This window comes from Alteromonas sp. 4NH20-0104 (genome assembly GCF_057547795.1).
In genome coordinates this window covers 1-57671 of sequence record NZ_BAAJLP010000019.1, presented here as the reverse complement: position 1 = coordinate 57671, position 57671 = coordinate 1, and the positions used below count along the sequence as shown (strand labels likewise).

Here is a 57671-nt window from a genome sequence, read left to right as displayed (position 1 = left end):
GTAGTACGTCACCCGGTTGTTGCCCGTATTGTGCAGGCTTATGAAGATTACGACGCTGAGCAGGAACGCATTCGGATTGCTAAAAAGGCTGCCCAGGAACAGGAAAAGCAAGACAAGTCTGATGAGAGTGACGATTAAGTGAGCGCCATTGTAGATTACCAGCAGGCCTATGAGGGCGACGCTGAACTGATTGCTTCGATACCAGACGAAGCCCAGCTTACTGCGTGGGCTTCATTGGTGCTAAATCACCTTAAGACGGGTGAAAAAGAGATCACCGTGCGGTTTGTCGGCAACGAGGAATCACAAACGTTGAATCACGAATATCGCGGCAAGGACAAGCCTACGAATGTGTTATCCTTCCCGTTTGAGTGCCCGCCAGAAGTGCCTCTCAACCTGCTGGGGGACCTGGTGATTTGCGTGCCGGTAATCGCCGCAGAAGCGGCTGAGCAGCACAAACAAATTGGCGATCATTACGCTCATATGATGATTCACGGTACGTTGCATTTACTGGGGTATGATCATATTGAAGAGGCAGAGGCCGACGCCATGGAGCAACTTGAAATTGCTCTGTTAGCCAAATTATCCATTGACGACCCGTATCAAGACGATTAACTTTGCAAAAGACGAAGGCGCTTTTTCATTGTTCATGCGGGCCGTAAAGCCAGAAATAAACAAGAAACAGACCCTATAACGCTAATTAGACACGGACATTATGAGCGACGATAACCCCCACTCTACCAACGGCTCCTCGGGAAAAAGCTGGTTTGATAAACTGAAGCTGTCATTCTCCGGAGAGCCGCAAAGTAAAGAAGACCTGGTTGAGGTCATCACTGAAGCCGAACAACGAGAGCTGATTGACCCTCAAACCAGAGAAATGATCGAAGGCGTTATCGGCGTCAACGAAATGCGGGTAAGAGACATTATGATCCCGCGCGCTCAAATGGTCACCATCGATATTGACCAGCCGGTTGAAGAATTTTTACCTGTCATGCTCGACAGTGCACACTCCAGATTCCCCGTAATCAATGAAGATAAAGATCACATCGAAGGCATCTTACTGGCCAAAGATCTGCTCCGCTATGCATTTATTAATAACGACGATCAGACCTTTCATTTACGTGATGTATTGCGCCCGGCCGTCATCGTCCCAGAAAGTAAACGGGTAGATGTACTGTTAAAAGAGTTCCGTCAGCAACGTTATCACATGGCCATCGTAGTCGATGAATACGGCGGTGTTTCAGGCCTGGTAACCATTGAAGATATACTGGAGCTGATTGTTGGTGAAATTGAAGACGAATATGATTTGGAAGAAGATGGTACCGATGATATTCGCCCGCTGAATAAATATACCTACTCAGTAAAAGCACTGGTGCCGGTAGACGAATTTAACCGTTTCTTTGAGACTAAATTCAGCGAAGAAGAAGCCGACACCATTGGCGGCATTGTGTTGAAAGCCTTTGGCCACATGCCTGCCACCAGCGATGAAATTGTTATCGACAATATCCAGTTTAAAATCACCAACTCGGATAAACGCCGGTTGATGCAACTGAAAGTGACCCTGCCAGACCTGGAGTAATTGGCTTGAGAAAGTGGCTTCCTTTAGTGCTGGTCCTGTTGGCCGGCACGTCGTTAACTATGGCCTATGCCCCTTTCGATTTATGGCTTATTACGCCTGTCGCTCTGGTGGTGGCGCTACGTCAGTTACTCCTTACTGATACCCTTAAAAAAGCGTTCTGGCTGGGCTGGACCTTCGGTTTGGGTTGGTTTGGCGCCGGAGTAAGCTGGGTGCATGTGAGTATTGCCGACTTTGGCGGTATGCCACTCATTGCTTCAGTGCTGATGATGTTTTTATTAAGCGCTTATCTGGCGCTGTTTCCCGCCATCAGTTTTTACCTTGCCAAACGGTTTGTAAAGCCGGCCCTGCTGCCGCTATTGCTGCCGGCTATCTGGTTTTCGGCAGAATGGCTCAGAAGCTGGTTTCTGAGCGGCTTCCCGTGGTTGTCATTAGGGTATAGCCAGCTCGACAGTCCACTGGCCGGCTGGTTACCTGTAATAGGTGAAACCGGTTTGACCTGGCTGTTAATTGCCATTGTCAGCTCTCTGGCCTGCGCCACCGTCACCAAACGTTTTTTACAGGCCATTGTTGTTACCGGCACGCTAACAATTGCGGCGCTGCTGCTAAATACGGTTAACTGGGTCGAGCCGTCCGAACCGGTGTCGATTGGCATGGCCCAGGGCAACATTGCACAGTCGTTGCGCTGGGTGCCAGAGCAGGATGCGCCCACTATGAATACCTACCGGGCGCTTACCGACCTGATATGGGATAACGACATCATCATCTGGCCTGAAGCAGCCATTCCCAAACTGGAAATGCTCGCTCAGGACTTCATTATAGAGATGAACGATGAAGCTTCCCGGCACAACACGGCCATTATCACCGGCATCGTCAACTACAATTTTGAAAGTCAGGAAGCCTGGAATAATCTGATCGTTCTGGGGAATGCCCGCCCTGACGATAACCAGGGGCAGTACCGTTATTTTCACGGCAATCGATACGCCAAACACCACCTGTTGCCAATCGGTGAATTCGTGCCATTTGAGGACTTATTGAGGCCACTGGCGCCCCTGTTTGACCTCCCGATGTCATCGTTTAATCGCGGCGAATTTCAGCAGCCTAACCTGCTTGCCAATGGCCGGCATCTGGCCCCGGCCATCTGTTTTGAAATTGCCTTTCCGCGGCAGGTACGAGCTAACCTGTACGCCAACACGGATTTTATTATTACCGTGAGCAACGATGCCTGGTTTGGCCGTTCCCACGGCCCGGCCCAGCATTTACAAATTGCCCGAATGCGGGCTAAAGAGCTGGGTATTGGCGTGATCCGCTCTACCAATAACGGTATATCGGCCTTTATCGACCATCAGGGAAAAGTGGTTGCGCAGTTGCCGCAGTTTGAAACTGCCGCTCTATCAGCCAGGCTACCAACCGTCTCAGGCAGCACCCCCTACCGTCGTTGGGGCGATTTTCCAATGTGGATGTTAACAGCTTTGCTTGGCGTGGTTTTCCTCATTATTAAACTGCGCGAGCGCGGCAGTCAGACCCATTAAGGTTTCCTCGCGCAGTAGCGCTGCTTAATCGCGAATAAACTATACCTTGCGCTGGCTAACTGCTAGGTTTGTACCTTAAGCTTTAACATTCCAGAGTATTCAATGAAAACGATAATAACACTCCTTGCATTAACGCTGGGCGCTTCTGCCGCGTGTGCTAAAACCACCGTACTGACTGCCGACCGGATGATCGATGTAGAAAATGGCAAGCTAATCAATAATGCCGTGGTAGTGATGGAAGATAACACCATTGTGGCTGCCGGTTCGAAACGCTCGGTGACCATTCCGACTAATGCCGATGTGATGGAGCTGGGCGATTACACGCTTATGCCGGGACTCATGGACATGCACGTTCACCTCACCTCGGATGCCACCAAACACGGCTACAAGCGCCTGGCCGATTCCTTACCGCGTGTCACCCTGACTGGCGTAAAACACGCTAAAGCCACGCTGATGGCCGGCTTTACCACAGTGCGTAACGTTGGCGCGCCTGGTTTTGCCGATGTGGCGTTAAGAGATGCCATTAATGATGGCGACATACAAGGGCCACGGATGTTTGTGTCGGGCCCTTCACTGGGCGTAACCGGCGGACACTGCGACAACAACCTGCTGCCTTATGAGTTTCATACCGTCAGTGAGGGTGTTGCCGATGGCCCCTGGGCTGTGCGTGAAATTGTACGCCGCAATATTAAATACGGCGCCACGGTAATCAAATTCTGTGGAACGGGCGGTGTACTTTCCAAAGGCACTAAAGTGGGCGTACAGCAATACACCTTTGAAGAAATGCAGGCGCTGGTAGACGAAGCCCACATGCGCGGCTTAACGGTTGCCACTCATGCGCACGGTACCAGCGGCATTAAAACAGCCATTAAAGCCGGCGTAGACTCGGTAGAGCACGTTAGCTTACTGGATGAAGAAGGTATCGAACTGGCTCTTGAGCACGGAACGTATTTCTCCATGGATATCTATGTCACTGAATATATTCTCAGTGAAGGTGCAAAGGCGGGTATCCTTGAAGAAAGCCTCGCCAAAGAGCGAATTGTTGGCAAACGTCAACGCGAAAACTTTCAGAAAGCCGTTAAGGCCGGGGTGAAAATGGTATTTGGTTCCGATGCAGGGGTATATCCTCATGGCGATAACGGCAGACAGTTTGCCCGCATGGTGCGCTTTGGTATGTCACCAATGCAGGCTATTCAGGCTGCCACTATTCATCCTGCCACCCTGCTTAAGCAACAGGATAACCTGGGCAGTATCAGCGCTGGTAAAAAAGCCGACATTGTGGGCGTTAAAGGTAACCCACTGGATGATATTTCGCTGCTCGAAAACGTCGGCCTGGTGGTTAAAGATGGTCAAATAGTAAAATCAGTAGCCATGTAAAGCATTGATTAAATTAACACTTTAAAAAATCCCGCCAAATAGTGCGGGATTTTTTTATTGCCGCTATTGAAAAAAAGCCGCCAGCACATATCTCTTTTAGTGTCGGGGCTTAACGATAAGGCCGACGGAACCATCGCCGCTAAGCGGGATGGTGTTAAACCTAACTTTACATATTGCTTAATTGCGAGGATATGACTATGCGTACTATCGATCTATCTCCACTTTACCGTTCTTTTATTGGTTTTGACCGTCTGGCATCCATGATTGATGCAGCTTCTCAAAACGGCAATCAAACCACTTATCCGCCTTACAACATTGAGTTACTGGGCGAAGACAAATACCGAATCAGCATGGCCGTAGCCGGCTTCAGCAAAGACGATGTGACCATCGAAGTGCTCGAAAACGCGCTGACTGTGGCCGGTAAAAAAGACGCCGAGGAAAGCCAGAATGAGGAACAAAAACGCCAGTTCCTGCACAAAGGTATTTCCGAGCGTACGTTTGAACGTAAGTTCCACTTGGGCGATCACGTGAAAGTAACGGGCGCTAACCTGGAACACGGGTTACTCAATATCGACCTGGAACGCGAAATTCCGGAAGAGAAAAAACCCCGCCATATTGAAATTGGCAGTGCATTACTGGAAAACAAACAGTAACCACTAAGACATTATCTCCCTGCTAAGCGGCGCATTTTGCGCCGCTTTTTTATAGCTTGGTCTTTAGTAGATCAACTCTGAGCTGACAGGAGCGGACGTACTGCTGACCATAACGGATTTCTGCTTTATACGTAAACCAGACTTTAAGGCAATGATAATTCCATCTCAAATAGATGTAGCCTCATAACAGAAATACTCTGCAGTGTAGTTTTCACTGATCACAACACAATATACGCTAACTTTCTAAGCTGCCTGTGCGGCAGTGAACTGCGGCGCCACACCTTTGGCCACTGGCTTAACTTTCTAAGCTGCCTGTGCGGCAGTGAACGTTACACACACACCGAGCGCCGTTATCTCCCTTTTCTAAGCTGCCTGTGCGGCAGTGAACAACACGGCGGGCGTGTATCCAGCGGCGGTATATTTCTAAGCTGCCTGTGCGGCAGTGAACTCATTCCCCGACGTATTAAGCACAATGCGAGATTTCTAAGCTGCCTGTGCGGCAGTGAACCCTGTATAGGGCACATCCCATTGTATTGGCGCTTTCTAAGCTGCCTGTGCGGCAGTGTACCCGCGCGGAGGTTTCCCGGCAGGGATCAGCATTTTCTAAGCTGCCTGTGCGGCAGTGAACGGTGGTGAAAAGCATACCCAAACTTACAGTCATTTCTAAGCTGCCTGTGCGGCAGTGAACCGTTAGCACCGTAACTGGCCAATGATGCCATGTTTCTAAGCTGCCTGTGCGGCAGTGAACTGTAATAGACTTCCTCGCCTGCTGTTACTGATTTTCTAAGCTGCCTGTGCGGCAGTGAACCTGGCCGGGAACCGAAACCTTGCCACCCTTCTTTTCTAAGCTGCCTGTGCGGCAGTGAACCCCATATCGTAACTGGCTTTGCCATCCACATATTTCTAAGCTGCCTGTGCGGCAGTGAACCTCAGGGAAAGCGCCATCAAGCGCACCATCAATTTCTAAGCTGCCTGTGCGGCAGTGAACGTGTCCGCCAGTTGCTTAATGTGCGTTCTAATTTTCTAAGCTGCCTGTGCGGCAGTGAACACGCCTGCAAGCAGATCATCCGCATCAATTACTTTCTAAGCTGCCTGTGCGGCAGTGAACACCGAAGGGTGACAACGAACTCCACGGGGATATTTCTAAGCTGCCTGTGCGGCAGTGAACCTTCAAGTTTAATAGTTCCTGAAGTGCCAACATTTCTAAGCTGCCTGTGCGGCAGTGAACACAACGCCATGCTGATACAGTCGGCCCGTGAATTTCTAAGCTGCCTGTGCGGCAGTGAACTCAAGGGCGGCGATTTGCTCACTGACAATACTTTTCTAAGCTGCCTGTGCGGCAGTGAACCTGGCATTGACGGTTTCCCAGCCGTTTTGGTCTTTCTAAGCTGCCTGTGCGGCAGTGAACTATACAGTGCCCTCGACGCCAGATATGGCGCTTTTCTAAGCTGCCTGTGCGGCAGTGAACGGTTCCGCAAGTAGCCGGGTCATTTAATTTAGTTTCTAAGCTGCCTGTGCGGCAGTGAACGGATCCGGGTGCCAGTTCGGTGGTACCAGAAGTTTCTAAGCTGCCTGTGCGGCAGTGAACGACCAGATTGAATGGTCACGGTCTACGTCGTTTTTCTAAGCTGCCTGTGCGGCAGTGAACTTTCAAGCGGTGCAGGCTATTTGATTTCTGGTTTTCTAAGCTGCCTGTGCGGCAGTGAACAACACTCTGAACCTAAGCATTACCACCGATGATTTCTAAGCTGCCTGTGCGGCAGTGAACATTTTTCACCACCTAGTGCAGAATTTTCACTATTTCTAAGCTGCCTGTGCGGCAGTGAACTCTTGGTTAACGCCTCGCTGACCGTCGATAGTTTTCTAAGCTGCCTGTGCGGCAGTGAACACGCCTGGACTGACAGATTGTTAGGTGTTGGCTTTCTAAGCTGCCTGTGCGGCAGTGAACACGCCTGGACTGACAGATTGTTAGGTGTTGGCTTTCTAAGCTGCCTGTGCGGCAGTGAACAGAAGATGCCTAGCACATTGCCTATCGGTAGCTTTCTAAGCTGCCTGTGCGGCAGTGAACCTGATAATACCGGTGACAGGCTGACACTTAACTTTCTAAGCTGCCTGTGCGGCAGTGAACGGTGTACTGCTCTGCTCACCAGTTTGGCTGGTTTTCTAAGCTGCCTGTGCGGCAGTGAACGGGCAGTCATCATCAATATGTGCTTTCAGTTGTTTCTAAGCTGCCTGTGCGGCAGTGAACCCAGATATACCTATAGTTAACTGCGGGGCATTTTTCTAAGCTGCCTGTGCGGCAGTGAACAATGCCATCGCAAAGTGCCGTACAGAGTCACATTTCTAAGCTGCCTGTGCGGCAGTGAACGACATTGCGCTGCCAGTATTTGCAATCTGATTTTTCTAAGCTGCCTGTGCGGCAGTGAACAGGGAAAGTTTAGGTCTCGCTCATGATTAACTTTTCTAAGCTGCCTGTGCGGCAGTGAACATCCCTGAATCTTCTGTAGCATGATTCTCTAGTTTCTAAGCTGCCTGTGCGGCAGTGAACCCTAACACTGTAATACGTTCGATAATTGTACTTTTCTAAGCTGCCTGTGCGGCAGTGAACCTCCAGCAGTCCGGCCTGGCTGTTCTCCTTAATTTCTAAGCTGCCTGTGCGGCAGTGAACGGGTTCAGGTTCCAGCAACTAAAAAAGGTAAATTTCTAAGCTGCCTGTGCGGCAGTGAACACACACGATGTTGTTAACAACAATGCGATAATTTTCTAAGCTGCCTGTGCGGCAGTGAACGAAGGCCAACAACTTTGCAACTTGCTCACTGATTTCTAAGCTGCCTGTGCGGCAGTGAACACTGCCAAAGCAACTGACGGCCACTACCTGATTTTCTAAGCTGCCTGTGCGGCAGTGAACCCCAGTATTTCGCCACCTTTCGCCGTCCAAACTTTCTAAGCTGCCTGTGCGGCAGTGAACTTGGCAATGTCGTAGGTTTCAATCTGGTTGGCTTTCTAAGCTGCCTGTGCGGCAGTGAACAGTAACATGCCATTTAATCGAGGGAAAGTTTATTTCTAAGCTGCCTGTGCGGCAGTGAACACCCGTACCTCGGGGCGCATGGTTGACGGCAATTTCTAAGCTGCCTGTGCGGCAGTGAACACAACCTCCGGTCAGCCGACGTTTGCTGAAATTTTCTAAGCTGCCTGTGCGGCAGTGAACGAACATGCTATCCACTTCAATAACATGGTTACTTTCTAAGCTGCCTGTGCGGCAGTGAACAATGAAAATCTCTCAAAAACTGTCGCATTTATAGAAATTTAATGAGGAAAAGAAGCTTTTACCCTCTAAATTCCAAAAAACATTAAGCTACTGTTTTTAATTTGATTTTTAAAGAGCCAATAAATAAAGGGTCAAACCGACCCCTTATTATTAGAATATAGGAACGAGAGTTGGCTTGCCTTTATCACATGCGCTCAACCCGTAACAGGTAAATACGTTGACAGTCTGAGAGCAGTCACTTACAACTTCACGACCAATAAACAATCTAAACTGATGTGGCTCGGAGTTGCTAATTGAAGACAAGCTTTTCACATTGATGAAGGGCAACTTAGTTTCTAGCGAATTTAATTCAATATTGCGAAGTAACAGCTCTCGCATTTCATCTTCGTCCACCCGATGCTTCTCCGATAGCACAGCTACTCGGCGATCTAGCTGCTTTAAACGCCGTTGCTGTGATTTAGCGTTTACGCGATAAAAACAGGCATATTGATTCACTTCTGTCGGTATGGCTTTAATCGACTTTATATGAACGTAATCTCTAAACCGCTGTAGCCACTTGGAAAGATTCGCTTGAATTAACTTATCTTCATTCTCAGCTAACAATCGTAATTGATTACCTAAAGGAAAGGTTTTATCGCCGTAGGTAGGGAAGCTAAGCCCCATCGAGGATTGATTTTCCGCACACTTACTTTCCACTAATAACAAATGAATCTGTTGATAAACCTTTTCCCAAATAAAACTCAACGGCACATCGACATTGGGCAGCAAGGTGATATCTTGATAATATTTCATATCTTTTCCTTATTCGCCGAAGACTCCGCCACGAATCAACATTGCCATAATGTAATGCTGTTGTTCGATTTCTGGAGTTTGGCCTTTTAACATCCAACTATCGAGTAGTTTGTAAAAATCTATTTTTTCTTTTGGCTGGCGATAAGCGGCTCCACGGTTAGTTACCGAGCCATATGGCTCAACGGCAATGGGACCAACTTCTTCTGCAGCGGAGTGCCAGGTATCAATGGTGCGTAACGCATTACCTATTTTCTGAGAATGCATTGCCGCTTGCCCATTCAACTGATAAAGAAATTTACTCTTGTCACCCTTACCACCGCCCATTACCAGCTCTTGGGATGGGTAGACTGCCTGACCTTCGCCAAGCTTGGCATAAGCCGAAATGTTCAGGAATACTGCTTCGCCTTTTAAGCCTTTTTGAATTAATGTTGCCAGTTCATTCACTTGTTCTTTCTCGTCAAAAGAGCGCAAATCAAATTCGTAGCTATTAAAAGTAAATTGTTCAGCGGCAGCTTGTACTTCAACACGCAAATTTTCTGCGCCCACACGGTTACGCCATAAGAAGCGGCCATTGGCAATATTTTGAGCATAGCGCCTTGCTAATTCAGTAAAATCTGTTTCTTCCTGATAAGCTTTGATTTTTTCAGCAAGTGCCTGCTGGTACTCAGGACTATTGCACGTCGATGGAATGTCTAAACCGCCCAGTACACGTAAAGAAAGAGCTAGTTTTAAAGTATCAGTGTTGTGTGACAACGCTGCAGTATCAACCGTTTGTAAGTTCGCTTTGCTGACTTCAGCATCCAGTTTTGCAGGATCGTTGGCAATCGCACTTTTCAAGCGGTTTGAAATCGTACCTCGAACTGCTTTTTCGCCCACAATAATTGGAGTCCATTGATCTGATTCCCAATTGCCGGCAAACATAAGGGCATCAGATGGGAGCATTTTTGCTTCAAATGCGAGTACAGACGGTGTCGTTAATTTTTTATCAGCCATTATTTAAGTCCTTTAAATATAAAAAGTCGGGATCGAAACCAAAATTATCGGCTTCATCTTGTTGGTCAGGTTTAGGTATTTCGTGTTGTGTTACTTCAGTTTCAGGCACGTGTCCTTGCGCTAGGTACCAAGGGAAATCATAGTGGTAATGCCACAGTCCACGTTGGATATTTTTCAATCGGTGTACACTCAGCCATTCGCCAACGGTGTATGCGATTTCGGCAAAGGTCACGGGCACTGTGTTATCACGAACATTGGAGACGACGCCCGGCTTGTAACACTCGGAGATAGCGCAATAGCCACTTGCCAGTGGCACTAAGTAGCCAGGATTAGTCTTACGTTCGTATTCCCAATGCGCCTTGGGTTTTCCTTCGTTGTCATTCGTGCTTTTGTTTTCAAGCGGCTTGGCTTTGTAAGACACAGTAGCAAAATCACACCACGCATCCATCAAGGTGGTTTTAGGATCAATTTGTTGCTTAGCTAAAAAGTGCTCTGCTAAATAATTGCGACGGTCTATTAATGCAAAACCCGGCATTAAGCGGCGCAATTCCTTTAGCTGGCTTTTCTCATCAGTCAGCGGCAAATAATCCTGTACGTCAATAATTTGTCCGCCAGCAAGGCGCATAGAAGGGACTAACTTGCTAAGTTCAGTAATTAATTGTTGTCTAGCTTGTTCATCACCGGAAGTAATGCCTTTTAGTTCAATTAATAACGATACTTGCAAAGACATACGCCCTTCTTCATTAATCGGCGCGGTTTTGCCTTGCTGCGTGAGGGGATTGCGAGTTAATGCGAATACAAAATCCCCCCGTCCACTCGGCTGCCGTGCATGAACCACATTTTTATGACTGATCACCGCTACACCATCGAGACTGACTCCCATTTTGGCAACCAATTTACGCGATAACGCATGAGCAAAGCCCAGAAAATTGGTGATAGCAGGAAAACCATAAGTTAAACCAGCAATGGCATTGGCATTTTGTACATCCATTTTTTTTAATAAGAGATAATGCTTCATACATATTTCTCCTCTTGCACACTACCCATTCGTTCAAAGGCTCGTAGTTCATTCAAGCAGAGCTTTTTGAAATACCGCTGCTCAACATCACCGAGCAGGTAATTTTCTTTACTTTCCAGTTTACGTAGTAACCAATTGGCAAAATCGCTGGCAACTACCTCGAGCCAATCCCCCTTGTCGCGTTCTTGTTGAAACGCTTCATTCGGATTGTCTATATCTAAAAACAGTTGATGCGCTCGTTTCATATTGCAATCAGAAACATCAGTCCAACCCGCACTTTGTGGGATAGTCTGAATTTCTGAAGCGAAATTGAGAAGGCAATCTATCAGAGGTTTGACGTAGAAATAATCACGTTTGTAACGGGTTTGGAAATTCTTATCTGTCTTTTTTAACCCTGTTAAAAAGGCTTTGAAGTCGCGTACTAAGTGATTGGCTCTCCAACTAAATTGGCGATTAAACAAGGTGTGGCTTGATACCGGAGGTTTGGATTGCGCCAGATAACTTGGCGGTGCACTACTAAGCAAAAAGCCTTGCCCATACCGTTCACTATTCAGCTGAGAAATATTTTGTGGCTTAGAGCCGCCAAACATTTGCACGGCAGTAGAAGGAAAGCGCACATCAATTCGTTCGTCGTACTCTCCTTTTTTACGGGCGTCGCGGACATCCTTGGATTCACCAAAACGAGATTGTCTAATTTTTACGTATAACTGGTCTGATAATGAAGAAGCATATAACGGGCAAAGCAAATGATATTCTATTGCCTCAACCTCAACAGGAAAGTAAATTTGCTTTGTGAGTGTATGCGCTGATTGTTTCTCATCCCTTAAAGCTTTCTGGAAGTCACGTTTCCATGTATCTAATAGAATAGGATCTTCAGTAAATGATGACAAAGCATGTGCTTGATCCTTCCGCAATTGATCAATAAGAGTTTCACCCGAAGCTTCAATTTTTAATAAGGTAGCAACATCTAGTACCGCCGCATTTCCAATAAAATCAGCTTTCAAAGCTGGTAAATGTTGAGACACTAAATAACTTCTATCTAGCAGCTCAAATTTAGTTTGATAAACTCCTGTAGCTTTGGCATCACTATTCAAATATTTAGGTGCATGAGTCGCTATCGTAATTTGCTTCGCTAACTTAGCTTTCTTCGTTAACCAAATTTCGGGCGAAAACTCAGTTTCAATAGGACCGGCTTTTTGATGGTAATCTGCTTTTGCTTGAGCGATAGCAACGGGATCATCACTTTTCTCCAGTACTTTGTTAAGCGCTTTTTGCAAAGGCTCCAGCTTTGCTTGCTTACGCTGACTAATATATTCCGCAATTGCGGCACTTAATGTTCCGTCCATTCACCTTCCTTAATGATTAATTTGTTGAAACACACCAAGTTGATCATGCCAAGACCACACAATATCTAGCTCTTGCCGTTCAGCGCGAAGCTGAATTTCACCTAGGCGGTTACTGATCTGGCGCGGTGATTGCCCTAGCAGCTCAGAGAAAAGACTGTAGATTTCAATTGTTGTGTCGGAAAACCACCATTGGCAACCAGTAGCCAGCTCAATATCTGCTGAGCGAAATCGATGAGATTTATTTATAAATTGATGTGGTTTAGTAGAGGTATCAAACTGCCCCCACTCTATTTCTTCTTCGTCACATCGCAGTACAAAGGGTTCTTGCGGGTCAGATTTTCGAAATTCCGTTTGTTGAATAAATTCTGCATTCCAGGCAGCGTGATGACCATTTTCTTTAGACCACCAGCGATTTGCTTCACGCCCGCCATGGTAAAACCCAGGCTTTGGTATGCTTTCTAAGGCAAACCGTAGTGCACGATGCTCTTGCACTAAGAAAGATTTAGCGGGATAAGCATGACCTTCTGCTGAGTTAGGGTCTATCATAAAATCCTGGCCGTTTTTGTTGAACAAAGGCTCTTTGACACGAGTGATCGCAGAGATGTTTGCTAATTCACTGCCCAACAATTCGCTGATATTGTGACTTTTCAATGGCAAACCGGCACTTTCAAAGCCCGGATGGCAATATGCTACGCTTTTACCTTTTAAAGCATTAATGTTCAGATTTAATACAACTAAATTAGCGTGCTCTTGAACCTGTTGCCTGTGACGCTGAATACGACCTGCCAACTGAATCAAAGCTCGCATAGAACTTGGCTCTGCAATTGCCCAGTCGTAGTCATGGTCACGACCAACCTCAACCACAGAGGTTCCGAGCACTACAAAGACAATGTTCTCTTCAACTGAACTCTCTAACACTTTTCTGATTTCTGGCTGCTGCCACAATTCAACTGGATCGTGCCTGTCTAATAATCGGTCTAATTTTTGTTCTTTATGAGAACGCAGTGCCAATGGAAACTGCGAGTGATAAACGCAATAGCAAATACGGTAATTATCCTGGGGATTAAGCTGAGTAAGAGCTTCTGTAACGGCGACCATTGGATTGATATTCGCCATACGCACCACACCTATAGAGACTTTTTTCCCGTTCGGCGAAGATACCGCATGAGCGCGATGCAGGAGATGGATGTGTTCATAAACGGTTTGTGCTACCGCTTGATTTACAGAATTTTCACACACCGCGTTATTTGCATTGGCCTCAAGATTAGGTGTACTCACCTTTACAATTGAACCTTTACGTACCGGAAGATCAATTTTTTCGAGCCTAGTAACACGCTTGCCCACAAATTTGCGATGCACTGCGACGAAATCGGTCACATTTGTCAGCGGCTCTGTATGGGTGGTAAATTCATCAATCCAGCCACACCAGATCGGGGGCTGTTTTTGTTCTGAGAATTGCGCCTGATTAAACTGCTCGCGACCAGCTTTGTAAGCATCAAATAAGTTTTTAATCAATGAGGGTGGTAAGGTTGCTGAAGAAAGCAACACGCGTGAGCCAAGCATGCCAGCCCAATTAACCAAACGGCATAGAGCAGGCATATCTTCCAAACCAAAATCGTCTGGTTCATCCAGCACTAAATCAGAGGTCAATAAACGGAGCATTGGTGCAATTTGCTTACCTCCACGCTGGCTTTCCGTCGCTGGCATCAGATGATCAATAGTGCTAACTAAAAGTGGCGCACTCACCATTTGTTCCAGCTTTGGACTTGCGCTTAACCAATGCTTTAAGCGTCCATCGTAAATTTGCCCATCGTAGCTAACAGAAAGATGTTCAAACCAATCTTCTGCAGACTCACTGCCTTGCTGCTCTTGCGAGCTTGTTGCCACGTGCAGATCTTTTACCGCTTGCGAACCAATCAGCACTGCAAGTTGATCGTCGCCTAACTTTAATAAATTCCGGTAAGCATCACCGGTTTGCAGCGTTAAAGTGCGTAAGCCTAAGGCAACGGAAAAACGACATCCTTCCCGCTCATCTGCCAGTCCATACATAAAACGCGCATTAGCAATGGTTTTACCGCAACCAGTGGATGCCATATTCACACCAAAGAAGCCCTGTCGTGCAGTTTCTTTAGCTATGGCTTTAGCCTTTGCAAAGGCTTTATCCTGCCATTTGTATTTTTCAATACCCGCGCTTTTTACAAACAAGCGGTGTTGAGAGATAGCTGGTAATGTCGTTTTTAGCGCCGGTAAATTATGTGCAAAACGCTGTGCGTTAACCGCCACTCCAATATTGTGTTCATCCAGCTTTTGTTTTGGTGTGGTACTGTTGATACCGGCCGAATGGCGATCGGTATTAGCGATCGCTGAATATGCCTGATCTTGCCAGGCCGTTTTACTTTCTTGCAAAGAAAGTGAAGAGTAATAGTGATCTGCCAACATCAGTGATAAACGCGCCATATGTGCTACAAATCGCTGTTCAAACCAAGTGATTGAATTATTAAATAGCAAGGGAGTGTTTTTCATCTTTCTTGCAAGTTTTGAAGCTTTAGTCTGCCAGGTACGACTTAATATCGGCGTACCGTTTGGGAATGACCAGTTGTTTTTTAATGCTTTTGCTGTGTATTGACTAAGATCCAGCGCATTCGGAGAGTTCCAATGACAATTGAAAATACGAAGCCAATCATGCATTTCTTCAATATTGACGCTGACATCATGATTATTTTTCGGTAAGCGATGATGAGACACCACCAACCACGCGATCAGTTTAGCGAAAGGAGCGAGTTTTCCTTGAGCAAAAGGGTTTTGCCAAGCATCCGGCGTATCTTTAAATATTGATGCCAATACCTGCTTATTGCACTCTTTTGCGAACGTTGGCTCAGTCAGTTTCGCTAAATCTTCAATCCACTCACGATCTGACTTATCCCGGGCAAATGCTTCAAAAAGACGCAAAGAAACCCATTCATGCCGATAAGGTTCGCCTTTAGTCTGCGATTTCCCCAGTAGCTTTTTCTGAAATAAGGCATTCGCTTTTCCAAAATCATGAAATAGTCCTGCAACGGAGCTCGCAAGAACAACGATCTCATTTAAATACCAACCTGATTCCCACTCTCTATGCTCTAAATTAAGCGAGGTCCGGTTAACTGCGACAACTCCATCAAAATTGAATTTGGTACGATTCCCCACCACCCAAAGCAACTGACTACGAGAGCGGCTACGTATCCAATGACAACTAACAGCGGTGCTCCGGCTTGCAGTTTTTCTAAGCATTTTCTTCACCGTCTGCAAGCCGTCCTCGGTGATCAGCGTTTGCCATGTATTGTTGCCGATACGATCAGCGAAGGCATCTAATACCCGGCGGGTTTTCGTTAGTGCATTTTTCTCGCATTCAGAGACAAACGTAACCATCATAAGACATTATCATCCGTATCTGTCGGCTCATTTATTGCGATCGCTTTGATTGTGTTAAACATAAACTCCATCGACTTATGTTCGATAAAGGCTTGCAATATTTGCTGACGAAATTCTTGTTCACTCGCATCTTCTTTTTCGCAAACAAAAGCCCATGGAAGTACCACCGCATCTTTAATCAAATCAGCCACATCAAATACCAATGCCCCGCGTCGGGTTTTACCGTGCATTACTGCGAAACCATGCGGTATACCTAATACCCATAAACAGCTGGCAGCTAATCCATAAGCGAGATAGTTCCCGTGGTTGAGAAAATCATTGGCTAATGAGGTGGAGTCATGCTGGCGAGTGAAGTTCTTTAACCCAGTATTATTGGCAGCATATTTATAAAGCGCTTTTGTAAGTTGAGCTTCAGTAAGGAGTAAGTCAGACGATTTATTTGCAGCATATGTTCGAGCATGAAATGTCTTCAAGGCTTGCTGAATAATCTCATCTTTATAAATGAAGCCTTGGCTTTTTAGCTCTCGGTCCCTTGACCACACCGTCTCTAGATATGTAATTCTGGCTTTTTGAAAATGCTTAGCCACATCGAGGCGCTTTTGGTCATCAAACCAAAAAGAGAGCCAACCTTGCAGATACTCAGTTGGACGATATTCGCTTTGAGGAGTAAACCACTCAACTTCGGTAGCCATATGCAACGGTGTGCCGCCACCGCCGCAAAAACCAACCAAAACGCCAGCCTGCGACAACATTCGCATTGCAGCCTGAGTGATAGATGTGCCATTGCCGAGCAATATTACGGTTGTATTAGCAATTGGAATACTGTAAAAGAGGTTTTCTTTTTTTGATTCAGCCAAGTAAAGCACTCGACCATCCTTTTGCATCACGCGGCAATACTCTAAATAATAAATATTAGCGCGTTTTGAATGTAAAATTGTTTTTAAATCTGAGGGTGAAATATCTCTCAATTTGATGCTCCCAGTCCTTTAGGATCAATACGTTGGGCTCGAGTACGCCCGAATATCGTATCAATTTGTAGCATTACACTTAATTAAGAGATATTCAATGATAAGTCAGCGGCAGTCGTTCATTTCGGAACATTAAGATGATAAGCCCGAAAGGTGCTTGATGGCCAGAAACTACAGCTAATTTTAAGGCTGTCAGACTTCCGCTGTTTGTCTGAAGCTGACTACCATGGCTGTTCTCTTTTAATTTTGCAATTCGCTCGTAGCTGCCATTAAAAATTCAATGAGACAACCGCTTTTATGTATCTAAGAGACCGTCAGTTTTGCTTTCAACCTGTTTTCAAGAAGTCAGAGAATAGTTCTGTCAATCTACCTGCAGCGACAACTCCACACTGCTCGACTGCGACTGCAGATGCTCCCGGCTATTAAGTAAAAACAGGCGTCCTGCCTCTATCTGAGCCTGATTGACCAAATAGGCTTTTACTCGTTTGCCGCGCTCCTGGGCCAGAGCTGCCAGCTCACTCTCGGGAATGGTAATACTGTCTCTTAAGCGATTGTACATCGCGATATGCAGGGCCCGTGTGACCTGCTGTTCGGTAACCGGTTCGTCGTGGTTATTTTGCAGTTGCGCCCGGATCCGCTGTTGTTCGTCCTGAACAGGAACCTCAAGTGTTTCGCTGAACAGCGTTTCCAGCGCACTCGCCAGCGGCCCTTCAAGGGGCACATTACTGGCAGAGAAGTTATCGGGTAAAGCATCCTGTCCACTGCGTTCAAGTAGTTGCTGGTGCAATTGCGCCACGGCAAGTTCCCGGGCGTCGCTCACTGCATCGACCGTGCCCTCAATACTTACCCGTAAGCCCGGTCGCTTATTCAGCGCTTCGGCCAGCGTAGTAAGGCGCTGTGTAGCTTGTTCATTAAGCGATTCCTGACCAGCCGCGAAATCGATCCGGTTAAGTTCATCCTCACTGCCCATCAGACTGGCCAGAAAGGTAAACGGCGCGGTCACGGCTTTGGTGATCAGGTTACCCAGGGCGTTTAATATAATCGAGCCGAAATTGAAATCCGGACTATCCAGATCGCCAGACACCTCAAGCCCCAAATCAATCACCCCGTCATTATCCTGAAGTAACGCCACGGCAAGGCCTAGCGGCAAACTGAGAGCCTGGTCCGAATCGCTTTTTCTGCCCAGCGTAAGCTGATCAATCACCACGTGATTATTGCCGTCGAGCTCACTGTTTTGCACCTTGTAGCGAACATCCAGCGACAACAGTCCTTTATCGATGTAATACCCCATGTAAGTGCCTGAATAAGGGTTCACCGAGGTGAGCTCAGCCCCCTCAACGGCAAAATCCAGATCGAGGAACAGTTCTTCCAGCAAGGGGTTAATTTCGCCTTTGAGTGAAACCGGCGCGTAGCTGTCTATCTTACCGTTTATGGCAACTTTCGCAGCACTCCCGGCATCGGAGGTGAGTTGTTCAATAGAACCGTTTAACGACTCAATACTTGATGCAAACTGTGGTGTTAAGGACTCATCAGCAAAGTAAGCACTGCCGTTATTAAGATTAATGGCCCCGATGCTGATTGCTAACGGAGAACCTTCAGCTTCGCCGGTTTCTGGCTTATCAACAGAGCCTCCCTCAGCGTCGTCTGCACTTTCACCACTACGTAGAATCGCACCGATATTGGTACGTTTTTGCTCGTCGATAAGAATTTTTGCGTAGGGCTCGGTGACATTAACAGAGGCGATATCCAGCGTATTTTCATCCAGACTAAAGCGCAACCCGGCTATGTCCAGGGTTTGCCATTTTACTAACGGCTCGTAGTGCAATCCATCCAGAATGGTCAGATTAGCAACGGTTGCATCACCGCTCACCTTTAGCTTTTTACCGCTATCGGCGACTTCGTAGCGAGTAGTGGCAGACAGCGCGCCCTCAGATAAGGATAAGTTGACGAAAGGCGTTAAGTACGACTGCACCTGTGGCAGCGCGATATCCGAAAGAGTGAGTTCACCGGATACTCCCTGGGTTGCCAAATCAGCACTGCCGCGAGTGACTATTTCACCCTGGGCGGTATCAGGAATAGCCTGTGAATTGCCGCCGATAGCCAGTGCAACATCATAGTCAACCGGCGCTGAGAAGCTGCTGTCGATTTCACTGGTCGTCACCGTTATCGGGTGTACCCGCCAATACATACTTTGCGCAACAGCCTTGTCATGCAGTTGAATATCGCCCTCGCTAATCGCCAGCTTACCCAACACAACCTGCCAGGCCGGTGAGGTCGCTGGCTTTTCGTTAACTTCAGGCTCTGCAGTATTCTCGGCTGGGCCGGCTGGCATCAGCAGACTAATTAAATCCAACCCGTCATTGTCGTAAACCCCATTGATATAAGGTGCTTTAAGATTTAAAGCGGTAATATCTACCCGCTGTGAATCGGTGTCGAGCTGCATATCCGTTAAACTAAAAGTATCCAAAGAGATGCGTTGACTGGTAGCATCAGACAAAGCCAGCGAGTGAATAGCCAGCTGGCCGTCAGTTGCCCTGAAGCGCATCCCTTGCTCAGTTTCACTTAGCGCATAACCTACTGAGAAATCCAATGTCCCATCGGTTAACCGCGCTTTGATGATGTCATCAGACAGTGGCCACAGCGGTGGCAGCGCGAGCTTTTTTATAACCACTTTGCCGGTGAAAGCCAGTGGCGCCAGTTGAAACAAACCATCCACGTACAAAGTACCGCCTTCCGTAGTGCTCACATTCACCTGATACAAATTATCCGGGCTGCCTGCCTCCTCGCTTCGCGCGGCATCCGAAATCGTGGCGTGAGTATCCAGGTTAGCCAGCTCCAGCGCCAGGTTGGGATAAACCAGTTCAGCGCCGCTCAGCCGGTCAAAGACTTCTACCTTGCCATCCGTTACGTTTAGCAATCCGAGTCGTAGGTGTGGAATGCCGCCGTCATCACTAGCCTCTTTTTCTGTCTCTTCAGAGGCAGCCTGAGACTGGATATGCCTAATAATATCTGAGAAATTAAACTCGGTGGTATCACCGCCCTGCTCACGAGCTAACCGCGCATACGGGGCGTTTAAATAGAAATGCTCAAGGGTGGGAGTAAAAGTTAATAAGGTGCGCCAGAATGCCGCGTCGACTTCCAGTTGCTTAAAGCGCACAAAGTCGCCCTGTTGATCAGCCTCTGCAATGCGAAAATTAGCCACACGTACCCGTAGCAAAAAGGGATTAATCGAGATGTTCTCAACGGTTACTTCACGCCCGAGACTTTGCGATAACGCCGTTGGCAATTTAGACGTTAATACATAAGGCGTCACCAGCCCCAATACCACAGCATAAAGTACATAAGCCAACAGGCACCACTCGCTGATACGCAACCAGCGAGGCTGCTCGTGATAACCTCTTCGCCAGGTAGTAATCTTACTCATTAAAAATTCATTCCTGATTGTTCCCGTTGCGGCTGTTGGCGCTGTTTCTGCCTGCCACAGTAGCAGTAAAATAACCGGCTAACAATTTGCCAGACCGTACCATTAAATAACGCCGTCCCTGCCGGTCATTTATCAATTCCAGACTGACAATCGTTCGGCTAACTTATGACCTTAAGTTTCGGCCACTTCTGCAACCATTGCTTGCGGGCTATGCGTTGCTCAAAGATGCCTTTACTACGACGTGGATTGTGAGTGAGTTTACCTTCCAGCAAAGATTGAATCCCAAAAGGTGCAGCCAGCTCCAACCGATTGTTGTCATTCAGTCGCACGCCCACAGCCGTCTCTTTTTCTGGCCAGTAACGCATAGCATCGGTACTGGTTTGATAAGCCGGGTCCTGATTGCGCAGATGCATCACGGCCTGATTTTTGACCTGCCAGTTTACGGTTGGCTGACGGGCCTTAAGCTCAGCTTCCAACGCCTGAGTTCTGGGCGCACAGGTCGCATCAAAATAGATAACATCCACATCATTGAGCGGTGTAGGTGGATAGTTGTGCAAAACATCCCACACCATATTGCGCACAAACCCAGCGGCAATAAAGCAATCCGGCAACTGTAGTGCCTGTACGGCCTGCAATAGCCGCATCCGCTGCTTATCCTGACTTAGAATGGTCTCAATGGTTTTCATAGCTCATCCTACCGGTTGTCACAACCTAACGCTTTAAACAACTGTGCTTTTTGTGCCGACGATAGCGCATAGTAACTAAAATGAATATCCCGGCCATTTTGATTACAAAGCCGGATTTGTTTTGGGTACCCCGAATTAATTTTACACCCACCAACGTGTTGTCTTTCAATGGTGCGTTTACGGCCGAATTCGGTGACTATCAGGTGATCATGATTAATAACAATACTAAATGGCTCAACACGTCCGGTGCCACTATTGAACAGCAGTAACCACAGCGCAAAAACCAGATTAAAGCCAACGAGTAACACCGTCGATTGCCACAAACTGGCCATAGCGTTTTCGCTAAGAGTCACAACCAAAGCCGCAGCACTGAGTTGCGGCACCGCATATAAAAAGAGGTGCACATACAAGCGGTTAAAAAATCCCTGTCGATTACTTTGTTTAAATTCCATTGATTATCTTTCTGACAGCTACACTTTATGCAATATCTATCCTAAATCACCAGTTATTTTTAGAATACACTGCACCGGTTTGCGGTCTGAATACCATTAAAAGTAGCTAAATTACTCTCAACCCCGGATGCAGAATAGTTTACACTGGTCCCATTATTTAATCTCCCAGTAACCAACAGGAAGACAAAGTGCCCTCCATGCAGTCAGGCGCTGACAGCCAAGCCCCTTTATCCTTTGCAAAATTAATCAAATTACTCGGTCCGGGCGTATTGATGGCCACGGCGGCCATAGGTGGTAGCCATCTGGTAGCCTCTACTCAGGCCGGTGCTAAATTTGGCTGGCAACTGGCTTTGTTGATCCTGGTCGTTAACCTGTTTAAGTACCCGTTTTTCCGAGCGGGGGTGAGCTATACCATCAGCAGCAATAAAACCCTGCAACAGGGTTACCTGACCATGGGCAAACCTTATTTACTGATGAGCTTTGCATTAAACGGCATTTCTTCCTTTGTGAATGCAGCGGCCTTGCTGTTGTTTTCGGCCAGTTTGCTTGGTTATTTTATTCCGTTTGATATTGCCCTGCCCTGGCTGGCGGCCCTCCTACTGCTGGTGTCGCTGGTGATCCTGATTGCCGGCCATTACCACGCGCTGAACCAGGTTGCGAAAATCATTATGCTGGCACTGGTCATAGCCACCATTTCGGCCACGGTAATCGCCTGGCAACAAGGCCCGGTCGCGCCGGTAGAGTTTGAATCCCCCTCGCCCTGGACCTTAGCGGCCATTGGCTTTTTGGTAGTGACCATGGGCTGGATGCCTGCGCCGATTGAAATATCCGGGATCACGTCATTATGGTTAAAAGAGCAATGTCACGAAGCCAAAGTCACGCCGCAGTCAGCCTTATTTGATTTTAATCTGGGCTATCTGGTTACATTACTGCTGGCCTTAATGTTCCTGGCGCTGGGTAGTCTGGTATTGCATGGCAGCGGGCAGGAACTGGCCAGCGGAGGGATTGGCTTCTCTCATCAGTTGGTCGACTTATATGCCTCAACCATTGGTGAGTGGTCACGTTACCTTATTGCCGTTATCGCTTTTTTATGCATTTTTGGCTCAGCCATTACCGTATACGATGGTTATTCCCGGGCGCTGGCGGAATGCTACACCTTACTAAAAGGCAAGCAGGATGTTACCCACAGTGTGTTTGCGGTATGGCTGCTACTGGTTGCCGCAGCGAGTTTTGCCATGGTGCTATTTTTCCAGTCGGCATTACTGGCCATGCTGGGTTTCGCCATGACCCTGGCTTTTATGACCACGCCGGTATTTGCCTGGCTCAACTACCGTCTGGTCAACCGTCACGATATCCCGGAGTCACTGCGAGGAGGCCCCGTGGTATTGTGGCTGAGCCGGGCCGGGCTCGTTTATTTATTTGGATTTCTGCTGGTTTTTATTGTTTGGAAATGGTTTCTCTAACCGCTCAAGGTATAAAAATGAAAACACTCTATGCACTCTTTAGTCTGCTGGTTTTATCGCTGAGCAGTTTTGTTAGTGAGGCCGAAGGGTTTCGCACTGTGGAGATAAGCACTCATCAGGCGGCGTTACCACCAATAATGATTCAGGGGCCCATGCCTATAGAGGCTGAATATTTCGCCTCTCTGCTTACCGATGTGCGGATGGAGAAAGCGGGCCAGGCTACGTTTTATATTGGTTATTTTAAGGGTTACCCGGTTGTCGTTGCGCAAACCGGCAAAGGTCTCGAGAACACCGCGGCCGCCACGGCCATTGGCATCGAACGCTATCACCCAAAAGCCATCATTAATCAGGGCACCTCCGGTGGTCACGACCCGACGTTGCAGGTGGGTGACATCGTATTAGGTAAACGCAGCGTCAACGCGAGCAATTTTAAAACGCCCTTCCGGGATAAAGGCGCAGGCTCCGCTCCGCTTGAGTGGTTACCCATGGATTTACTCGCTTCTGCGGGAAGTGCCGGTGAGGGTGACTCAGCAAAAGATGCAGAACGCATTCGGTATTATCTGGGCGACCCTGAATTAATGGCTGCTGCGCATGCAGTAAAGGCACAGTATGAACGCGGCAAGGTGGTTGAAGGGACTATCGCCAGCGGTAACTTCTGGAACAATGAACTCGACCGCATTGGCTGGCTCCATGATAAGTTCGGTACCAGTACCGAAGAAATGGAAACCGCCTCGGCGGCACAGATTGCCCACAGTTATGGTGTTCCATTTCTCGGCATCCGGGTCCTTTCCAATAATCTGACTAATGGTGGCCATTACGATCCTTCCACTGCCACCGATTGTCAGGCGTTTGTTACGCTGGTAATCGAACAATATATTAAGCACAACAAAAAGTAGCTCAAAAGAGCTACCTTTTGCTTTGATTGAATCGAAGATTTAAGTGGGCGAATAAGGCAACGATGACTGATGGGCCACAATTCTTAGCTTACCTGATTTGTCTTTAACGTAGGCAAAGGTGTATTCCACTTTAGTCTCCCCTCCCTTTGCATCGGTAAAGTAATAATTCCCCATAGCCACCGCCATGCTGCAGCTGTTATTAATAATGCCGACATTATCAAACTTCACTTTGGTGTACGGTTTGATGGCAAACCCTTTATCTTCAGAGTAGGCCTCATTGCCGCCCACAAAATACGATAACGCCGCGTCAAAGCTCGATCTGAACTGTACTTTCGCAGCCAGCGTCGGTTTAAATAACACGCTGCTCAGGTCGTAGCCGTACATATCCTGAATAAAGTCTGCCGCGGCAGTTTTATAGTCGCCTTCAGAGGAATAAACCGTCCCTATTTTTACAATCCCGTCGCCCCATAGTTTCTGAGCCTCTACCACTTCACGCTCTGAAATACAGGCATCCGAATAAAGCAAACGATTATCCACCACCGGCGTTGTTGCAGTGTTTGCCGCAGGCTCATTCATGCTGCTTTTTAATTGCTGGGATTGTGCGGTAGCGCATCCTGTTAACACGGCTGAGGAGAACGAAAGAACCACTAACATTTTCAAGTTCATTTTTTGCATAACAATACTCTCTTATTCCGAAGTCAGATAACTAACCAGTGCTGAATAATCACTGCTTGGTGCTCATGATTAAGACTATTCATCGCGCCTGAATAAAGCTTGAAAGGAAGATTAAAAGAACATTAAAAAAGCAACCGACCGCAAAAAGGTGGAGCAACTCATGGACTTGCACTGCCCATTAGTCTGCATCAATAAACTGAAGCTTATTGCTTCTCGTATTACTTAGGGTGTCTATACTTAGAATATAAATCTGCAATTTTTTAAGTGGGAGTCGTGGATGTTAAGACAGCTCGTGTATCGAAGTCGTGCAACCCAAAAAATGTCGGAGCCGGATATCGATAAAATAGTCGCTGACTCAGAGCCCTTTAATCAGGCCAACGACGTTACCGGCATATTACTGTTTGATGGCGAGTTCTTCTTTCAGGTGCTTGAGGGTGAAGGCGAGATAATCCACCGTTTGTTTGAGCACATTAAAAACGACTCCCGCCATACCAATATCGTAAAAGTGCTCGACAGCGCCTGTGCTAAGCGCGATTTCGGCAAGTGGAACTTACGTTCGTTAATTCTTAAGCCCGGCAGCCATTGCTACTGGCTCCCTTCAGATCTTACCGTAAGGCGTGATAGCAGAGTGTTTTCGCTGCTCAACAGCTTCGCTACCGGGCGCTGGCGCAGCTGTGTTTCTGCCGCAGAACGCGCTACCGTTAGTTGTACTATTGCCACCAGCTCGATTGACCTTACTCCTTATCCTTCCAGTGACATTCAGTTTGCCTTTCAGCCCATTGTGGATACCCGAATTGGTGGAATTTCATCCTACGAGGCATTGTTGCGCAACAGTGTGGGGCGTTATCCCGAGTTAATTCTGGCCGATCTGCCGGAGCACCAAAGATATGAGTTTGACTTAAAATCCAAAGCTATTGCCATTACTCAGGGGGCCAAACTGTTACAGCCTGGCCAGTCTTTGTCGGTTAATTTATTGCCGGGGGCTATAACGCAAAACGAACAGGTAGTAAGTGAATTGCTGCGCTATTTGAAAGAAGGTGGTTTACAACCCGAACAGTTAATTGTGGAAATTACCGAAAGTGAAATGGTCAAAGAAAGCGAGGCTTTCTTTGCAGTCATCGAAAATATTCGTGCGGCAGGGATCCGACTGGCGCTGGATGATTTTGGCGCCGGCTACGCCGGCCTTTCGTTACTGGCCGACCTGATGCCGGATAAAATTAAACTCGACCGTGCCATTACCCGTGGTATTCATGAAAGCGGACCGCGTCAGGCAATACTGCATTCGGTATTCGAATTTGCCAATGCCACGGGCAGCCACTTAATTGTAGAGGGCGTAGAAACCTTCGACGAATGGCTGTGGTTAAACAATGCCGGTGTGCGTAAATTTCAGGGCTTCCTGTTTGCCCGCCCACAGTTAAACGGTGCCAACGCCGTTTACTTCGATGCCAGAAAATTAGTGAACCAACCATAATATTCGTTGCACAGCATTCGTCGTTCACTGTGCAACGGCGCAATGGATTACTGGTCTATTTTGCCTAACATTCCTGCCAGATCGTCTATCCGGGTTACGGTGTCTTTTACCAATTTATCAATCTCATCGCTGGCCTGCCTGGAGTGGGATGCCAGACTTCTAACTTCATCGGCCACCACCGCAAAGCCACGACCTACATCCCCTGCCCGTGCCGCTTCAATGGCTGCATTAAGCGCCAATAAATTAGTTTGCTCTGAAATGCCGTTAATAGTGCCAATAATGTTGCTAATGGTCTGACTGACATTTAGCACGCCTTTCATGGATTCCTGGGTTTGATTCACAGCGATCCGGCGAGCGGTGATATCAATGCCAAATAACACGTATTGGGTAATTTCATTTTTGAAGTTTTTCAGGGCACAAATCCCGGCGTCCAGTGACAACAGAAAATCGCCCTGACCAAAGTTGATTTGCAGCTTAATATTGCCGATTTCTTGCAACGCTGCTTTTTGCTCGGCAGTTAATTCACCTAGTACATGATCAACGAATGCCTGCTGGGTAGCGCTGGAACCGAGTTTTGAGGCCAGTAAATCACTTGGCGCTTTTAGGTGACCGTCTTTATCGATATCGAGAAGTACCAGGGAGTGATCGATAGCATTAATTTTTCTTGTGAAATCCAGCGCCATCTGTTTAACCTCGGTAATATTCGCCTGTACCGAGATATAATTTTTTACCTCTCCCTGTTCATTCAGAATGGGAGTAATTGACAGCGACACCCAATAAGGCTCACCGCTCTTGGTATAATTAAGAATTTCATCGTAAAACGGTGTACGGTCGTGCAGGTTTTTTCGGATGCGCGCAATGGTATCTTTCGAGGTTTCGGCGCCTTGCAAAAAACTTCCCGGTTTCTTATTTTTAATTTCTTCCAATGCATACCCAGTTAATCTTTCAAAGCCTTTATTCACATACACAATCAGCCCTGAAGGATTAGTAATAATTACTGAATTATCCGTTTCATTGGCCACCATAGAGAGCATTTCCCGCTCTTCCCGCATGAGTACATCCTGGGTGACATCTTTAACGAACGCCGTATACAGGGTTTTATTTTCAAGCCTCACTTTCGACAGCGATAACTGCCCCCACAGCACTTCCCCGTCTTTGCGTTCGATTTTAATTTCCCGGCTGGTACCCACAATTTTATCCTGGCCGGTTTCCCGGTTAGCATTAACATAGTTATCGTGGTTCGCCTGAATGGCTTGCGGCACCAGCATTTTAACGTTTTGGCCGAGCACTTCTTCGCGGTCATAGCCCCAAAGCTTTTCGGCCGCGGCATTAAATAACGTAACGCAGTTATGCTCATCGATGCAGACTACCGCATCCAGCGCCTGCTCCAGGGTTTGTGCCATGGTTTCCCTGGAGTCACGCTCCTGAGAAATATCCCGTACAAAAGCGGTGTAATGGATGTGCCCGTTAAGCACAATTTTAGACAGCGACAGCTGTACCCAGAGCTTAGTGCCATCCTTACGTTGTAATTGCACGTCCCTTGAACTGCCGACAATCTTATCCTGACCGGTCTGCCGATGATGGTTAACGTTATTATCATGATTTGCGCGCAATTCGTGCGGTAGCAGCATGGCCACGTTCTTACCAATCACTTCATTTTTGCGATAGCCCCAGATTTTTTCGGCCGCCTGATTAAAAAAGGTCACCCGATTTTTCTCGTCGATACTGACTACTGCAATAATACTTTGCTCAAGGGCCTGAATAGCCTGATTGGTTTTTGTCTTCTGTTGCCAGAACATGCTGCACTCCACCTATAAAAATATCTCTACTTCAGGATGGCGTTTACCGAACACTCACTCGCTGCAAAGAGCCAGCTGCGCTCAGTCAAACCGTATGTAATACGCGACAAATTTACATTCCGTTCACAAAGCGTAGTTCAAAATTGTGCTCTTTTTTGAATTTTTACGTATTGGATGTTAAAGCGTTGCGAAGTAACTTCATGTATAAGCGAAAAATCTATTTGTTTGGCATCACCTCAGGGCTGATCATGATGGTTGCTCTATGCTGTACGGCTGTTTCCGCCTACCTGACACAAATTAACCTGGAGCAAAGTAATACCGGCCAAACCCTGCTGGCAGAACATCAGAAACTCAGCAGCATCTCCTATCGAATGTTTAAACAACTTACCGACGAGCTGATTTTTGGAGAAAGTGCCAACCAGGCTATCATTCGCAATAAACAGGCGCTTATTGCTCAGTCGTTAGACAAAATTCGCAGTCTCGAACTGCAACAAAGGCAGGCTCTGGGCAGTAAGATGACCGCCGGCAGCATTGAAGATACCGACGAACTGGCCGGCCTGATAGACGCCATCATCAGCGAATTTAAGGCCATCACAGCAACTTATAACAACACCCCGCTGGACCAGCAGAACCGCTTGCAAACCTTGCTCGAGGTAAAGATTGATAATGAATTTCGTGAAGCAATTAACGCCGCTGTAGTACGTCAGGGCAATGTGGTTTCAGCCATTAATGCCAAAATAGAAACCCTTAACACTGCCATTGTGTGGTTTGCCGTGGGCGTAGCGCTGTTTGCCATGCCCTGTATTATCCTTGCCTGTTACTGGCTGTTTAATCAGCTCTATCAGCCGCTAACCATTATCAACAACGGCACTAAAGCCATTGCGGCAGGCGATTACCACCAGCGCTTACCAGAAACTCTGGATACCGAGTTCTCCCAACTGGTGTCGTCGCTAAACCTGCTGGCGTCACGGCTGGCTGACCACGAAATGAAAGCCGAACACTCCCGCAAGCAACTGGAGTTCGAGGTAGAGCAGCGCACCCGGGAAATCAAACAGGTAAACGAACAACTCACCAGAGTTGACTCCCGCCGGCGTCAGTTTCTGGCTGATGTCTCCCATGAACTCAGAACGCCTCTAACCATAATCAGGGGCGAGGCCCAGGTTACTCTGCGTCAGTCTTCTGCCTCGGAAGAGGTTTACCGGGAAACGCTGGAGTCAATTTTACTGCAAGCGGTAAACCTCAGTGAACTGGTAGATGACTTACTGTTGCTGGCCAGAGCCGAACTGAGTCAGTTAAAACTGGACACTTCGCGCCAGCCGCTAAGCGATTTCCTGCAAAACCAGATTAGCCAGTGGCAGCGTCTGCACGAAGATCGTCAATTTACCCTCGAAATTAGCGATAGCGCTAAATCGTTACAGCTCAAATTTGATCAGCAACGTCTTAAGCAGGTGGTTGCTATTATGCTGGATAACGCATGTAAATATTCAGCGCCGCAATCGCCCATTAATGTGTCATTAAAGCAGGTAGATACCAGTGCCTGCATTGAGATAAAAGACTTTGGTGAAGGGATCTCACCTGCTGATATTAACCATATATTTGAACGCTTTGTGCGCTTTAAGCACAAGTCCGAAGGGCTGGGACTTGGCCTGGCTATAGCCAAAGCCATTATTGAGGCGCATGGCGGCGAAATACAGGTTAACTCCACCCAGGGCGAAGGCACCCTGTTTCAAATTTATCTGCCAATGGATGTTGAATAATGAAAATTCTGATTGCTGATGATGAACTCTCGCTGGTGAATTTCCTTTATCGCGGACTCACTGCCGAAGGATTTGAATGCATCAAAGAAACTGCACTGCATAACCTGGTTGATTTAGCAAAGCGGGAGCAGCCTGATTTACTGGTGCTCGACAGAATGTTTGGCGAAGACGATAGCGTGGAGATACTGCCCGCCCTGAAACAGCTCAGCCATGGCCCTATGGTGTTACTCCTGTCGGCACTCGATGATATTGTAGAAAAGGTCACCGGGCTCGACAAAGGCGCCGACGACTACCTGTGTAAACCCTTCGATTTCGACGAGCTGCTGGCCAGGGTTAATGCACTCGGCAGACGGCATCGGGCGCAACCGGATAAAGCGCCACGCCAATTGAGCTTTGCCAACCTGCAACTGGATCTGGAGTCCAAACTGGCCAGCATCATCCGAGACGGTAATGCTGAAGAACTCACCCTTACCAACATTGAATTTAACCTGCTGAGCTATTTTATTGAGTCGCAAAATAAAGTGCTCACCCGGGAGCGTATTTTAAGCCGGGTCTGGCAAAGCAACACTGATCCGCTGACTAATATTGTGGATGTTTATATCAGCCGCCTGCGCCAAAAACTGCCGCCTGCTGCGGGCATCGAAATCGCCACGATCCGCGGTAATGGTTACCGGTTAAAGGCATTGAGTTAATCCGGCTGCCCACTACTCTATCCACATCTCGTTGATGAGCGGCGCTTCAGCGCTGTTAGTAAATGTGATATTTATCACAATATCATCACTGGTATGGGTATATCGGGCCACAAACAGCAACCTTGGGTTGCCTCCCCGGTTCAACGCTGCAACAAGGCGTTTAGCTATAAGCGGGCCAAGCTGGGGAGCAATTGCCTGGTAGGCGTTTTGAAACCCCTCAGGCGTAATTCTGGCCGCCAGCGAGTTGGTCATCACGTCTCGAAATGCCTGATAGTCGCCTGTTTCATGGGCTTTTAGCGCAATATCAACCACCGGCATTAATATCGCTAATGCCTGCGTTGCGTTTTCCCCAAAGCAACCAAAATAATCTTCCGACGGCTGGTTATCGTCATTCATGCTCCCTCCTGCTGCGGCGTAATGTGGATTTCACGATTTTGCGCTGCCCGCACACTAATTCTGCAATCTCCAGCATCGCTTGTGGCACTGCCCCCGGGCAAGTTCAAAATTGTAAAATTTTGTAGCGTCAATTTTTTGAAATTTAATTCACCCCTTTTGTGCTGCCCGGTCGTTATACCCAAAACCAGGGAGTACACACTATGCAATTAACTGCGAATCCAACCTTTTCACCCCGTGATTATGTCAGGCCATTGAGTCACCTGCTACTGGCCGCACTGGTCACTTTTGGTTTGTTTGTAATGATGGCCAAACTAATAGAGCAACACGGCGAAGTGCCCAAAGTGGAAGAGCCCGTGGTTCTTGACGATTTTTTACTGCATGTAGAAGAGCCGGAAACCATTACCAGACAACCGGTTAAGCCCATGGAAAACCCCCTTGAGCAACCCCCTTCGCTACCAGAGCCGGTTGAATCCGATCCCGGTCCTAACGAGATCAGTGTTAACGTAAACCCGATAATACCCGGCAATCAAATAGCCTTTAACACGGAATTTGGACAACAAAGTGATACCTCAGCCCGGCCGATAGTCCGGGTGAACCCCAGCTATCCGGCAGATGCTGCAAGGCAAGGTATAGAAGGATGGGTGCAGCTCACCTTTGACCTCACCCCGCAGGGAACCGTTACCAATATAAACATTGTGGATGCCGAACCGCTGCGTATATTTAACCGGGAAGCCAAACGAGCGCTGGCAAAATGGCGTTATCAGCCTCAGTTAGAAAAAGGTGTACCTGTGGCACAAACCGGGTTACAAGTAGTACTCACCTTCAAGCTGGAGCAGTAAGGACCGTCTGTGGGGATTGCCAAACTCGGATTTCTACGCACTTTCCTGAAAACGGAAACTGCCACCACCTGCAACGAAACGTTGTTCAGGCACTATCGCCAAACCGGCGATAGTGCAGCTCTGAGCACGCTTTACGACCAACACTGCAATAACCTTTATTATTATTTGCTGGTGATGAGCGATCCAACCACCGCCGCGGATGTAACACAAAAAGTCTGGCTTAAGGTGATGGAATCCCGCCACGACTATCAGAGTCAGGGCCGCTTTCAGGCCTGGCTGTTCACCATTGGCCATCGTATGCTGATTGACGAATTCAGACAAAGCAAGCGCTGGCACGCCGATACCGATCCGGATACGTTAAGCTCTCCCCTCAGGGGCGACGAGAAAGACACCGACTTTCATCAGTTAGTCAAACAACTGCCTTTTACTCAGCGGGAAGCTTTCTCATTGCAACAGGAAGGATTTAGTTTAAAGGATATTGCCGCCATTTGCGGAGTACCGGTGGAAACGGTTAAAACCCGTTTGCGCTATGCCCGGGACTCCCTGAAAAAACACTGGAAATCATCATGAACGAGTCCGACCCGAAAGACGAGCTACAACAGGCATATGATGCTGCCAAGCACCGGTATCCGGCGCCGGGGCGCATTAAGCGGGCGGTCCTGGCTCAACAACAACAAGACCGCAGCTGGCGCCATTTGCTGCACACTAATAGTCGGTTGCCAGGCCGGGAATGGCTGGCTCTGGCCGCTGCAGTGGGTTGCCTGATGTGGTTGTTAAACACGGCGATGTTTGCTCACAAACCGCTTCCTGACACTGACATCATTGCGTTACAAGTGGAATATCATGGTTATCAGGATGACGTGGCAGGTCTTCCCGACTATCGCGAAAAACTCACGTTGTACACCCGTGAATTTACCCGGCAGATCGAGACGTTGAATATCTTTTATTCTCGTCCGGCGATGCTTGCCAGCCATGAGGGTAACTGGCTGTTTACCGATTGTGACAATCAGACCATCACCGTTTCCCATGAATTGATCGACGATTTGCGGGCTCTGCAACGGGTCGATCCAGCCCTGGTTGAGGGCACTTTTGTCGCCCTGGCCTTCGATAAGCAAGGCAGACTGATTAAAATTGAACAGGCACAGGCGAAAAGCTGTTAGCCCTGGCCCCGTTATTTTTTGCTGGTCAACAGCAAAACAACATGGTTTCATTAGGTTTTATACTATAGTTGCATTACTGCAAGCGGCCTTACTTGCAAGGAACACATTGTGAAAAACCTGTTTCAAGCCATCGATAATAAAGACACCGAAACCTTTGCCGGATTTCTGTCTGAGCATGCAATCTTTCGTTTTGGCAATGCCCCACTGGTGGAAGGCCGGGCCAACATTGCCGCGGTAGTAGACGGCTTTTTTAACAGCATCAAATCCTTATCCCACAGTGTAACGGAAACCTGGCGTACGCCTACCGGAGTAATATGTCAGGGGACAGTCACCTACACCCGTTTTGATGACAGTACGCTGACCATTCCTTTTTGCAATATCTTTAAAGTCAATGAGAACCTGATTGAAGAGTACCTCATTTTTGCAGACGTTTCGGCCCTCTGACGAGCGTATTCCCCACTGCAAGGCTCCTCCTGTAGGCCTCCCCGCCCACAATAAAAAATGCATGCTTTTTGCCTTACAACTGTGCTATGTTATTTTTTGGTAGTGTACTTACATAAAAATTAACAATAATGAGTACAGAACAGGAAATAATAGAAAAACATCAACCTGTGATCCGCGCGTTAATTCCTTATCAGCAACAAGGCAGGTTGCTTGAGGGACTCAACCGCTTTTCGTCACGTCTGAATGCCAATGCCAGACAAGTCATAAAAGACGAAGTCATCCGTCTGACATCGCAAACCGACGCTCCCGCCGATAATTCAGCCTTCGCCCAGTTTCCGGTAAAACGTTTCGCTCACTTTGGGATTGAAATGAAACTCGATAAGGTGGGCACCGAGATTTTAAAAAAAGAAACCGCCCGCTATATGGAGCAATATACGGTTGGCGTGTTTGAATCAATTACCAATTCTGCCCATTACCAGGGCCTGGTGCAGCGTCAGTTACGCGAAAAAATCATTAAGGCTTTTACGGTTCAAACCCAATCGTATCAGGATATTCAGTTCAACAACGACCTTTCTGTTACGCCCAACTTTTCGGTGTCGACGCCGGCTTATCAAAATGGCAGAAGCGTTGCGGTGGTCGCTTTAAGTGCGACCCAACTTACCATTGCCTGCACCCGCTCGCCGAAATTCACTACATTAACCGACATTGCAGTGACCTTTGGGCAGATTCCGGGTTTATGCTCAGGCACCGAAGTAATCCATTTCGATTATGTCACAGTGGATTTTAACGCGGCTTCCCAGCGGCACCACGCGGTACTGCAACTGGCTGAACAGGACAAACACTGGCAAGCGGTTTTTCAACAGTATCTCAACCGCGTCATGTTGCGTTTGCCGCTGGAGCGAGACCTCGAAATTGAGCGTTCAATGCAGGCACTGGATCGCGACAGAGTGGTACAAAGTGCCCCATGGCTGCCGGTCCTGATGAAAAAGGAAGAGACCTGGCTTATACCGAGAATGGTGTTGTTGACGCCGGTTAACACCCAACGCAATCCGGCCTACAGAAGTAGAGAGTTGTTGCCGGGAAAAACGGCATTGCAACGAATATTAAAGGAACTCGGTGCCTTTAATGAAGCTTTTGTATTGCGACTGACCATTGCGCAACGGGGCTCCGCACCGGTTTCTCTGTGCACAACGGTGCGTCAGTTAGAGCGACAAAATCTGCTGGCCAACTTTGTCTACCTGGGGTTAGAGCATAACAGTCTGGAAATCTGGCAGTACCGGTTAACGAAAATTAGTCGTGACAGTCAGGAAACAGCGCGCATCCTGCAGGATATGTCGCACCAGGATCATAATGATATCCTGTCGATGGGACACGTTCTTTACCTGCGCTCAATAAACGAGGCGATTGGCCCGTTACAATTACTCAACCCGCCACAGAAAGCCAAACTTCCCCGCCAGTACATTGATAATGACAAACACTACCCCCTTCATTTTGTTATGAATGAGGATATTGACCGGCGCAAGGAACCCCGCTTCCGTATTGAAACCAATGCCTTAATTAAAGTGAGTTTAATGACCAGTTACGCCGCCACAGTGCGGGATTTTTCACTCAGCGGGATCCAGTTACAACTTCACGACTGTGAAGAATCGGTTCTGCCGCCGGAGGTAAAAGTCAGCATTGCCGATTTCAAACTGAAATCACAGCGTTACAAAGTGTTGGATTATAACCCGAAGACTGGGGTGTTAAGGTTACTCGCTATTACCAAAGACGTTACCTCAAAGGTACTGAAAAAACTCAGCTCAACCTCCTCGCTGCAATCCAGTATCGAGAATATCATACTGAAACAGTCACTGTATTTCCGTTACATCTGGGAAGTGGTCAGCCGTCACTACCCCAACGCAGCGTTACAAGTGGTAACGGGCAGGCAAATGATCTACCGCACGAAAACCTTGTACACTGCACAACATAATAGCGACCTGCATCCCTTTGCCGTGTGCGATCATAATGCGCCACTGCATGGTTTTTTCGCCGATATGGGTAAGTCGCCACCAGACTCTTCGGTTTTGCGCCGACTTTTGCAACAAGCCGAGCGGTATCATTTAGCAGTCCATTGCGAACGCAAGGCTGACAACAAACTCATCAACCTTACTCAGGTACAGTGCTTTGAATCGTCACTGCGGTATAAAATTAAAAAGTCGCTGGAAGATGAGGAAACCCAACTGTACGTCGCCGGGATTGAATGCCAGAAAAATGAATCCGTGAATACGCCAATGACCAGGCAACGGCTGGCCCTGCTATCCAGGATTGATTTGGATGTCCATGAAAAACTGCAGGCCTTACAGCAAAATTATTCCCACGTGATCCACATCATCGACCTGTCGGCTTTGCTCAATTCCTTTATTAAAGCAGGCATAGTGCCGGGCAGCAGTAAGGAGAATGCCGCCAGCGCGGCACACTCCACAAACGTTACATAATAAAGTCGACCACACCGCCGTCGACACGCAGTGCACTGCCGGTAGTGGCGGATGCCAGCTTAGAGCAGGTGTAAGTGATCATACTGGCCACTTCTTCCACCGTTGCCATACGCTGAATCACTGAAGACGGACGATTTTCCATCACGAATTTCACGCCGGCTTCTTCAATCGAAATACCATTTTCTTCTGCAGACTGAGCCAGAAAAGCCTGGGCGCCCTCACTCAGGGTAGGTCCCGGTAGCACAGAGTTTACCGTCACGCCGGTGCCAGCCAGGCGCTTAGCCAGCCCTCTGGACAAGCCCAGTAAAGCGGTTTTACTCACGCCATAATGGATCATATCAGCGGGAATATTCAGAGCAGATTCCGACGCCACATAAACAATGCGGCCCCAGTTATTTTCGACCATCGCGGGCGCATAATGGCGGCTCAGACGGACAGCCGACATAATGTTAACGTCGAAGTATTGCTGCCATAGGTCATCGTCAGTGTCAAAGAAATCCCTGGTACCATAAATACCCAGATTATTAACCAGAATATCGGCTACCGATACGGCTTCAATTAGCGTATTACAGCCTTCTGCAGTGCCTAAATCCGCCGCTACACCTGAAACTTCGGCGCCGGGAACCGCTTGTTTCACTGCTTCTACTGCTTGCGCTACCTTTTGCTCGGTGCGGCCATTAACAACAACTTTTGCACCGCACTGAGCGAGCTGCCTGGCGGCACCGAGTCCGATACCTTCCGTTGAGCCGGTAATAATCGCCATTTTTTCATGTAAATCAATTTTCATTTGCTAAACTCCATGTTTGTAGGGTGTATTAGTTATACGCTGAAGTTGAGTTTTCGTCATAAGTGGTTGTGAGACTTGATGTTCGAACTAATCGAATCATGCCCATTTTAACCTTCGCAGTTTTTACAAACCGTTCATTCTAAATAACTATTGCATAGCTTTGGGCAATGTTGCTAATGTGTGAGTCTGTGTTTAGAAACGGCTTAAGACCGTCAAAGCAGTTCGATGCTTTGGGTTGTTTAAAGCACACAAGATTATGATTAACTACAAAATTTTACTAAAAATAACGCTGTTCGCAGTGAGCTTAGCCGGCAGTACCCAGGCGGTAGCGAAAACCGTAACCCTGGTAGACGAGCAGGGCCAGCCATTTATTAATGCTGTTATCAGTGTGAAAGCCACCGCTGGTGAAGTGTCGAGCCCGTCTGTAGCGCCTGCACAGCCAGCCATCATGGATCAGGTAAACCGCCAGTTTGAACCTACTACCCTGGTGATTGAACAAGGCCGGACGGTGGTGTTTCCCAACAGTGATAACATCCGCCATCATGTATACAGTTTCTCACAGCCTAAACCCTTTGAAATAAAATTATATGCCGGTGACTCCGTGCCACCGGTAAAATTCGATAAGTCAGGTATTGTGGTGCTTGGATGTAACATTCATGACTCCATGGTCGGTTACATCTATGTAAAAGATCAACAACCAACATGGGAAACCGATGCCAGTGGAAAGGCAGAGTTAAACACCACTCAAACCGAGGTACTCATCTGGCACCCGGACCTCTCCGTGAATCACCTTAACCGGCTGCCCTTCACGCTCAGTGACGATGATAAGCCAGTTGAGATTGTTCTTGAGCGCATTGCACAACTCGAAACATCCAAGCGCGTATTCGGCAACAGCAAGTTTAAGCGCCAATGACCCTTACCCTGCGTCAGTCGCTGTTTCAGATACTCTTTATTGGTATTTTTATCACAGCGTCGCTGATCCTGGGTAACGTCTGGACGGTAACATCAAAAACTGCCTTTAATCAGGTGACCAAAAATATTGAGGTCGCAAACACTGTTCTGGAGCAATTGCTGCAGGATCGCAGCGAGCAATTACTCAATTCGGCACGGGTTCTGACCGACGACTTTGGCTTTAAGCAGGCCGTCGCCACCGGCGACATTCCGACCATTCAAAGTGCCTTGCAAAACCACGGGCAGCGCATTGAGTCAGATTTTATGATGCTGACTGACTTATCCGGCAATGTGCTGGAAAGCCAGCCCGAGTATTTTACCAGTGGTGCAGCCTTTCCCTATCCCAATATCATTAACCAGGTGCTGGAGGATGGCGGTTCGGAAAATGCCATTATTGTCGACGGCAGTCTGTATCAGATTATTATGCTGCCGGTTTACGCGCCGAATCCCATAGCCATTGCTGGCATTGGCTTTCTCGACGGCGATGAATTTTTAAAACAGGTCAAACGAATTATTCAGGCCGATATTATTGTTTCATCGAAGCGCTCAGTGAATGGCTCTCATGTGGTATTACACAGCAGCCTGCCCTATATTCAGGCGCAACGTGTAATTAATGCCGACCAGCAAACGCTAAGCTGGTTCGATGTGACTTTTTCCCGGGATACCCCCTACCTAACCCGGGATATCCAGTTACCTGACACGCTCAATAAAGAAGTGTCTATTACACTTGCTGTCGATGTATCGACCCATTTTGATAACTTTACACAGTTGCAGTTTAATATTCTGGGCATTTCGTTAATAGCGATAGCCGGCTCAATGCTGTTGTCAATGTTCATGGCCAGCCGGGTGAATAAACCCGTGGCCAGTCTGGTCAATGCAGCGAATCATCTGGCAGATGGCAATTACGAGCAAAGTGTAAAAACGTCGGGCCATTTACAGGAAATCAACGAACTGTCTGATGCCTTTATGCGCATGAAAGACAGCATTCAAAATCGCGAACAGCGGATCCTGATGCAATCCAGACTGGATATGCTTACCCGACTGTACAACCGTAGCTATATGGAAGAGCTCATCCAACAGCGGTTAGACGCTGGTGAGTCACTGCAGGTTATTGGCATAAACATCCGCGATTTCAGAACCATCAACGATCTCTACGGGTATTCTAATGGCGATACCTGCATTATTTCCATTGCCGAACGCATTAAACGTTGGCGCGGTACAGCAGCCCGGTTATCCGGCGGCGAACTGGTGTGGTTTGCCAACGAACCATTAAGCGACGAGCAACTCGAAACCTTTCACACTATCCTTGAGCAACCGGTTGCCACCCAGCAGTTAGTTATGCCAATTAAACTGGTATTTACCGTGGTTAACTGCCCTGCCGATGCCGACAATGCACAGGATCTTTTCCGCCGCATGAATATTCTGCTCGATGAAGCGGAAATGGGCGCAAACTGGTTGCTGCAGTTCAGTTCAGAAATAGAACAACGCTACTTGCGTCGCCTAAGTATTATTACCGAACTGAAAGAAGTGCTGCAGAGCGAACAGGATGAGTTGTCGATGGTTTATCAGCCTAAGATTAGCCTTAAAACCCGTCAGGTAAATGGCCTTGAAGCACTTATCCGCTGGAACAGCCAGCGCCTTGGTTTTATTCCACCGGATGAGTTCATTGAAATTGCTGAACAAGCTGGCTTTATTGAACAGGTAACCGACTGGGTACTTAATCGGGTGGTCGTAGACATCCTGTCACTTCGCGAACAGCAGATATTTATTAAACCAGCAGTTAACCTGTCGACTCAGGATATTCAAAACCGGCCATTGCTGGATCGGCTTATCTCATTACTGGATGATAATGGCTTAACCGCCAGCGATATCACCCTGGAGATAACAGAAAGCGATCTGGTAGCCGATGCAAAGATTGCTATTGCCAACCTGCAGTTTCTGCAGGATAAAGGCTTTAGTATTGCCATTGATGATTTTGGCACTGGCTATTCCTCACTGGCCTATTTAAAGAATTTACCAGTGTCAGCGATTAAAATAGACAAGGCGTTTGTACTTAACTTAAGCACCGACACTGAAGATCAGCAAATCGTGCATACGGTGCTAAGCCTTTCTAATATATTTGATTTAGAAGTTGTGGCGGAAGGCGTAGAAGATGCCAATGCCATGGAAATCCTGGCTGACTGGGGTTGTGATACTGCACAAGGTTATTATATTAGTCGCCCGCTACCACTTGGCGGACTAATTGACTGGCTGGCTTCATCGGAATATTACCAACAATAAGGAGTTTTGAGTGCGACTAACAAAACTGATAAGCAGTACCCTTATTTTCTGCACCGGGCTGGCTTTTGCCGGCGACGGCAAACTGATTGGCACAGCAGGCCTCAACCAGCTGGAAGGCAGTGGCGGCGGCGGCATAGTGCCCTGGGCCACTTTATCGGGTTATGACAGCCAGGACGAGGTGTCTGCGAATGCTTTTATCACTCAGGTTAACCTTGAGGATTACCGGCTTAACGTATTGGGAGCAAGCGTCTCATTGTATGATCGGGCGGAGTTCAGTGTGGCACGCCATGTGTTTGACCTGACAACTCTGGGCGGCGAGATAGCGCAAACCGTTTATGGTGCCAAGTTTAAGCTTTACGGCGACGTGGTTTACTCAGACTGGCCGCAACTCAGTGCCGGTATTCAATATAAGGACCTCGAGGATACCGCAGTGGCCAATCTGGTCGGTAGCGAAGAGACTTCTGGCACTGATATCTATCTGGCCGCGACAAAAGTCCATTTAGGCGCTGTGGGAGGTTATAACCTGGTATGGAACCTGACCGGCAGGCTGACAAAAGCGAATCAACTGGGTCTGCTGGGTTTCGGCGGTCCGCAAAACAGCGATTATGAACTGATGCTGGAAGGCAGCCTTGGCGTGTTATTTTCCCGCCATTTTGCTGCCGGGGTTGAATATCGTCAGAAGCCCGACAATTTAGGACTTGGCGAAGATGACTTGATGGATGTTTTTGTGACTTACATTCCCTCAAAGAAAGTTAACTTTACCCTGGCCTGGGCAGATTTAGGCAGTATTGCCGGTGCCACAGGGCAGAAAGGCTTGTATTTATCTGTGGGAGGTCAGTTATGGTAAAACAACTGATGGTCATTGCTGCTTGTATAGCAATTCTGAGCGGCTGTGCCAGTCGTTCTGACACACTGTATGAAGAACTGGGCGGCCAGGCAAAAATTAACGAAATCGTAGAAAATTTCGTTTATGAAATCGAGTATAACGAAACCATTTTGCCCTACTTCGCTGATACCGACATCGACCGCTTTATGGAAAAGTTTGCCGAGCAGTTGTGCGTTTTTTCAGGTGGGCCCTGCCGTTATTCGGGCGATACCATGGAACAGGTACACGGCGGTATGAATATTACCGAGGCAGACTTTAACCTGACCGTGGATTTATTCATTAACGCTATGAACAAAGCCAATGTGCCGCATACCTTACAGAATAGACTCATTAATCAAATGACACATACCCGCGAACAAATGCTCTATCTTTAATAGAAGCGCGCCACGGGCTGTTGCTCAGAAAATGCCAAAAATACCCCGCCGTACAGCGGGGTATTTTTATCTATTATGGGCGTTATCTGGTTTTTTCAGCAGGCACTTTACACTGTGTAATTTGAGGTATCAGAACGTTAAAAGGTGCCATCTCGGAAAACGGCTTGCCGGCCGCCGCTTGTTCGGCAAGCTCTTCAAACTCTGCATCGGAGAGGGAGTTTCTCAGTATCTTGTCCATGCAATCACAGAACGCCACCGCATGGTTATCCTGACGCTCAATCCCTCGCGAGATACACCCTTGCTTAATTGAGCTCTTAAACGCCTCTAGTTGAGGTAAACTCATTTTGACCTTAGCGCTGCCATCCAGAGTTACGAAAAGCAAAAACAGCGCCGTATACTTCATTTTGTGCCGCCATAGAGATGAATGGATCAGGCCCATGGGTTACTGCCCGTTAGCGCAACGTTTAAAGTTACGCTGCATAATAAAGTAATAGATAAGCTGCATCAGTAGCCCAAATAGCATGCCTGAGACGAGCCAGGTGTTTTCAGGCAACTCATTAATATGCTGCACAGTAACAAAACTAAAGAGAAACCCATACAACAGACCCAATAACAAAGAGATAAGCCAAACCTGTAATCCAACCGGCAGCGATAATGCCGCCCAACGCAGGAAGAACGCTTTACCGTCGCCCTGTTTATTAGTGCGATAGAGCCAGCTCATTCCCCAGAACTGGAGCAGCGCAAAGGCGAAAAAATTGGCAATTTGATACCAGAAGCTAAAAGTATCACTTTGTGTACAGCTAACCACTATAGGATATGTAATAGCGCTGGCAAACAGCATGCTATATAGCAGCAAATGTTTGAAAGCTAACTCTTCGCTGATGTCGTCCTTGTGAAGTTTATCCGCCAATGCTTTTGAGTTGATGAAAAAAAGATCTTCAATCATAACGTCCTTATTAATTTAACTTGCTGTAAAGTATTACAAAGTAGATTACCTGACTGATATCAAAAAGCCCAGTTGCGGGATAATACTCGCCACGAGGCGACTAGTGGCCAGGTGACTAAAGCCAGCGGTTGCAAATAAAGTTTGTAGTAGCCCCACAGGCTGGTATTGAGAATGCCCTGAGCCAACAATCCCATCAGAGCAAGCAATAAAAACAAACCAACAAAACTGAAATTCAGTTGCCGCCAGATCTGAGGGCTTAAATTTAGCCGATAGCCAAAGAGAAGCCTAATAACCCCCGGCGGTGCTACCAGAGTAAAAAGCAAGGCAAAGCTCATGACCATCAGCCAGAAAGCCATAGGGTGAAACCGAGAGTTCTCAATCAGCGATAAAAAAGGCAGTTGCACAGCCATCACTACCACTGTAAAAAAGACTATCGCCACCGCAATAAGGTAACGCCAGTAAACGCCCCACAGCGTGCTTCGCTCAATCATTCGGTTCTCTTATTAGCCATTAAACACTGACGGTGATGAATCCTCGCGGTATAGGATACCAGACCAAATCAATCACCAGCCACTTCCCGCAATGGCGGATTGGTATTTTTCAGCGTAACAGAGGTTTGAATGTGGCGCGTGTGGTGGACGATGCGACAGTGATGTATAGGGTAATGGTGAGCTATAACCTGTAATGCTAATAGCCCCTATGCTCTGACGGGGGGCTGGAAATCCTGACACACCGCAGAAAGCAAAAAGGCTTGCATCTCTGCAAGCCTTTTTATGGAATGTGGCGCGTGTGGATGGGTGAAGCCGGTGGTTTTAAGCAAGTCAACAATTTGACTTGCTCCGGCTGAACGCCCTCCGCTCTGACGGGGGGCTGGAAATCCTGACACACCGCAGAAAGCAAAAAGGCTTTCATTTCTGCAAGCCTTTTTATGGAATGTGGCGCGTGTGGATGGGTGAAGCCGGTGGTTTCAAGCAAGTCAACAATTTGACTTGCTCCGGCTGAACGCCCTCCGCTCTGACGGGGGGCTGGAAATCCTGACACACCCCAGGAAGCAAAAAGGCTTGCATCTCTGCAAGCCTTTTTACGGAATGTGGCGCGTGTGGAAGGATTCGAACCTCCGACCGCCTGGTTCGTAGCCAGGTACTCTATCCAGCTGAGCTACACACGCGTAACTTAATTTAGTGAGTGGCGCGTGCGGAAGGATTCGAACCTCCGACCGCCTGGTTCGTAGCCAGGTACTCTATCCAGCTGAGCTACGCACGCGCTGATACACTAAATTAAAAATGGCGGAGAGGGAGGGATTCGAACCCTCGATACCAGTAATAGGTATGGTTCCTTAGCAGGGAACTGGTTTCAGCCACTCACCCACCTCTCCGTCATGTGGGGCTGCATTTTAATGACATGCGGTGGGAAGTCAATGCTTTTTTAGATAAATACATTTCGTCTGCCGGGATTTTAAACAATCGCTATATTTTGCCTAAAAAGCACACATTTACTGCCCGAAAAAGCACCATTTACCGCCAAATCCCCCACCCCACTGTGGGTACAGTTAGCCAAAACCGTCTTACCATTTAGCGTACAAAAATAAAAAAGGCCGGAAAAAACCGACCTTAATAATAAACAGTGACCAAAAAACTGGTCTAACCTCTTATTATTTACTTATTGCCATCAGGCTGACCGCCTTTTTCAGCCTGGATGCGCATATAAATTTCTTCGCGATGCACCGAGACTTCCTTTGGCGCATTCACACCAATACGTACCTGATTACCCTTAACGCCTAATACAGTTACGGTGACATCGTCACCCACCATCAGCGTTTCACCCACACGACGAGTTAAAATAAGCATTCTTTTGCTCCTGGTTCCTTGATTACATTGCCTCCGTGCGGTCTTCGACGCCTTTCACTCCGAAAAAGCGCTTTTGGTAGGATTAATGCTGGTGTCACGACAGCATTAATCCGTCCATATGTGCATTATAGCTTATCTTCTAACCAAACGTTAACAGACTGTAACGCAGAGGCTAAATTTTCCGGCTGACTACCACCAGCCTGAGCCATATCAGGGCGGCCACCGCCCTTTCCGCCAACCTGAGTGGCGATGTGATTAATCAGTTCGCCGGCCTTCACTTTTGCGGTCAGGCTTTTGGTAACGCCGACAATCAGACTGACTTTACCGTCGGCAGGCACGCCAATAACAATTATGCCTTCACCAATACGGTTTTTCAGATCGTCAACCATACCGCGCAACGATTTGGCTTCAACACCTTCCAGCTCAGCGATAAGTACTTTGTTACCCTTTATATCCACAGCGTTGCCAAGTAGATCAGCACCTTGTTGACTTGCCATCTTCTGCTTCAGTGAAGTAACTGTTTTTTCTAACTCTTTTTGTTGAGTTTGCAGTTGAGTTACTTTCTCTGTCAGGCCATTTGTATCCGTTTTTAACAGCCCGCAAGTGCTGTTCAGTACCGCCTGTTGCTGCTGCACATAGGCCAGCGCCCCCATGCCTGTTACCGCATCAATCCGGCGTACACCAGAAGCAATACCGCCTTCGGTAACAATCTTAAACAAACCAATATCACCGGTTTGCTTAACGTGAGTACCACCACACAGCTCGGTTGACACCGGCCCCATGGAGACTACCCGAACTTTCTCATCGTATTTTTCACCAAACAGAGCCATAGCACCGGTCTTTTTGGCTTCTTCCAGCTCCATCATCTGCGTGGTTAACGGATGATTATCCTGGATATCCTTATTAACCCGTACCTCGATTTGTGCCAGTTGCTCAGCAGTCACGCCCTCAAAATGCGAGAAGTCGAAACGTAAACGCTCAGCGTTCACCAATGAACCTTTCTGGGTTACATGGTCGCCAAGAATATCGCGCAGAGCTGCGTGCAATAAATGCGTGGCACTGTGGTTCTTCTTAATTGCACTGCGCTTGATGTCATCAATTTTGGCAACCGCTTTGTCACCTTTATTGATGGTGCCTTTTACCTTACCGCGGTGGGCAAAAGCATTACCCATTTTCTGCGTATCGGTAACAATAAACTCACCATTAGCAACCTTCAGTACACCGCTATCACCTACCTGACCGCCAGCCTCGGCGTAAAATGGCGTTTGATCCAGCACCACAACCCCTTCCTGGCCATCGGTCAGTGCCTCGCAGAAGCTGTTGCCACTGATTAATTCCACCACGTTGGCGTCGCCTTCTGCATCGGTGTAACCGGTAAAGGCGGTTTCAGAATCAACTTTTAAGGTACTGTTGTAATCGGCGCCAAACTGACTGGCTTCCTGAGCGCGCTGACGCTGCGCCTGCATTGCCGCCTCAAAACCTTCTTCATCGATTTTATAATCGTGTTCGCGGGCCACGTCGTTGGTTAAATCTACCGGGAAACCGTAGGTATCATAGAGTTTGAATACCAGTTCGCCAGGAACGGTATCACCTTCCAGCTCATTAAGCGCATCGTTGAGCATATTCATGCCACGAGACAAGGTTTTACTGAACTGCTCTTCTTCTACACGTAATACCTTTTCAATAACCGGCTTCTGATCAGTCAGCTCGGGATAGAAAGCGCCCATTTCCTGGGTCAGTGCATCCACCAGCTTATAGAAGAAAATGTCATTGGCGCCCATTTTGTAACCATGGCGTACTGCACGGCGGATAATCCGGCGTAATACATAACCGCGGCCTTCGTTGCTGGGCATTACGCCATCGCAAATTAAAAACGCACATGAACGAATGTGGTCGGCAATCACCCGCAGTGATTTATTATCCAGATCGGTCGTGCCAACAATTTTCGCGGCCGCATTGATCAGATTTACAAACAAATCGATTTCGTAGTTACTGTGTACATTCTGCAAAATGGCAGAGATACGCTCCAGCCCCATACCGGTATCAATCGATGGCTTAGGCAACGGCTCCATAGTGCCATCGGCCTGCTTGTTGAACTGCATGAAAACCAGGTTCCAGATTTCAATAAAGCGGTCACCGTCTTCTTCCGGTGTGCCCGGAGGACCACCCCAGATGTGCTCACCGTGATCGTAGAAAATTTCCGAGCATGGACCACAAGGACCGGTATCGCCCATCGACCAGAAGTTGTCTGAAGTTGAGATGCGAATAATTTTTTCTTTCGGTACACCAATGGTGTTTTCCCAGATATCGAAGGCTTCGTCATCCTCAGAAAACACGGTAACCAGCAGTTTTTCTTTTGGCAGACCCAACTCTTCGGTTAAGAACGTCCAGGCAAACTGAATAGCTTCTTTTTTGAAATAGTCACCAAAGCTGAAGTTTCCGAGCATTTCGAAAAATGTATGGTGTCGCGCGGTATAACCCACATTTTCGAGATCGTTATGCTTACCACCGGCGCGAACACAACGCTGTGACGATACCGCTCGGCTATAGCTGCGCTTTTCGGAACCCAGGAAAACGTCCTTAAATTGGTTCATACCCGCATTAGTAAACAATAACGTGGGATCATCTGCTGGTACCAGTGAAGAACTGGAAACAGCCTGGTGGCCATGCTGGCCAAAATACTCGATAAATTTGCGGCGAATATCAGCAGTTGATAATGTCATTGAAATCCTGAAATCCTTAGTTAACCTGTAGAAGCTTATATGCAGCCTGTGTGCAGTGAATTCAAGTTAACTCAACTCAAGTTAAATCGACTAGTAAGCACATGCCCGGCCACATTATTATGAGGCCGCAACAATACCATGGTTAATGTTGTTTTGTTAAGCAATCCACCGTGAAAAGAGGCCAATCATCACCATAGAAAATATTGATTAAGGGCGGCATGCACGCTCCGGCTATTCGAGGTGGTCGTCGAAAGCGTGCTGAATATGGTCAGAATAAAAGCCCCGATATTGTAAAAAGCGGATTTGCTTAAACTTTTCCTTATCGGTTGCCGGTGGTTTGAGGCCAAATCGCTTGCGTCTTACCTGCCCGGCGAGCGTAAACCAATCGGTGTCATTTTCGAGCATAGCCTGTTCCAGCAGCGATTCCTCAATACCAAACTGCTGGCACTCTGCCTTTATTCTGGCCGGCCCCTGCCCTTTAGCTACCCCCGAACGCACTTTCATTTCGGCAAAACGGGCGTCACTTTGGATCCCGGCTTGTTGAAATTCCGCGACTACCGGCACGCAATCATCCATTGCAAAACCTTTCTGCGATAATTTTCGTAACAATTCGTGATAAGCATGCTCTCGTCGCGAAAGCATGCGGGTAATCGACTCTATAATGATTTTACGTGGGTTATCTGTCATTTTACCGATGATTTTTTAGAACTTAGCACTCAATATATGCCCGGTATCGTACCAGCTATTACGCTTTACTGCGGGCAGGATATTTCATAAGACTATGCAAAAACAAGCTGCGGATAATACGCTTACTTTTACCCTGCATCATAGCATCAACGAAATTGATGCGTCGCAGTGGCAGGCACTAGCCGAACAGGCAGGCCCGTTTTTGCAATATCAGTGGCTCGAGGCGCTGGAAGACACTCATTGTGTCGATGGTCACATTAATAAACAAACCGGATGGCAAACGGCATTTTGGAGTGGCTCGCTAAACGGTGAGCTTAAAATAGTCGTCCCGGGCTATTTGAAAACCCACAGTTACGGCGAATACGTATTCGATCATAGTTGGGCCAACGCCTACCACCAGCATGGTTTGGACTATTACCCGAAATGGATTGGAGCCATTCCATTTACTCCGGTTACAGGCCCTCGCCTGCTTATTGCCAGCGACGTTTCTGCCGCACAGTGGCACAGTCTGGTCACCCACATCAACAACTGGGCCAGCGATAATCAGTATTCGTCCTGCCACTGGTTGTTTAATCCGCTTAGTTCCCAGGCCGACTTCGCCAACCTGGGCTTTAGCTCACGTTTCAGCGTGCAGTTTCAATGGATGAATCGCGCCTATCAGAATTTTGATGACTTTCTTGCCCGGCTCACCTCCCGCAAGCGCAGAAGCATTCGTAAAACCCGTAAGCGTTTTCACTCCCCTAACCTGCAAGTGGAAAGGTTAAAGGGAGATAAACTTAGTCGCCAAGACATGGCGTTTTTTGTGCGTTGCTACCAAGATACCTATCTGAAGCGCAGCGGCCACACCGGCTATTTAACCCCGGCCTTTTTCGATGCGCTGTATGCCCGTTTCCGTGACAACATTATGCTCGTGAAAGCCACTCATAATGACGAGGAGATTGCCGCAGCCCTGTTTTTATTCGATGATACAGGGCTATACGGGCGTTACTGGGGATGCCTGGAAGATGTTGACGAGCTGCATTTTGAGTGCTGCTACTTTCAGGGCATTGAGTTTGCCATCGAACAGGGCTTGCCGCTGTTTAATCCCGGAACCCAGGGCGAACACAAAATCCTGCGCGGCTTTGAGCCGGTTTATTGTATATCCCACCATAAACTGCACGATATGAGGTTTCATCAGGCTGTGGCAGATTTTTTACAGCGCGAAAAACCGGTTATCGAAGACTATTTCAATCAGGCCCGGGATGTATTACCTTTCAACGCGGACTATCTGAACGAATTTGTAACACCAACAAGTACAAACGGGGCGACAATAACGCCTGAAAAATCCTAACACAGAGACAACAATATGAAGTACACATTGCTCGCAGCCACTATTGCTGCATCGCTGGCCCTGACGGCCTGTTCCAAACCAGAAACGACCACGCAAACCGCAGACATCCAAACTGAAGCGCCAGCCGCTAAAGCCGAAATTGGCTCATTTGGTGTAGATCTGACCGCCCGTGACGAAAGCGTTAAACCGGGTGACGACTTCTTTATGTATGCCAGTGGTACCTGGTATGAAAACTACGAACTACCAGCAGACAAAACCCGTTTTGGCGCGTTTAACGCCCTGGCCGATCGCAGTGAAGAGCAGGTTAAGCAAATCATCGATGACATTATGTCGTCGGATAATTTAACCGCCGAAGAACAGCTGGTTCACGATTACTACAAAGCGTACATGGATACTGAAACCATCAACGCTAAAGGCATTACCCCCATCAATCCTACGCTGACTGACATCGACAACCTGTCGTCGGTTAAAGAACTTACCGAATTCTTCGGCGAAAGCTGGCTGACCGGTGCATCAGCGCCTTTATACGGTGGCCTGTGGTATAACCGCCTGGATCCAAACGAATACCAGCTGAGTGTGGGCGTTGGCGGCCTGGGTTTACCCGACCGTGATTATTACCTGAACGATTCAGAGCGCTTCAGCAATATCCGTGATGCATATGTAAAACACATCGCTGAGATGCTAACCTTCGCCGAGGTGGAAAACCCGGAAGAAAAAGCGCAGACTATTCTGGCGCTGGAAACCAAAATTGCTGAAATTCAGTGGCCACGTGAAAAGCGTCGTGACCGCGACCTGACATTAAACCAAGTTGAGCGCAGCGCGCTGGCCGACATGTATCCTGACTTTGACTGGAATGCCTGGTTAGACGCCATGGGCTTTAAAGCCCCAGAGCTGAATATCTCCCAGCCTGAGCCGGTCAAAGACGTTATCGAAATCATCAACGATACACCGCTGGAAGACTGGAAAACCTACCTGACCTACCACACTATCTCTAACAATGCGTCGATGCTGTCGGATGACATCTACCTGGCTAATTTCGACTTCTATGGTAAAACCCTGAACGGACAGCAAGAGCCTCGCCCGCGCTGGAAACGTGCGCTTAGCGCCATGTCTGGCACTACCTCTTTAGGCTTTGCCATTGGTAAGAGCTATGTGGATCGCTTCTTCCCGGAAAGCTCTAAAACGCAAATGGCTGAGCTGGTAGAAAACCTCCGTGCTGCCCTGGGCGAGCGGATTGACGGCCTGGACTGGATGGGTGAAGAAACCAAGGTAAATGCCAAAGCCAAGCTGGCAGCGTTTAACCCTAAAATCGGTTACCCGGATGAGTGGATTTCTTATGAAGGCCTGGAAATTTCCGACCAGGATCTGCTGACCAACGAACGTAATATCAGTAAATTCTTCCACGCCAAGCAGGTAGAGGATGAACTGGAACCCACTAACCGCGAACGCTGGGGTATGACGCCACAACGGGTAAATGCTTACTACAATTCATCGTTCAACGAGATTGTATTCCCGGCGGCAATCCTGCAACCTCCATTCTTTGATCCAAACGCCGACCCGGCAGTGAACTATGGTGCTATTGGCGCCGTTATTGGTCACGAAATGGGTCACGGTTTTGACGATCAAGGCTCTAAGTCTGATGCCAAGGGTATTCAGCAAAACTGGTGGACCGACGAAGATCGCGCCGCGTTTGAAGCAAAAGCTGACATGTTAGCCGCCCAATACAGTGCTTATGAGCCAATTGAAGGTAACTTCGTTAATGGCCGTAACAGCCTGGGTGAAAACATTGGTGACGTGGGTGGTTTGTCGATGGCTTACCACGCTTACAAACTGAGCCTGAACGGTAAAGAAGCACCGGTTATCGACGGCCTGACCGGCGATCAGCGTTTCTTCCTGGCCTGGGCTCAGGTATGGAAAGAAAAGCGTACCGAACAAAGCATGCTTAATCAGTTACGTGCCGGGACTCACTCTCCGGGTCGTTACCGTGCACTGGCACCGCGTAACCACGATGCCTGGTACAAAGCCTTTGACGTGCAGCCAGGCGATGCCCTGTACCTGGCACCAGAAGAACGTGTAAAAATCTGGTAATTAGCTACCAGCAATATAAAGACGCAAAAAGCAGCCTTCGGGCTGCTTTTTTTGTGTTTGCAATACAACGGAAATCCCGCCTACTAACGGCTTAGGGCAAGCGTCACTGCCACGGTTAAAAACCAAAGTAGTGAAATTACTAACACGGATTTAAGGGTGCTCGATTGTGCTCGTGAACGATAAAATGAAAAAACAGCATAGAACGCGGGAATCAATGCCGCTACCCCGCCAAAGATAAACGCTTTCACAAAGCCAACCACGGGAGCCCATGAACTCTGGATGACCAGAATCTCAAACAGCAATACCACAACTGCCAGGCCTACACAGCCAAGAAATAACCAAAATGCCCTGTCCTCAGACAGCTTTAACCCTGGCGTAGTCAACATTAGCCTCCGTGCAGTGAGCTCCTTGTTTTAACACTATCACCCTAGCACAAAATATCGTGCCACAAATACCCAACCCCTGATTAGTCCGTTGTAAAAGAGCGCGTGACCGGTTTGCTAAGGTTGTAAAAGTTTGGTAAACAGAGCACATAGTTCTTACCATACACTCTGATTAAGGTCCCCCTGTGATTGCAAAGTTGAGTTCGAAGTTCCGCCCGGGTTTTGTTGCCACGCTAACCGTCCTGTTAACCGTAAGCTTTAACGCCAACAGCACCCCCGATAAAGCAGCAGGCTCAGCCATGGCAGACCAACACAATCAGCTCAGCCAGACAGAAAAACAACAGGGCTGGCAACTGCTTTTTGATGGCGAATCACTTAGTGGCTGGCATGTGTTTCAGTACCCGGATACGGTGCCGGCTTGGACTGTAAAGGGGGATATGCTGACCTTCAACCCGGCGGCGCGAGGGCTGCAGCATGGAGATTTAGCCACCGATAAGGTGTTTGAAGATTTTGAATTAAAGTTTGAATGGCAATCTCCTGAAAACGGTAACAGTGGAGTGTTTATTAACGTTCAGGAAACGCCAGAAAGCGTAACGCCCTGGCAAACCGGGCCAGAATATCAGCTGCTTGGCGTAGCTCATGGCGATAACGCGGATCCGGTAAAACGCTCTGGCGGGATCTTTGGCATCGCTTCGCCACTAACCGCCTCAGACTTTCTGGCAAGCTCTGGCTGGAACGAATCCGTTATTAAGCAGCAGGATGGCAAGGTGGAATTTTATCTCAATGGAAAATTAACTGCCCGGTCCGACTTTAACTCTGAGCAATGGCAGTCACAGATAGCTGGTTCAAGGTTTAAGGATCAGGCCAGCTTTGGTGCCTATACCAAAGGCCATATTGTGCTGCAGCAGTGGACGTCACTGATCTACTTTCGCAACATTAAAATAAAAGAACTTTAGGGCATGTTGTGGCTGAACGACATGCCGGGCTTGCCATCGGTTTGTTTACGCTGCCTGGTCAGCACTGCTTTAGCAGTGCCTCCCACCATTCTATAAACATTCCCCTGGGTTGGGTAATCACGCAGTCTTAATTATCAATGTAGTAGCTGCGAGCTAAGTCGGATAGCGGGTATCCCAACACCGATACCAATCCCGCTATAACTCATATTCAAAATGACCTTAGACTTTGATTTAGTCTGCGGCCAACAATAACGCCAGGACCTGTTTCAGGGGAGATGTCACATTGCCGGCGAGTGGTTGGCATTTAGCTTATCCGATAAGAAATACTTCCGAGGTATCGCTACTGATCTAATAAATATTAGAAACACACTGATTTGAATTGTAAATTTTAAAAATTATAAAATTTCATCACATTTAATTAACAATGTTTTTATAAGTCATAACGTTTGGGGTGTTGTAATGGTATCACCTTCACACTCTCAGAGATCACATACATGGTGCTTTCGCGTGCTTATAAAGTTAAATTCTGTGGTCGTCATTGAGGTGCAGTAATGATTGAGAATACAAAGATTGATAATAACAATAACAGCAAGAAGATCTTGGTTTTTATTCTTACGGTTTGTTCTTTTGCCGCCTTGCTAGCACTCATTTTTGTCAGGACTGAGTACTCTATTTTTTTATCCGCAACAGGCATGCTCTTGGTAGCAATAACAAGTTATGTATTTTTTACCTCCCCACTAATTATGGTCCAATCAGAGATCCAATATGTTGAGCGTGAAAGCTATATCGAAAACCCTGATACTGAAACGTCAACGGTAGAAAAAGACAGTGAGCCTGATAACTCGCTGAAACAAGTTGCGCAAACACAGTTATTGTCTGACCAGGACTCCTCCCTTATCAATGAATGCTTCGCGGATATTTTAAATGGTATGGAAGAAGCCAGGCGATTAGCAATACTATCAGGGGATAAGGTTCTGGAGAGTCATCACAATATAGATGTTACCAAGGTATCGCTTGAAGCATTAAACTCAAAGCTAAAATCTGTAAAGGATGTGTTTGAGCATTTATCAAGCTCCTCGAGTGGTATAAACACTATTGTTATGAATATTCAGGATATTGCTAAACAAACTAATTTATTGGCTCTGAACGCATCGATAGAAGCAGCAAGAGCCGGAGTTCATGGTCGTGGATTTGCGGTTGTTGCGAGTGAAGTCAGAGAATTAGCAAACAGATCAACCAGTTCTAGTGAGAAAATAGCAACAATAACCAAAGAACTGCAAAAAACATCAACTGATGCAGGAGAAGGCATTGAAGAATTAGTTTCTTCTTGTGAAGACTGCCAGAGTCACAGTGCTAAAGCGCTGATAGCAATGAACCATATCAAAGCAGGAAGTGGAGAGCGCAAGTTAATTGTTGCCTCAATAAATCAAAAAATAAGTGAGTTAAAACAGCAAATTGGAAAATATGGTCTATCGTAACACCATTCTGATTCTGATTTCCGCACAAGCATCAATGAAGGAACCAGTCATTCTGTTCCGCCCCCGCGTGGACTAAATTAATTTATGTGATTAACGGATGTTGATGAGGTTGCCTTTTAACACCAGGCATTTGGCGGCTACAGGCCAACAAATAACAAGCCACTGCTTGTTAGCTGCCCGTCATCCCATCGTATCGCCTTCTCTGAATTATTAACGCTAAGTATTGCGTGATTTTACCGATGGCGTACTGTTGAACCGTCATCTCCCCTCAGCCTTTTGTATGGCAAATATTCCTATCAATTTGTATAAAAACACGAACACCCTAACACCATTAAAATATAAAATACTGATTATTATCACAATAATCAACACTGTTAAAACTATGATTTTTTATTTGCCAATTATTAACAACTGATCAACAATACAATAATAATATAATACAATAGGATATTTACTATGCGATTACCTGTAATTGGTCGGGCGTTAGCTATTGTTGCACTGGGGTTATGTGCGGATATGGCAAATGCTATCGATAATGGTGTCTACACCATTACCTCTATACACAGCGGTAAGTTAGTGGAAGTGGGCGCCGCCGATGTGAATGATGGCGCCAATGTCATTCAATGGTCCGCTAATAACCATAACACGCAGCGCTGGTTGATTGCCGAACAATCCGACGGTTACTACAGCGTTATTAACTTAAACTCAGGCAAAGCGCTGGAGGTGTTTGACTGGCAAAGCAGTAATGGGGCCAACATCGTTCAGTATGAAGATCGCGGTTTGGACACTCAGCGCTGGCAAATCAATGAACTGTCTGACGGCAGCGTAAGTTTTATTAATAAGCACTCCGGTAAAGCCCTTGATCTGTATGGCTTTGATACCTCCGATGGCGCCAATATTGCACAGTGGGATTTCTGGGGCGGTGATGCCCAGCGCTGGCAACTGAATAAACTTGCCAGTGTTGAGAATACCCCCTGGGATCCGTCGACAACCAATGGTGCCGTTAGCCACTGGCCATTAACCGGGAGCCTGGTCACCCACGACCCTACCCTCGCCTATGAAGATGGCCAATGGTGGATTTTCCAGACCGGGCCGGGCATTGCAGGTAAATGGTCTGATAACGGTGTGACCTGGAACGACGCGCTGGCTATCTTTCCTAATGGTCTTTCCTGGTGGGGAAATTATGTGCCGGGTCACGATGGCCAGGATGTCTGGGCACCGGACATCAAACATTACAATGGTCGAGCCTGGTTATACTACTCAATTTCCACCTTTGGCTCGCGGGTCTCTGCTATTGGTCTGGCTTCCGCGCCCAGTATTGCCAGCGGCAACTGGCGAGATGATGGATTAGTGATAAACACTACCAACAGCAATGACTACAATGCCATCGACCCGGAATTGGTTATAGCCGAAGACGGGAGCCCCTGGATGACGTTTGGTTCATGGAACTCTGGGATCAAGGTAACCCGCATTAACCCGGTTACCATGAAACCCTTCGGCCCGCTTTACAGTATTGCCAGCCGTTCAGGCGGTATAGAAGGTCCGGCGTTAGTCTACCGTCAGGGCTACTATTATTTGTTTGTCTCCATTGGCGAATGCTGTAAAGGTACCGACAGTACCTACCGCATTGCTTATGGACGCTCCACCGATATCCGTGGCCCGTATTTAGATAAAAATGGCCAGGATATGATGCAGGGCGGCGGTACTATTCTGGATTCAGGCAATTCCCAATGGGTCGGTCCTGGTGGCGAAGACATCATGAATACCGATGTGATTGTACGCCATGCCTACGATGCCAGCGACAACGGCGTCCCCAAACTGCTGATCAGTACACTTAACTGGGACAGCAGCGGCTGGCCTCGCTACTAGCCCACCCTCCTGACAACTCACTGTAAAACAAAGGGCATCAACCACTGGTTAATGCCCTTTTTCTATTTGACCTGAGAAAGCGGTTACCAAAAAGTTGTTTACCCCAACCGATAGACCCGCGCGCTCCCACTCCCCCACACAAGCAAACCCGCCCTGTGTACAGTTGTCTCAGTACGCCGCTAACTTATGATTTGTTCGTGAGTGTTAAAACTGTCAGCGATAAGGAAATAAGATGGAACTTAGTCAGGCTAAAGACGTGATTTATACCCTCTCGCAAGGGATAGATCCGGCATCCGGAGAAGTACTTGCCGACAACAGCTGTTTTAATCAGCCAATAATTATTCGGGCGCTCTTTATGGCCCACGAAGCACTCGACAGGTCAGTGAAGTACCAGCAGAGAAAATTATCATTGCCGCCCAATGCCGGTAAGCCCTGGCCGAATGAGGAGGACGAGCAGTTAGCGGGTGCCTTTGATGCAGGTAGTAGTATTACTCAGCTAGCGAAAGCACATGCGCGCACACCGGGTTCTATTAAAGCCCGGCTGGAGAAGCTGGGCAAAATCAGCGGCGCTTAAATGTTGCGGCTAAGCGCCTGTAGCTAATAAGAACTACTGTGGCTTTTGATACGAGTTAAAACTCGGCCTCTTCGGCCACTTTTGCCTGCCGGATCAGTTGAGTAAACTCGCCACGGTAACCATAATAATCCTCCCCTTTGTTTGCCAGCGCCAGGTTAAATGCATCATCTAATGACCACTGGCCGGTATACTTACCGTCTTTCATTAACTGAGCAAAGCCCGCCACCGCAGTGGCAAAGTTTACTTCCTGCATGATCGCAGGGGAAACGTTAGCGGCGCTCATAATCGGTTGCTCCAGCAATTGCGAACGCTCCTCCCCCGGCAATTTATAACGGATTTTTAAGTATCCCAATTCTGCCGAGGCATCACTTACCGCACTGCTGTCGTCGCTGGCATAACGGGATTCATCCAGGTAGCTACCCGGCTGGCCGTTAAGGGTAACCTCGTAAATTGCCGTCACCGAATGGCCAGAACCTATATCACCGGCATCCACTTTATCGTTATTAAAGTCTTCTTCTTTCAGCGCCCGGGTTTCATAACCCAGTAACCGGTATTCATTAACCACCGCCGGATTAAACTCCACCTGGATCTTAAGATCGTTAGCAATTGGAAACAGTGATGACGTGGCCTCTTCCACAAACAGTTTTTGCGCCTCGCCCAGAGTATCAATATAAGCGGCTATCCCGTTGCCGTTTTGGGCCAGCGACTGCATCAGCGCGTCTTTATAATTGCCTTGGCCAAAACCAATCACCGACAAATAAATACCGTTCTGGCGCTTACGCTCAACAAAGTCTGTTAATTGTTCAGGGTCTGACAGGCCAACATTAAAATCACCGTCGGTGGCGAGCATAATGCGGTTAACCGCTTGCTCATCAAAGTTCGACTCAGCCAGTTGATACGCCAGTTGCAGGCCTTCGCCGCCAGCCGTGGAGCCACCGGCTTTGAGTTGGTCCAGCGCTTCGATGATTTTTGCTGCCTGCGCTACTTTTGTCGGCTCAAGCACGGTACCGGCTGCTCCGGCATACACCACTATAGCTATGGTATCGGTTGGCTTGAGGGTTTTCAGCAACAGCTTGATGGATTGCTTCACCAACGGGAGTTTATCTGGCGCGTTCATCGAACCTGATACATCCAGCAGAAACACCAGGTTGCTATCCGGCTGTTCCGTTTGCTCCAGTTCATATCCCTGGATACCAATATGCACCAGTTTGCGATGCTCGGCCCAGGGCGAGTCATGGACTACCACGGTGGACAAAAATGGCTGCTTCGCACTGGTTGGTAGCGGATAGTTATAATCAAAATAATTAACCATTTCTTCCAGCCGCACAGCATCCTTCTCGGGCAGATAGCCACGGTTTAATTGCTTTCGCACAAAACTGTAGGAACTGGTATCAACATCGGCAGAAAACGTGGAAACGGGTTCATCGGTAACCCGCTTTACCGGATTGGCATCAAACTGCTCGAAGTCGTCCTGGTACTGTGGCTGTGCGGGCGCCGGCACAGGTGCCATACGGCTGCCAGTTACCATCAACGGCATGACCAATTCGGCGGCAACATGACGCTCGCGCTGTACTTTCATGTATTCGGCTTTTTCTGCCTGTTGTCTGGCTTGTCGCTCAGCGGCCAGCTCTTGTTCGCTCGGTCCTGAAGTACAATTAACCAGCGCAACGGCCATGGCAATTACCAGCGCACTGTGGCCAAACCTTGTTTTTGTCATTTTCCGCTCCATGAGGTCAGAGTTAACTGATAAATATACGATAACAGTGGTAACTTAACTGTAAGCTGAATAGCCGTATAAAGAAAAGGCAAGCGAACATACTTGCCTTGTTTTTGTTCACATATCAATGTGAATAAGTTCAACTTGACCTGGCAGAGTACAAATCCAGAACTCATTTAAGTCTGAAATTTCTGTAATTGTTCAACAGCGGTCATTCCGAAAAGAGCACCTAGCTCACT

The 57671-nt window shown here is 47.7% G+C and carries 47 protein-coding genes, 3 tRNA genes and 1 CRISPR repeat array (1 of these 51 running past the window's edge); of the genes, 26 read left to right on the top strand and 24 right to left on the bottom strand.

Annotated features, from left to right (window positions below; translation table 11 throughout):
- From AC27IB_RS14290 to AC27IB_RS14265, 6 genes are all read left to right on the top strand, one after another.
- Positions 1-138 carry the end of a PhoH family protein gene (locus AC27IB_RS14290; RefSeq protein ID WP_296043652.1) on the top strand. Its footprint begins 915 nt before the window's first position, so the window shows 138 of its 1053 coding nt (coding positions 916-1053); the start codon falls outside the window, past its left edge; its stop codon occupies positions 136-138.
- Entirely contained in the window at positions 139-612 is a 474-nt protein-coding gene (gene ybeY / locus AC27IB_RS14285; RefSeq protein ID WP_296043654.1) for an rRNA maturation RNase YbeY, read from the top strand.
- 100 nt (positions 613-712) lie between these two features.
- A complete protein-coding gene (gene corC, locus AC27IB_RS14280) occupies positions 713-1576 on the top strand; it encodes a CNNM family magnesium/cobalt transport protein CorC (protein ID WP_296043656.1) in 864 nt (287 codons plus the stop codon).
- Between the two features lie 5 nt (positions 1577-1581).
- On the top strand, positions 1582-3105 hold the full coding sequence (gene lnt, locus AC27IB_RS14275; RefSeq protein WP_487121732.1) for an apolipoprotein N-acyltransferase: 1524 nt from the start codon (positions 1582-1584) through the stop codon (positions 3103-3105).
- Between the two features lie 102 nt (positions 3106-3207).
- Positions 3208-4482 (top strand): Xaa-Pro dipeptidase, encoded by a 1275-nt coding sequence (locus AC27IB_RS14270; RefSeq protein WP_487121730.1) that lies wholly within the window; start codon positions 3208-3210, stop codon positions 4480-4482.
- A gap of 197 nt (positions 4483-4679) precedes the next feature.
- Positions 4680-5135 carry an Hsp20 family protein gene (locus AC27IB_RS14265; protein ID WP_296043662.1) on the top strand — a complete coding sequence of 152 codons (456 nt, stop codon included), beginning with the start codon at positions 4680-4682 and terminating at the stop codon, positions 5133-5135.
- A gap of 240 nt (positions 5136-5375) precedes the next feature.
- A CRISPR array of direct repeats spans positions 5376-8403; the repeat unit is 28 nt; unit sequence TTTCTAAGCTGCCTGTGCGGCAGTGAAC.
- A 150-nt stretch (positions 8404-8553) separates the two neighbouring features.
- Here AC27IB_RS14265 and cas6f read toward each other — a convergent pair.
- From cas6f to AC27IB_RS14220, 9 genes are all read right to left on the bottom strand, one after another.
- Positions 8554-9195 carry a type I-F CRISPR-associated endoribonuclease Cas6/Csy4 gene (cas6f, locus tag AC27IB_RS14260; protein ID WP_487121728.1) on the bottom strand — a complete coding sequence of 214 codons (642 nt, stop codon included), beginning with the start codon at positions 9193-9195 and terminating at the stop codon, positions 8554-8556.
- Positions 9196-9204: 9 nt separating this feature from the next.
- Positions 9205-10188: a type I-F CRISPR-associated protein Csy3 gene (csy3, locus tag AC27IB_RS14255; protein WP_487121726.1), complete on the bottom strand. Its 984-nt coding sequence runs from the start codon at positions 10186-10188 to the stop codon at positions 9205-9207.
- Positions 10181-11206 (bottom strand): type I-F CRISPR-associated protein Csy2, encoded by a 1026-nt coding sequence (gene csy2, locus AC27IB_RS14250; protein WP_487121724.1) that lies wholly within the window; start codon positions 11204-11206, stop codon positions 10181-10183. Before csy2 ends, csy3 begins: the two co-directional genes overlap by 8 nt.
- On the bottom strand, positions 11203-12552 hold the full coding sequence (gene csy1, locus AC27IB_RS14245; protein ID WP_487121722.1) for a type I-F CRISPR-associated protein Csy1: 1350 nt from the start codon (positions 12550-12552) through the stop codon (positions 11203-11205). The genes csy2 and csy1 overlap by 4 nt, the downstream gene beginning before the upstream one ends.
- A gap of 9 nt (positions 12553-12561) precedes the next feature.
- Positions 12562-15960: a type I-F CRISPR-associated helicase Cas3f gene (gene cas3f / locus AC27IB_RS14240; protein WP_487121720.1), complete on the bottom strand. Its 3399-nt coding sequence runs from the start codon at positions 15958-15960 to the stop codon at positions 12562-12564.
- Complete coding sequence (gene cas1f, locus AC27IB_RS14235) at positions 15957-16928, bottom strand: type I-F CRISPR-associated endonuclease Cas1f (protein WP_487121718.1); 972 nt, start codon at positions 16926-16928, stop codon at positions 15957-15959. The genes cas3f and cas1f overlap by 4 nt, the downstream gene beginning before the upstream one ends.
- A 361-nt stretch (positions 16929-17289) precedes the next feature.
- Positions 17290-20352: a DUF748 domain-containing protein gene (locus AC27IB_RS14230; RefSeq protein ID WP_487121716.1), complete on the bottom strand. Its 3063-nt coding sequence runs from the start codon at positions 20350-20352 to the stop codon at positions 17290-17292.
- Between the two features lie 158 nt (positions 20353-20510).
- Positions 20511-21038, bottom strand: coding sequence for a nucleotidyltransferase family protein (locus AC27IB_RS14225; protein ID WP_487121714.1), 528 nt, complete (start codon positions 21036-21038; stop codon positions 20511-20513).
- Positions 21039-21046: 8 nt separating this feature from the next.
- On the bottom strand, positions 21047-21490 hold the full coding sequence (locus AC27IB_RS14220; protein ID WP_487121713.1) for a hypothetical protein: 444 nt from the start codon (positions 21488-21490) through the stop codon (positions 21047-21049).
- A 197-nt stretch (positions 21491-21687) separates the two neighbouring features.
- On the opposite strand from AC27IB_RS14220, the gene AC27IB_RS14215 reads away from it, so the two are divergent.
- Together AC27IB_RS14215 and AC27IB_RS14210 are read left to right on the top strand one after the other, a co-directional pair.
- Positions 21688-22953 carry an NRAMP family divalent metal transporter gene (locus AC27IB_RS14215; RefSeq protein ID WP_487121712.1) on the top strand — a complete coding sequence of 422 codons (1266 nt, stop codon included), beginning with the start codon at positions 21688-21690 and terminating at the stop codon, positions 22951-22953.
- Between the two features lie 17 nt (positions 22954-22970).
- On the top strand, positions 22971-23849 hold the full coding sequence (locus AC27IB_RS14210; RefSeq protein WP_487121710.1) for a 5'-methylthioadenosine/S-adenosylhomocysteine nucleosidase: 879 nt from the start codon (positions 22971-22973) through the stop codon (positions 23847-23849).
- Positions 23850-23888: 39 nt separating this feature from the next.
- Here AC27IB_RS14210 and AC27IB_RS14205 read toward each other — a convergent pair whose 3' ends face one another.
- Complete coding sequence (locus tag AC27IB_RS14205) at positions 23889-24524, bottom strand: phosphoribosyl-AMP cyclohydrolase (protein WP_487121708.1); 636 nt, start codon at positions 24522-24524, stop codon at positions 23889-23891.
- Positions 24525-24801: 277 nt separating this feature from the next.
- Between AC27IB_RS14205 and AC27IB_RS14200 the strand changes: the two genes are divergently transcribed.
- Positions 24802-25995, top strand: coding sequence for a diguanylate phosphodiesterase (locus tag AC27IB_RS14200; protein WP_487121706.1), 1194 nt, complete (start codon positions 24802-24804; stop codon positions 25993-25995).
- Positions 25996-26042: 47 nt separating this feature from the next.
- Here AC27IB_RS14200 and AC27IB_RS14195 read toward each other — a convergent pair whose 3' ends face one another.
- Positions 26043-27794: a methyl-accepting chemotaxis protein gene (locus AC27IB_RS14195; protein WP_487121704.1), complete on the bottom strand. Its 1752-nt coding sequence runs from the start codon at positions 27792-27794 to the stop codon at positions 26043-26045.
- A 200-nt stretch (positions 27795-27994) separates the two neighbouring features.
- Here AC27IB_RS14195 and AC27IB_RS14190 point away from each other — a divergent pair, with 200 nt between their 5' ends.
- The gene (locus tag AC27IB_RS14190) at positions 27995-29551 is read left to right on the top strand and encodes a sensor histidine kinase (RefSeq protein WP_487121702.1); all 1557 of its coding nucleotides are present in this window, start codon (positions 27995-27997) and stop codon (positions 29549-29551) included.
- Entirely contained in the window at positions 29551-30243 is a 693-nt protein-coding gene (locus tag AC27IB_RS14185) for a response regulator transcription factor (protein WP_296043692.1), read from the top strand. Before AC27IB_RS14190 ends, AC27IB_RS14185 begins: the two co-directional genes overlap by 1 nt.
- A 12-nt stretch (positions 30244-30255) precedes the next feature.
- On the opposite strand, the gene AC27IB_RS14180 is transcribed toward AC27IB_RS14185, so the two are convergent.
- Positions 30256-30639: a hypothetical protein gene (locus tag AC27IB_RS14180; RefSeq protein ID WP_296043694.1), complete on the bottom strand. Its 384-nt coding sequence runs from the start codon at positions 30637-30639 to the stop codon at positions 30256-30258.
- 200 nt (positions 30640-30839) lie between these two features.
- Between AC27IB_RS14180 and AC27IB_RS14175 the strand changes: the two genes are divergently transcribed.
- The 5 genes from AC27IB_RS14175 (at position 30840) to AC27IB_RS14155 (ending at position 35556) form a co-directional block, all read left to right on the top strand.
- Positions 30840-31478: an energy transducer TonB gene (locus AC27IB_RS14175; protein ID WP_487121700.1), complete on the top strand. Its 639-nt coding sequence runs from the start codon at positions 30840-30842 to the stop codon at positions 31476-31478.
- Between the two features lie 9 nt (positions 31479-31487).
- Positions 31488-32048 carry an RNA polymerase sigma factor gene (locus AC27IB_RS14170; protein ID WP_296043697.1) on the top strand — a complete coding sequence of 187 codons (561 nt, stop codon included), beginning with the start codon at positions 31488-31490 and terminating at the stop codon, positions 32046-32048.
- Positions 32045-32638 carry a hypothetical protein gene (locus tag AC27IB_RS14165; protein WP_296043698.1) on the top strand — a complete coding sequence of 198 codons (594 nt, stop codon included), beginning with the start codon at positions 32045-32047 and terminating at the stop codon, positions 32636-32638. The genes AC27IB_RS14170 and AC27IB_RS14165 overlap by 4 nt, the downstream gene beginning before the upstream one ends.
- A 108-nt stretch (positions 32639-32746) precedes the next feature.
- On the top strand, positions 32747-33082 hold the full coding sequence (locus AC27IB_RS14160; RefSeq protein ID WP_296043700.1) for a nuclear transport factor 2 family protein: 336 nt from the start codon (positions 32747-32749) through the stop codon (positions 33080-33082).
- Between the two features lie 128 nt (positions 33083-33210).
- Positions 33211-35556, top strand: coding sequence for a hypothetical protein (locus tag AC27IB_RS14155; RefSeq protein WP_487121697.1), 2346 nt, complete (start codon positions 33211-33213; stop codon positions 35554-35556).
- Here AC27IB_RS14155 and AC27IB_RS14150 read toward each other — a convergent pair.
- Positions 35549-36343, bottom strand: a complete 795-nt coding sequence (locus tag AC27IB_RS14150; RefSeq protein ID WP_487121695.1) for an SDR family NAD(P)-dependent oxidoreductase — start codon at positions 36341-36343, stop codon at positions 35549-35551. The genes AC27IB_RS14155 and AC27IB_RS14150 overlap by 8 nt on opposite strands.
- A 256-nt stretch (positions 36344-36599) precedes the next feature.
- Between AC27IB_RS14150 and AC27IB_RS14145 the strand changes: the two genes are divergently transcribed.
- Genes AC27IB_RS14145 through AC27IB_RS14130 form a run of 4 tightly spaced genes read left to right on the top strand, consistent with a single transcriptional unit; the run spans position 36600 to position 40834 of the window.
- Positions 36600-37256, top strand: a complete 657-nt coding sequence (locus AC27IB_RS14145; protein WP_487121693.1) for a methylamine utilization protein — start codon at positions 36600-36602, stop codon at positions 37254-37256.
- Positions 37253-39574, top strand: coding sequence for a bifunctional diguanylate cyclase/phosphodiesterase (locus AC27IB_RS14140; protein WP_296043709.1), 2322 nt, complete (start codon positions 37253-37255; stop codon positions 39572-39574). The genes AC27IB_RS14145 and AC27IB_RS14140 overlap by 4 nt, the downstream gene beginning before the upstream one ends.
- 10 nt (positions 39575-39584) lie before the next feature.
- Positions 39585-40421, top strand: coding sequence for a DUF3034 family protein (locus AC27IB_RS14135; protein ID WP_487121691.1), 837 nt, complete (start codon positions 39585-39587; stop codon positions 40419-40421).
- Positions 40415-40834 (top strand): group I truncated hemoglobin, encoded by a 420-nt coding sequence (locus tag AC27IB_RS14130; protein WP_487121689.1) that lies wholly within the window; start codon positions 40415-40417, stop codon positions 40832-40834. The genes AC27IB_RS14135 and AC27IB_RS14130 overlap by 7 nt, the downstream gene beginning before the upstream one ends.
- 82 nt (positions 40835-40916) lie before the next feature.
- Here the strand turns inward: AC27IB_RS14130 and AC27IB_RS14125 are convergent, their stop codons facing one another.
- From AC27IB_RS14125 to AC27IB_RS14085, 9 genes are all read right to left on the bottom strand, one after another.
- The gene (locus tag AC27IB_RS14125; RefSeq protein ID WP_487121687.1) at positions 40917-41273 is read right to left on the bottom strand and encodes a hypothetical protein; all 357 of its coding nucleotides are present in this window, start codon (positions 41271-41273) and stop codon (positions 40917-40919) included.
- 3 nt (positions 41274-41276) lie between these two features.
- Positions 41277-41780, bottom strand: coding sequence for a hypothetical protein (locus tag AC27IB_RS14120; protein WP_487121685.1), 504 nt, complete (start codon positions 41778-41780; stop codon positions 41277-41279).
- Positions 41781-41839: 59 nt separating this feature from the next.
- Positions 41840-42271, bottom strand: coding sequence for a hypothetical protein (locus AC27IB_RS14115; RefSeq protein ID WP_487121683.1), 432 nt, complete (start codon positions 42269-42271; stop codon positions 41840-41842).
- A gap of 600 nt (positions 42272-42871) precedes the next feature.
- Positions 42872-42948 (bottom strand) — tRNA-Arg (locus AC27IB_RS14110).
- 18 nt (positions 42949-42966) lie between these two features.
- Positions 42967-43043 (bottom strand) — tRNA-Arg (locus AC27IB_RS14105).
- A gap of 21 nt (positions 43044-43064) precedes the next feature.
- Positions 43065-43155 (bottom strand) — tRNA-Ser (locus tag AC27IB_RS14100).
- Between the two features lie 280 nt (positions 43156-43435).
- Positions 43436-43627: a carbon storage regulator CsrA gene (gene csrA / locus AC27IB_RS14095; RefSeq protein WP_105936514.1), complete on the bottom strand. Its 192-nt coding sequence runs from the start codon at positions 43625-43627 to the stop codon at positions 43436-43438.
- Positions 43628-43752: 125 nt separating this feature from the next.
- Positions 43753-46350, bottom strand: coding sequence for an alanine--tRNA ligase (gene alaS / locus AC27IB_RS14090; RefSeq protein WP_487121681.1), 2598 nt, complete (start codon positions 46348-46350; stop codon positions 43753-43755).
- Between the two features lie 231 nt (positions 46351-46581).
- Positions 46582-47037, bottom strand: coding sequence for a regulatory protein RecX (locus tag AC27IB_RS14085; RefSeq protein WP_487121679.1), 456 nt, complete (start codon positions 47035-47037; stop codon positions 46582-46584).
- A gap of 94 nt (positions 47038-47131) precedes the next feature.
- Here AC27IB_RS14085 and AC27IB_RS14080 point away from each other — a divergent pair, with 94 nt between their 5' ends.
- Both AC27IB_RS14080 and AC27IB_RS14075 read left to right on the top strand, forming a co-directional pair.
- On the top strand, positions 47132-48367 hold the full coding sequence (locus AC27IB_RS14080) for a GNAT family N-acetyltransferase (protein ID WP_487121677.1): 1236 nt from the start codon (positions 47132-47134) through the stop codon (positions 48365-48367).
- A 15-nt stretch (positions 48368-48382) separates the two neighbouring features.
- On the top strand, positions 48383-50455 hold the full coding sequence (locus tag AC27IB_RS14075) for a M13 family metallopeptidase (RefSeq protein ID WP_487121675.1): 2073 nt from the start codon (positions 48383-48385) through the stop codon (positions 50453-50455).
- Between the two features lie 83 nt (positions 50456-50538).
- Here AC27IB_RS14075 and AC27IB_RS14070 read toward each other — a convergent pair whose 3' ends face one another.
- Entirely contained in the window at positions 50539-50841 is a 303-nt protein-coding gene (locus AC27IB_RS14070; protein WP_487121673.1) for a hypothetical protein, read from the bottom strand.
- Positions 50842-51023: 182 nt separating this feature from the next.
- Here AC27IB_RS14070 and AC27IB_RS14065 point away from each other — a divergent pair, with 182 nt between their 5' ends.
- The 4 genes from AC27IB_RS14065 to AC27IB_RS14050 all read left to right on the top strand — a co-directional run bounded on the left by AC27IB_RS14065 (position 51024) and on the right by AC27IB_RS14050 (position 55715).
- On the top strand, positions 51024-51794 hold the full coding sequence (locus tag AC27IB_RS14065; RefSeq protein WP_487121671.1) for a 3-keto-disaccharide hydrolase: 771 nt from the start codon (positions 51024-51026) through the stop codon (positions 51792-51794).
- Positions 51795-52345: 551 nt separating this feature from the next.
- Positions 52346-53272, top strand: coding sequence for a methyl-accepting chemotaxis protein (locus tag AC27IB_RS14060; RefSeq protein WP_487121669.1), 927 nt, complete (start codon positions 52346-52348; stop codon positions 53270-53272).
- 456 nt (positions 53273-53728) lie between these two features.
- Positions 53729-55141 carry a family 43 glycosylhydrolase gene (locus tag AC27IB_RS14055; RefSeq protein WP_487121667.1) on the top strand — a complete coding sequence of 471 codons (1413 nt, stop codon included), beginning with the start codon at positions 53729-53731 and terminating at the stop codon, positions 55139-55141.
- A gap of 232 nt (positions 55142-55373) precedes the next feature.
- A complete protein-coding gene (locus tag AC27IB_RS14050) occupies positions 55374-55715 on the top strand; it encodes a hypothetical protein (RefSeq protein ID WP_487121665.1) in 342 nt (113 codons plus the stop codon).
- Between the two features lie 55 nt (positions 55716-55770).
- On the opposite strand, the gene AC27IB_RS14045 is transcribed toward AC27IB_RS14050, so the two are convergent.
- Entirely contained in the window at positions 55771-57432 is a 1662-nt protein-coding gene (locus AC27IB_RS14045) for a vWA domain-containing protein (RefSeq protein ID WP_487121663.1), read from the bottom strand.
- Positions 57433-57671 lie beyond the last annotated feature (239 nt).

What these genes read in the sequence shown, in the direction of transcription:
- corC (WP_296043656.1), top strand. Translation starts at nt 713, where the DNA reads ATGAGCGACGATAACCCCCACTCTACCAACGGCTCCTCGGGAAAAAGC.
- AC27IB_RS14270 (WP_487121730.1), top strand. Translation starts at nt 3,208, where the DNA reads ATGAAAACGATAATAACACTCCTTGCATTAACGCTGGGCGCTTCTGCC.
- AC27IB_RS14265 (WP_296043662.1), top strand. Translation starts at nt 4,680, where the DNA reads ATGCGTACTATCGATCTATCTCCACTTTACCGTTCTTTTATTGGTTTT.
- cas6f (WP_487121728.1), bottom strand. Translation starts at nt 9,195, where the DNA reads ATGAAATATTATCAAGATATCACCTTGCTGCCCAATGTCGATGTGCCG.
- csy3 (WP_487121726.1), bottom strand. Translation starts at nt 10,188, where the DNA reads ATGGCTGATAAAAAATTAACGACACCGTCTGTACTCGCATTTGAAGCA.
- csy2 (WP_487121724.1), bottom strand. Translation starts at nt 11,206, where the DNA reads ATGAAGCATTATCTCTTATTAAAAAAAATGGATGTACAAAATGCCAAT.
- csy1 (WP_487121722.1), bottom strand. Translation starts at nt 12,552, where the DNA reads ATGGACGGAACATTAAGTGCCGCAATTGCGGAATATATTAGTCAGCGT.
- cas3f (WP_487121720.1), bottom strand. Translation starts at nt 15,960, where the DNA reads ATGATGGTTACGTTTGTCTCTGAATGCGAGAAAAATGCACTAACGAAA.
- AC27IB_RS14230 (WP_487121716.1), bottom strand. Translation starts at nt 20,352, where the DNA reads ATGAGTAAGATTACTACCTGGCGAAGAGGTTATCACGAGCAGCCTCGC.
- AC27IB_RS14225 (WP_487121714.1), bottom strand. Translation starts at nt 21,038, where the DNA reads ATGAAAACCATTGAGACCATTCTAAGTCAGGATAAGCAGCGGATGCGG.
- AC27IB_RS14220 (WP_487121713.1), bottom strand. Translation starts at nt 21,490, where the DNA reads ATGGAATTTAAACAAAGTAATCGACAGGGATTTTTTAACCGCTTGTAT.
- AC27IB_RS14215 (WP_487121712.1), top strand. Translation starts at nt 21,688, where the DNA reads ATGCAGTCAGGCGCTGACAGCCAAGCCCCTTTATCCTTTGCAAAATTA.
- AC27IB_RS14210 (WP_487121710.1), top strand. Translation starts at nt 22,971, where the DNA reads ATGAAAACACTCTATGCACTCTTTAGTCTGCTGGTTTTATCGCTGAGC.
- AC27IB_RS14205 (WP_487121708.1), bottom strand. Translation starts at nt 24,524, where the DNA reads ATGCAAAAAATGAACTTGAAAATGTTAGTGGTTCTTTCGTTCTCCTCA.
- AC27IB_RS14200 (WP_487121706.1), top strand. Translation starts at nt 24,802, where the DNA reads ATGTTAAGACAGCTCGTGTATCGAAGTCGTGCAACCCAAAAAATGTCG.
- AC27IB_RS14195 (WP_487121704.1), bottom strand. Translation starts at nt 27,794, where the DNA reads ATGTTCTGGCAACAGAAGACAAAAACCAATCAGGCTATTCAGGCCCTT.
- AC27IB_RS14190 (WP_487121702.1), top strand. Translation starts at nt 27,995, where the DNA reads ATGTATAAGCGAAAAATCTATTTGTTTGGCATCACCTCAGGGCTGATC.
- AC27IB_RS14185 (WP_296043692.1), top strand. Translation starts at nt 29,551, where the DNA reads ATGAAAATTCTGATTGCTGATGATGAACTCTCGCTGGTGAATTTCCTT.
- AC27IB_RS14180 (WP_296043694.1), bottom strand. Translation starts at nt 30,639, where the DNA reads ATGAATGACGATAACCAGCCGTCGGAAGATTATTTTGGTTGCTTTGGG.
- AC27IB_RS14175 (WP_487121700.1), top strand. Translation starts at nt 30,840, where the DNA reads ATGCAATTAACTGCGAATCCAACCTTTTCACCCCGTGATTATGTCAGG.
- AC27IB_RS14165 (WP_296043698.1), top strand. Translation starts at nt 32,045, where the DNA reads ATGAACGAGTCCGACCCGAAAGACGAGCTACAACAGGCATATGATGCT.
- AC27IB_RS14155 (WP_487121697.1), top strand. Translation starts at nt 33,211, where the DNA reads ATGAGTACAGAACAGGAAATAATAGAAAAACATCAACCTGTGATCCGC.
- AC27IB_RS14150 (WP_487121695.1), bottom strand. Translation starts at nt 36,343, where the DNA reads ATGAAAATTGATTTACATGAAAAAATGGCGATTATTACCGGCTCAACG.
- AC27IB_RS14145 (WP_487121693.1), top strand. Translation starts at nt 36,600, where the DNA reads ATGATTAACTACAAAATTTTACTAAAAATAACGCTGTTCGCAGTGAGC.
- AC27IB_RS14140 (WP_296043709.1), top strand. Translation starts at nt 37,253, where the DNA reads ATGACCCTTACCCTGCGTCAGTCGCTGTTTCAGATACTCTTTATTGGT.
- AC27IB_RS14130 (WP_487121689.1), top strand. Translation starts at nt 40,415, where the DNA reads ATGGTAAAACAACTGATGGTCATTGCTGCTTGTATAGCAATTCTGAGC.
- AC27IB_RS14125 (WP_487121687.1), bottom strand. Translation starts at nt 41,273, where the DNA reads ATGGGCCTGATCCATTCATCTCTATGGCGGCACAAAATGAAGTATACG.
- AC27IB_RS14120 (WP_487121685.1), bottom strand. Translation starts at nt 41,780, where the DNA reads ATGATTGAAGATCTTTTTTTCATCAACTCAAAAGCATTGGCGGATAAA.
- AC27IB_RS14115 (WP_487121683.1), bottom strand. Translation starts at nt 42,271, where the DNA reads ATGATTGAGCGAAGCACGCTGTGGGGCGTTTACTGGCGTTACCTTATT.
- csrA (WP_105936514.1), bottom strand. Translation starts at nt 43,627, where the DNA reads ATGCTTATTTTAACTCGTCGTGTGGGTGAAACGCTGATGGTGGGTGAC.
- alaS (WP_487121681.1), bottom strand. Translation starts at nt 46,350, where the DNA reads ATGACATTATCAACTGCTGATATTCGCCGCAAATTTATCGAGTATTTT.
- AC27IB_RS14085 (WP_487121679.1), bottom strand. Translation starts at nt 47,037, where the DNA reads ATGACAGATAACCCACGTAAAATCATTATAGAGTCGATTACCCGCATG.
- AC27IB_RS14080 (WP_487121677.1), top strand. Translation starts at nt 47,132, where the DNA reads ATGCAAAAACAAGCTGCGGATAATACGCTTACTTTTACCCTGCATCAT.
- AC27IB_RS14075 (WP_487121675.1), top strand. Translation starts at nt 48,383, where the DNA reads ATGAAGTACACATTGCTCGCAGCCACTATTGCTGCATCGCTGGCCCTG.
- AC27IB_RS14070 (WP_487121673.1), bottom strand. Translation starts at nt 50,841, where the DNA reads ATGTTGACTACGCCAGGGTTAAAGCTGTCTGAGGACAGGGCATTTTGG.
- AC27IB_RS14060 (WP_487121669.1), top strand. Translation starts at nt 52,346, where the DNA reads ATGATTGAGAATACAAAGATTGATAATAACAATAACAGCAAGAAGATC.
- AC27IB_RS14055 (WP_487121667.1), top strand. Translation starts at nt 53,729, where the DNA reads ATGCGATTACCTGTAATTGGTCGGGCGTTAGCTATTGTTGCACTGGGG.
- AC27IB_RS14050 (WP_487121665.1), top strand. Translation starts at nt 55,374, where the DNA reads ATGGAACTTAGTCAGGCTAAAGACGTGATTTATACCCTCTCGCAAGGG.
- AC27IB_RS14045 (WP_487121663.1), bottom strand. Translation starts at nt 57,432, where the DNA reads ATGACAAAAACAAGGTTTGGCCACAGTGCGCTGGTAATTGCCATGGCC.